Raw genomic sequence first — 56288 nt, 5'->3', positions numbered from 1 at the left:
ACTACACCCGTAATGGTGGACGGCACGACTACCGGCTCGTACACGGCACCCACTTCGTCGCGCTCAATTAAAGAGACCGTTTGGTTCTTTTTGACCGCGTCTCCCTCGCGCAATACGTTTTTAAGCAACTTGCCGCTTACGCGCGGGAAAAGCGTGGCTTCTTCCAACGCCTTGATACTGCCGGACATAAGCAGTTCGTGCTTTAACGTGCGTTTTTGTACAGTTTCCTGTTTTACCAAGAAAACGTCCTTAGCCACACCGTCTAACGGGCCTGATGTTTTAGGCTTAAAAATGGCCGCCAAGGCCAAAATAAAAGCTAGGGCTACTACCCCCCATATAATTCTTCTTTTAGTTCTTTTTTTCATACAAATTTACCTCTACACCTACGGCGAATTTTAAATCGGAAAGGGCAATCGCCCCATCATACACAGCCTGTACATATTGCAAGTCGGAATCGTTTACGTTGGAAATAGCGTCGTTGACTTCCAACTGGCTCGTAAGCCCTGCGCGGTACCGTTTCATTTGAGAATTCAAATTTTCCCGGGCCTGTTCCACTACGCCTTTGGTGGCCTCAATGCGGGAGCGGGCTTCTTCCAGGTTCAGCCACGCTTCTTTTACTTGGATACGCACGTTCTTCATTTTGTTTTGGTACGCAGCCACCGCCTGTTCGTAAGCCAATTCCTTTTGCGCCACTTGCGAGGATACTTTAAACCCTTCAAACAACGGAACGCTCAATGATACTCCGGCAGAACTGGACCAATAATAATCTTGTTTATGCTGCGGAAACCCGTTATCGGTTACGCCGTTATAGGTATAATTCCCGTTTAAGGAAAGCACCGGCATATGGCCCGCGCGGGCAATCTTTATGTTGTAATGCGCCGCATCAACGGCTAATTTGGAAAGTTTTAATTCGGGGCGTTTTTCCATTGCCAAATTATATAACTCATCCAAAGACGGCGTTTGCGGCAGTTCCAAATCTTTTTGTGTCCAGGTTAAATAAATGCGGTCTTCCGGGTCACGGTTTAAAATTTGGCGCAAATACAAATTGCCCAGTTCAAAGTTCTTTTGTGCCTGCAAAACCGTAGGTTCAATATTTTCCACCTTTACCTTTTGGGTCAGCACATCCAAACTGCTGGCAAGGCCCTGTTTGTATTTGGCTTGGGCTTCGTCTAAATGTTGTTTAGCAATATCCAAATACTCCTCTTGCACGCGGATTAAAGCGGCGGCATAAATAATGTCATAACAGAATCCCACCACCTGCTTGGTAACAACATCTTGCACGTGGCGCAAGTTAAAAAGGCCCTGTTCTGCGCCCACCTTTGCCAGGTTGACCGAGTTGCGGATTTGACCGCCGGACCACAAAACATAAGAGGCGTTCAGCCCGGCTTGGTATGTATTATTTTGGCCGATTTCAATGCTTTGGGTGCCCATAATAATCTTGCCCTTTTTAAGAGCACGGCTATACGAACCGTCCAACGACAAAGACGGATAGTAACCGGAACGCGACTGCGAAAGTTGCTGTTCATAGATTTCCTTCGTCTTTTGTGCATCAATGATTTGGTAACTGTCCGAGAGTGCCATCCGAATTGCATCGGAAATGGTAATTTTCTCCCCCCCTACCTCTTCACGTTCGGCAAACAAATTGTTTGCCGCTTTGCCCGGAGCAGCCCCCAGGCACGCAGGCGCATATGCTGCCATAAGCGCGAGTAATACCCATTTTTTCATATGTTTTATTTTGTTTCCTTATAGTATGCTTGAATACCAAGTAAAATGATTTTGACTAACCGTTCTACGGTTTGCCGGTCAAAGGATCCTCCGCGGTACGCGGCGGGATTGACGTGCTGCGTAAGATACGCGCTAAACATAATTTCCGCCGAAATGCCCGAGGCCAGACGGATAATATCCATCACGCTGCCTGGCGGGAGTTTGCCTTTTTGTTCTTCCCGCTTTAAAGCGTTGGCCAACATATCCTGCACGCAAGGTTTTTCTTTCGGCGGGAGTTTTTTGGGGTCCACATCCAAGGTGTAAGAAATCATCTGCAAAACAAACTTAGAGTGAACCGGGTCCTTGGTAAAAAAATCCAAGTGGGATTTTAACCCTTCGTTTAGTATTTCCGCCGGACCGCTGGCGTGTTCGGACACGCGGTCCAACAGTTGACTAAACAGTTGTTCGTGTTCTTCAATAATACTGCGGCACAAATCTTCTTTATTTTTAAAATAATAATAAAGGACAGGCTTGGTTACATTTACTTTTTCGGCAATTTCGCGCATAGACACTTTGTCCAAACCCTTTTCTGCCATTAAGTGAAACGCCGCCTTTTTAATAGCCGCCCGCATATGATTTTCACGTTCGGATTTATCTGTTTTTTCGGTTTCTTGTTTTTTCATATAATTCAAATAATTTTACTTACCGGTCGGTAATATTTTACCAAATAATGATAATCCCTGTACATATGTAAACACAGGCAAGGCCTAAAATATTTCATATAAAATAACAACGCCCCGGCAAAAACCGGGGCGAACGCAACAAATATCCTTTTTAAAACAGCAGGGCAACGCCCCACACAAAAAACACGCCGAGCAAAACCACCGCCACCAACGCGGGGACAAAGCCGAACAGCCAAGCCGTCAACGCTTGGGCCGCGCTGACTCCGCACAGCCGCATTAATGAGCGCGTTAAATAGCCCAGTTGAAGCCCCAAGACCAGAAGCAGAGCAAACGGAGCGAGCAAGCCAAGCCCGGCGCCGGGCCAAGCGGCGGAAATCAGGGCAAAAGCCACGAGTAAGCCTTTAATAAATCCGGCAGAACCAATCAGCACAAACAACTCGGCAGGAGAGGATTTGATATGTTTAAAATCCAAAAATAACCCGCACAGAGACGCAATAAAATAACCCGCTGTCAGTTCGGCAATAAACACCACAAATAATTTTAACAGCAAGGTTACCGGGCTGATACCGTCGCCTATATTAAAGAACAGCACCCACCCCAGCGTGGCCGCAAAATAACCCATACACGCGCGGGAAAGAGAGCGCTCCGCAACCAGTTGCGTAATCGCGCCGGAGGGGTCGTCCATATACTTAAAATACGATTTAAGTAAATTCATATTAGTTCACCCACAAATAGGATACGCTCGGTGTCGCCAGCGTTTGCAACTGTTTGGCAAGTGTTTGGTTTTCCATAGACGAACCGAACGAGAAAATCAGTTCCCGCAATCCGTCCGGGCGGGAAGCAATCACCTTAGGGTCTTTTATCCCGGCCAGTTCGCCCGCCAACAAACGGGCCTCTTCCTCGCCGCCCAATTTATCCACAAAGCCCAATTTATACGCACGCTGGCCTGTAAATACGCGCCCGTCGGTATATTCGGCCAAATCTTCGGGTTTTACATTGGGCCGCCCTGCTTTTACAGCCGCAAAAAACTGCGTATAAGTATCGTTTACCATATCCTGCAAAATGGCTTTTTCGGCATCACTCATCGGGCGGAAAGCGGACCCCATATCCTTATATTTGCCGGAGGTAATCGGGGTAACTTTTACGCCGATTTTATCAAACAAACCTTCTACATTGCTCGTTTGCATAATCACTCCCACCGAACCGGTAATCGTGCCGGGTTCCGCCACGATTTTATCCGCCGCCATAGCAATATAAAAGCCGCCGCTTGCCGCCACATCCCGGAACAAGGCTACAACTTTCTTTTTCTCTTTGGCTTTTAAAATTTCGCTGTAAATATTTTGAACGGAAGCCACCGTTCCGCCGGGAGAATTGATATCCAGCACAATGGCTTGGACGTTTTCATCGCGCCCCGCTTCGCGGATTTTTTTAGCAATAGACGATGCCCCGGACGGACGGGAAAACGCAGAGGAATTATTATCCTGCGCAATCACACCGCGGACCTTAATCCAAGCAATACCCTTTTCCCCTTTGGACCGTACAAATGCCGCCGCCAGTTTGGAAGTGTTATCCTCCTTCTCGGCCGTTTTGGCTGGAGCACATTTAGCCACAGGCTTAACCGTTAAATACACCCCGCATACCGCAGAAACGGCAAAAACGGCCAGCAACAGCGCGGCCCAAATGCCGTGTACGGCGTGTTTGTCTGCGGGCTTTTTTTCGTTAGGGTCTTGCGGGAGCGGAAACTCCGTGAAGGCCGTTTTTTCGTTTTCTAACAACTTCTTTTCCCACTCTTCTTTGGGAAGGCTGATATCCGTATTGGTTTGGTTTGTTTTATCGTTTTCTGGCATAAAATATCCTTTCATTAAAATTGTTACTTAATTATACAAATTAAATTGCTAAAATATGGGCAGTTCTTCTTGCGCGCAAAACATATTCAGGAGGCGTTATGTTTACCGGAGTTTACACCGCACTTGCCACCCCTTTTACGAAGCAGGGCCAAGTGGATTATCCCGTTTTAGAGCGTTTAATTCAGGCGCAACTGGCCGCCCGGATAGAAGGCTTTGTATTGTTAGGCACTACCGCCGAAGCCGCTACTTTGTCAGCCGAGGAAAAGACCGAAATTTTACGTTTTTGTACCCCGCGTATAAAAGGCCGCGCCAAAATAATTATCGGCACAGGCACGAACGATACCGCTTCTACTGTACAAAACACCCGTGCCGCACTTGCGTTTGACCCGGACGGGGTTTTAATCGTTACGCCTTATTATAATAAACCCAATCCAAACGGGCTGGTTGCCCATTATAAACAAGCGGCGGCGTTGGGAGTGCCGGTTATTTTATACCATATTCCCGGAAGAACAGGTTTAAAACTTTCTGCCGAAACATTGGACAGATTACTAAATGAAGTGCCGCAAATTGCAGGGGTAAAAGAATCCGATTATGATATGGCGCACGTTACCGATACCGCCGTAAAATATAGCAGCAAGTTAAGTTATCTGTGTGGAAACGACGATTTATTCCCGCAGCATCTGGCACTTAACTCCTCCGGCATTATCAGCGCGGCGGCCAATGTGTTTGCTCCTGCTTTTGTACAAATTTATAAACTTTTTCAAGAGGGCCGTACAAAAGAGTCTTTTGCCTTGTTTGCACAACTTTATCCGCTTATAAAGGCCTGCTATTTGGAAACGAATCCCACTTGCGTAAAGTATATGCTTTCCAAAATCGGATTCGGCACGGAAGCCGTGCGCTTGCCGCTGGGAGAAATATCCACAGAAAACAAGCAAAAGATAGACCGTTTATTGCAAACGGCAGATAACAATTTATTTATTAAATAAGGAATTTTATGAAAACCGTTGGAATTATCGGCATTAACGGGATGGTGGGGCAGAATATGCTCCGCGAACTCAAAAAACTTAAAACACCCGTTGAAATTAAAACCTTTGGGCGCGAGGACGAAATCACACCCCTGGATGTTGCTATCTTATGCACGGACAACCCTGTCAGCGCAAAATTGGCACCCCGCATAAAGGACCGCGTAAAATACATTGTGGATATGTCGTCCGAGTTCCGTATGACACCAGGAGTACCGCTTGTTATTCCGGAAATTAACCCGCAGGACATTACGGCTGCTACCCGCTTAATCGCAAGCCCTAACTGTACAACTACCGGGCTTGTAATGAGTTTGGCCCCGCTTAAACCGTTTTATCATTTTGAGGAAGTTTTTTTCTGCTCTTACCAGGCCATCAGCGGCGGGGGCAAAAAACTGTTGGACGATTTTCACACTCCCGGGTCCTATTACGAAAACAACTGCGTGCCGCTTATCGGCTCGGTGCAACCCAACGGCCACACCGCCGAGGAATTAAAGGGCTTGTACGAATCACGCAAAATTTTAGGGCTTCCGGGCTTAAAAGTATATTGCCACACGGTGCGCGTATCGGTGGAAAATTCCCACTCGTTAGGCGTTACCGTAAAAACCAAGGAGCCGTTTGACTTGGCCCAGGTAAAGCAACAGTGGAACGCCTTTCCGAATTTATCATACAGCGAAAGCGTAGTTACCCCCAAAGAAGCCAGCGGACAAGAAAACACTTACATCTGCCGCCTGCGCCAAGATGTAGAAGAACCAAATGTAATTCATTATTTTGTAACCTTTGATAATTTATTAAAGGGGGCCGCGATGAACGGCCGCCAAATTGCAGAACTGTTATTGGAGCGTTTTGTATGAAGAAAGTTTTATTAAACGGCGCGGAAGGGAAAATGGGCAAAGCCATTACGCGCTTAATTGAAACCAACCCCCAATGGGGACTCTCCGTAGCCGTTAAGCGCGAAAGCGGACAAAAGGTTATCGGCGATTTTGATATTGTGATTGATTTTTCCACCCCGCAGGGCGCGCAGGAAGCCTTTACTATTGCGCATAAGCACCGCCGGCCTTTTTTAACAGGCACCACAAATTTGCCCGAAACTTTTTTATTCCAAATGCAGGAAGAAGAAAAAATACCTGTTTTTTATGCCCCAAACGTCAGTTTAAGCGTTTATTTCTTTACCGAACTGGTACGCTTGGCAGGCAAAATGTTTCCGCAATATTCGGCCGCCCTGCACGAAATACACCATATCCATAAAAAAGATGCTCCTAGCGGCACAGCCAAAACTTTGGCCGACGGAATCGGCCTGCCATATGAGGCCGTTACTTACGAACGGATTGGCGAAACGGTGGGCACGCACACGGCTAAGTTTGTTTCCCCCTTTGATGAAATTACGCTCACGCACGAGGCCAAAAACCGGGACTTGTTTGCCGAATCGGCTATACAGGTAGCCCTGTGGCTGATGAAGCGCGAGAGCGGGTTTTACACAATGTCGGACTATGCAAAATTTAAATTGAAGGAAAAACGCAAATGAAAATTCACTTCGTAGGTATTGGCGGTGTAGGGATGAGCGCACTGGCGCAACTGCACGCTATGGGCAAGGACCAGGTAACCGGGTCCGACCGTTTAATCAGCAAAGGTTATACCGATATGGCCTTATGGGAATATCTTAAAAAATTGGGCATACAACTCTTTCCGCAAGACGGCAGCGGCATTGACCACAAAACCGATTTGGTTATTTTGTCCTCGGCCATTGAGGAAACCAACCCCGAAATTATCAAAGCCAAAGCCCTGGGCATTCCCACTATGCACCGTTCGGAACTATTGGCCAAACACGTGGCGGAACACCGCACGATTGCCGTTTCCGGCACTAGCGGCAAAAGCACCACGACCGCTATGGTTTACGACATTTTGGCTTTTGCAGGATTAAGCCCGTCCGTTATTACGGGGGCATCTATTTTGTCTTTGCAAAAAGAACAGGGCGTTTTCGGCAACGTATATAAGGGAAATAGCGATATTTTGGTTATTGAAGCCGACGAAAGCGACGGCTCTATTGTCAAATACCATCCCCATTTGGGCCTTTGCTTAAATCTGCAAAAAGACCATAAAGAAATCAATATTTTACAAGGATATTTTAAAGAGTTTATCTCCCATTGTAAAACGGCTATTATTAATGCCGAAGAAGAAAACCTGCGCGTGCTGGCCCCCCAAGCCAAAACCTTCGGGCTTTCTCTGGGCGACGTACACCCGAGCGAAATCAAGGCGGACGGATTCGGCTCGGATTTTACGATTCAAGACCAACCCTTCCGCCTGCATATTCCGGGGCTTCACAATGTATGCAACGCCACTGCGGCAGTAGCCGTAGCCCTGCAAATGGGGGTAGATTTGGAAACCTGTGCCAAGGCATTAAACAAATTTACCGGAATTGCCCGCCGCTTTGCCAGTGTAGGCAGTTACAACAAAATTGAGGTAATAGATGATTTTGCCCACAACCCGCACAAACTGGCAGCCACCATTGAAGCGGCCCACTTGCGCGGCAAACGCGTGCTGGCCTTTTACCAGCCCCACGCATTTACTTCTATCAAAATGCTGGCAGCGGACTTTGTGGACAGTTTTGCTAACCATATCGGCCCCAATGACCACCTGTGGCTGACCGAGGTGTATTATCCGGGCGGAACGGTTCCGCAAGGGATTTCCTGCCGGACGATTTTTGAGGGCTTAAAGGCGCGCGGCACAAACGTAAGTTACGACGACTGCCGCGAACGCATTTTGCAAGAAATGGCCGGCGCGGCCCAGCCGGGGGATATCTTGCTGGTTTTGGGTGCGCGCGACCCCACTTTAACAGATTTTGCCCGCAAATTGTTGGCTTCTTTAAAAGACCGCCAGCCGGCAGAGCCGTGCAAAACCTGTATGCTGGGCAACTGTTGTATGGCCTACACCAAATAACCTTGCCGTAATATATGAAACACCGCCCCGGAGTGAAAAATACTCCGGGGCGGTGTTTTATCTAAACAAATTTATATTAATTAAAGCGGTTCATCGCCTTTTCTATGCCGTCTTTTAAAAACACTTCCAGTGCTTCCACCGCGCGGTTAAGCGATTCTTCCAATAAAGGCACATCTGCTTTGGGAAAATTAGACAGTACAAAATTGGCCAAATCAAACTTTTCGGGTTTTGGCCCAATACCCACGCGCAGACGGGCAATTTCCTGCGTACCCAACTGCTCAATCACGCTCTTCATACCCTTTTGTCCGCCCGCAGAGCCATTTTTGCGGATACGCAATTTGCCCACATTGAGCGATACATCATCAAAGCAAACCAGACAATTTTGCGGCGGAATTTTATAGAACCGGGCCAGGCTGGATACAGCCCGACCCGATTCGTTCATATAAGTGGATGGTTTGATGAGAAAGACATCACACCCGGCCACAAAGATCTTGGCATACACTCCCAGGTTTTGCCAGGCTTTCCACTCGGCCCCCCATTGGCGCGCAGCGTGGTCCAACACCATAAATCCGGCGTTGTGCCGCGTATGCTCGTATTGGGTTCCGGGGTTGCCCAGCCCAGCCAGGAGATATTGCATAGGTTATTTCTTCGCAGCGTCCTTGGCAGGGGCGGCGGCAGCGTTCTTGGTGAGGTTGCCTTCTTCGTCCTTTTTGCCTTTGGTAGAAGAACTTTCCGGCTGCGCAGCAGCGGCATCAGCCGCGGCAGGAGCAGGGGCGTCTTCTTCTTTCGGAATCATCAAGTGTACGACCGGGGCTCCCGGATCGGTCAAAAGTTCAACGCCTTCCGGCAATTTCACTTCGCCCGCGACAATACCTTTGTTGATGGTCATCGGCGTAATATCAAGCACAATTTCGTGCGGGATAGCGCTTACCAGGGCGCGGACTTCAATTTCGCGCATAATGTGTTCAATGATAGCACCATAGTTGGCCACATCGGCAGGCGTACCTTCCAGTTTGAGCGGAACGATAACGTCCATTTTGTCCTTCATACTAACGCGCTGAAAATCGGCGTGAATCGGGTTGTCGGTTACAGCGTGGTATTGGATTTCTTTTACCAGGGCAAGTTCGTTATCTTTGCCCAAGGCAATTTCTACCAGCGTGTTTTTACCGGCTTTAACGATTTTATCCAAATCTTTTACGGTTACGGTTACGCTAACAGGTTCTTTATGACCGCCGTAGATTACGGCCGGTACTTTCTTTTCGGCTCTGATTTTAGAAAGAGCCCCTTTGACACCGATACCTTCGCGGGATTCGGCAGCAATATTTACTTTTTCCATTTGTTTCCTCCAAAGTATTTACAAAATTTAGTTAAACATATCGCTGATAGAGCGGCCATCGTGGTTGCGTTTAATGGCGTCCGCCAGCAAGTACGAAACGGACAGCACGTCCACTTTCGGGCCCAGGTCGCGGATAGGCAGCGAATCGGAAATGATTAATTTTTTAATATCGGACTTGTTAATCTTTTCCATGGCATTGCGCGAGAGCAACCCGTGCGTGCAGACGGCGTAAATTTCACGCGCGCCGCGTTCTTTGATTTTTTGGGCTACGGTGGTCAGCGTGCCGGCCGTATCCACGATATCGTCAAAAATAATCGCCACTTTGTCTTTTACATCACCGATAACGTTATAAACCACGGCTTCGTTCGGTTTCGGGCGGCGTTTATCAATAATCACTAGCCCCGCGTCCATACGGGCGGCAAATTTACGGGCGCGTTCCACACCGCCCACGTCGGGGGAGATAACCACGATATCTTTTTTATCAAAATCTTTAAAATAATCCAAAAATACTTTGCGGGCGCGCAGGTGGTCCACCGGGATATCAAAGAACCCCTGAATTTGACCCGCGTGCAAATCTACCGTCATAATGCGGTCCGCCCCGGCCGTAGTAATTAAGTTGGAGGCCAGTTTGGCCGTAATCGGCACACGGGGAGAGGCCTTGCGGTCTGCACGCGCATAACCGAAATAGGGGAGCACCGCTGTAATTTTCCCTGCACTGGCGCGTTTGAACGCGTCAATCATAATGAGAAGTTCCATCAAGTTTTCGTTGACGGGCGGGCAGGTGGGCTGAATAATATAGCAATCGTGCGCGCGCACACTTTCCAAAATCTGCACGTCAATTTCGCCGTCGGCAAAACGCTCCACGCGCAACTTTCCCATCTCCATATTCAGGTGATTGCAAATCTTTTGAGCCAGGGCAATGTTGGAATTGCCGGAGAAGATTCTCAAATCGCCGTTTACGCTTTTAGTCATTTTTTTTGATACCTTTGTTTTCTAGAACGACCTGGCGCGAGCGGGCAATAGCCAATGATTCCGCCGGAACCTCTTTGGTTATGGTTGAACCCGCGCCGATTTTTGTATATTCGTGCACCGTTACAGGCGCTACAAAATTTACATTGGACCCCACAAAAGCGTGGTCCCCGATGACGGTTTGGTGTTTGTTTTTCCCGTCGTAATTGCAGGTAATGGTTCCCGCACCAATATTAACACCCGCGCCCATTTGGGTATCGCCAATGTAACTTAAATGGTTGACCTTGGACCCTTCCCCAATAACAGATTTCTTAATTTCCGAAAAATTGCCAACCTTCGCACCTTTCTTTAACACGGATTTCGGGCGCAGGTGGGCATAAGGCCCCAACTGGCATTCTTCGGCCACTTCGGACTCCTCAATATACGTTCCCATTTTAAGGGTTACGTTATCACCAATAATGGAATCTTTAATATAGACGTTGCCCTCAATCGTGCAATTTTTGCCGATAACCGTTTTGCCGCAAATATAGCAGCCGGGGCAAATGAACGTATCCACACCGATTTTTACGCCCGGATCAATAAACACCTCGTGCGGGCGGACCAGGGTTACACCTTCGTCCATTAACTCGCTGGCTACGCGGTCGCGCATAATCTGCTCGGCCTCGGCCAGTTGCGCCTTACTATTCACGCCAAGGGCTTCGCGGTAGTCCGGCCCGGCAAATACCAAGACGGGCTTTTGCATTTCTTTAATCAAAGCCAAGGTGTCGGTTAAATAATATTCCTGTTTCGGCCCTTGCGGAGTTAACTGGATAAGCGCGGCTTGTAAGGCTTTGGAATTAAAAACATACATACCGCTGTTGATTTCGGAAATCTTTTTGGTGTCCTCGTCGGCGTCGGTTTCTTCTACAATTTTTTCAAACGCGCCGTCCTCCGCGCGGATAATGCGCCCGTATCCCGTAGGATTTGGTACATTTACGCCCAAAACCAACGCTCCCATTTCGCCGCCTTCAAACACATCTGCCATATGGGCAAGCGTTTTGGCTTTCAAAAGCGGAGTATCACCGTTTAACACCATTATCGTTTCAAATTTTTGCAAGAGAGGCACCGCGGCTTTTACAGCGGAAGCAGAGCCGGATAAATCCGTCTGCGGGATAAACACTACCGGGGCAGTAATGCCCCAATCGGTCAGCCCGGCCTTAACAGCCGAAACAACTTCGTCAGCCCCGTGGCCGACTACAATGCCGATAGCGGCGGGACCCAATTCCTGGGCCGCCTTTAAAATATGTGCAAGTATCGGGATTCCGCAAACCAGGTGAAGCGGTTTGGGAAGAGGAGATTTCATCCGGGTGCCCTTTCCGGCCGCCAAGATGAGTACACACAGATTTTTTTTGGCTACCATTTTGTTTAACTCTTGCCTAAAAAAGAATCTAACTTGTTTAAAAACAAATTATATATATATTATATCAAAATCCCGCCACCAGTCCAAGCGCAGTCTTTTGATACATCCTGCCTTAGGCCCGGGCATTACTTTATTTTACCATTTTAACCGGGACTATTGGAGCCGCCCAAAGCAAATCGGGCCTTCGGCGCGGGCGATTTGTACGCGGACCAAACCGTGGACAGGGGCTGAGGCTTCCAACACGACGGGCTGAAAGTTAGACGTAATGCCGTGCGGGCGTCCGTCTTTATGTTCTTCCACAAACACTTCCTGTGCCGTACCCACCAAAGAGGCCGCAAAGGCGGCGCGCAATTCTTTATCCAGCGCGCGCAAAGCCTCTGCGCGGCGCTTGATTTCTTCGTGCGGCAGTTGCTTTAAAGCGGCCGCCGGCGTGCCGGGACGCGGGGAATAACTAAAAACGTGGAGCCCCGCCAACTTTACCTGTTTAATAAATGCGTAAGTGGCTTCAAAATCCGCTTCCGTTTCGGTGGGGTATCCGGCAATTACATCTGCAAAAATACCCATTTGCGGCACGCGGGCGCGCAACTCCTGCACTTTGGCTTCGTAGGCGGCGGTGTCGTAATGGCGGTTCATATCTTTTAGCACCTTATCGCACCCGGCCTGCAAGGGCAAGTGGAAATAATTGCAAAAGCGGGCGGGGTATCGGTGCATCATTTCTATCACGCCGTCCGTAACCGTTTGGAGTTCAATAGACGAAAAGCGTACGCGGAAATTGCCCTCCATTTGGGCAATATGGCGGCATAGTCCTGCTAAATCGGCCCCTATTTGCGGGCATTTGTAATTACCAATGTTAATACCCGTCAAAACGACCTCGGCAAAGCCCTTCCGCTCCAAAGCATCAATTTCTTTGAGTACATCTTTTAAAGGTTTGGAACGTTTTACGGGGCGGGCATGCGGTACAATACAATAGGAACAAAAACAATCGCACCCGTCCTGAATTTTGATAAATGCGCGGCTATGTCCCTCGTGTCCGGAAACCGTCCAACAAATATCGTCCGTATGAAACAGGGTCTTGCCCAAATCATATTTTCCTACAATTTCGGCTTGCGGAAATTTTTGGCGGACTTCGTCCGCGTGTGCCGCGGCATAGCACCCCGTCAGCACAAGGCGTGCGTGAGGATTGCGGCGCAGAATTTGGCGGATTTGTTTTTCCACGTCTTTATCGGCCTGGTGCGTAACCGTGCAAGTATTAAGCACGCAAATATCGGCGGTTTCAAAGGAGTCCGCAGGAACAGCCCCGGAGTTTAAAAATTGCTCCAATAATGCCTGGCTTTCCACTTGGTTGACGCGGCAACCGAAGGTTTTAATAAAAAATGTGGTCATAAGAGTTTAGCGGCTACTGCAATACAGGCCGTTTCTGCACGCAAAATATTTACCCCTAGCGTAACCGGGAGCACATTGTATTGGGCGGCTACGACAATTTCCTCGTCCGTCCACCCGCCGGCAGGCCCTACAAACACGCGCACCCGCTTGGGATTGCCTAACTTTTCAAGCCCCCATTGTAAGGTGTGTGTTTCTTCGGCCTCGTAAGCAATTAAAGAAGGTATTTCCTGCACCAAGGCCGCCGGAAATTTAACAGGCGGCAGAATTTCGGGCACAAAGGGGGTATTACATTGTTTGCAGGCGGCAATCATAATTTGGTGCCAACGGTCATTTTTGCCGTCCCATTTTTTGAGCACATCATACTCGCTGCGCTCCGTCATAATAGGGCGAAAGGCGGCTACCCCCAATTGGGTTCCTTTGTCTAATACTTCTTCCAACCCTGTACGGGAATTGGGAGCAAAGCAAAGTTCCAACTCTAAGGGAACGCGGCGCACCGCACACGGTTTTAACAATGTTCCGCGGACAAACTTTTTTTGTACGCGGTCTATGCGGGCCAAAAACTGCTTGCCTTTTCCGTCAAAAACACGGATTTCATCGCCCTCTTTATGACGGGCGACGGCGGACGCGTGGTGTGCTTCTGCGTCGGTTAAAAAAAATTCTGTTTCTTTGATATCGGCAAAATACTGCGGCATAGGGATATTTTACAAAAAAAGGGGAACCTTTCGGGTTCCCCTTTTTAGCGGCTGTATTATTAGATTATTTATCAACGACTTCCGCTTCCACTACGTCGTCTTTTCCGTCGTTGCTGGCGGCACCGGCTTGCTTGCCGGCATTGGCGCCCGCTTGGGCTCCGGCCTGTTGGGCCTGGGCGCCCGCGTTAGCCTGCTGCGATTTGTACATCGCTTCGCCAAGTTTCTGGCTGGCTTGCAAGGCCGCATCAGTGGCCGATTTCATCTTGGCGGCGTCTTCGCCTTTCAAGGCATCGCGCAAGTCATTCAACGCGCGGTCAATGGCCAAACGGTCGTCCTGGGACACTTTATCACCGTATTCTTTCAAGGCCTTTTCGGTCTGATAGAGCACGCTGTCGCCCTGGTTTTTGGCTTCAATAACTTCTTTGTGCTTTTTATCTTCGTCGGCGAATTTTTCCGCATCTTTGACGAATTTTTCCACTTCGGCATCGCTGAGTTTGTTAGGCGAACTAATGGTAATGTGCTGTTCCTTGTTAGTACCCAAGTCTTTGGCGGATACGTTCAAGATACCGTTGGCATCAATATCAAACGTAACCTCAATCTGCGGCACACCACGAGGGGCTGGCGGAATACCGTCCAAGTCAAACTTGCCCAGCGGTACGTTGTCTTTGGCCATCGGGCGTTCACCCTGCAAGACGTTAATGGTTACGGCCGGCTGGTTATCAGAAGCCGTAGAGAAGATTTGCGTCTTGCGCACCGGGATAGTGGTGTTGCGTTCAATAAGGCGCGTGCATACGCCGCCCAAAGTTTCCAAGCCCAAGGACAAGGGGGTAACGTCCAACAAGAGGACGTCTTTCACGTCGCCCGTCAAAATACCGGCTTGCACAGAGGCACCGATTGCCACGCACTCCATCGGGTCAATACCGCGTTCAATCTTTTTGCCGACCAAGTCTTCCACATATTTCTGCACAATCGGCATACGGGTCGGACCACCGACCAAGATGATGCGGTCAATTTGAGAGGCGGACAATTTGGCGTCGCTCAAAGCCTGTTCCACAGACTTGCCGCAGCGTTTTACAATGTCGTCCACCAAACTTTCCAGTTTTGCGCGGGAAAGCGTCAAAGCGAGGTGTTTGGGGCCGGTGGCATCGGCAGAGATGTAAGGCAAGTTGATGTCCGTTTCCATAGTGGTAGACAATTCAATCTTGGCTTTTTCGGCCGCGTCTTTCAAGCGTTGTTGGGCTTGAATATCTTTGGACAAATCAATACCGGTTTGTTTGCGGAATTCATCTTCCATCCATTTGATAACGGCATTATCCATATCCGTACCGCCCAAATGCGTATCGCCGGAGGTGGAAAGCACGTCAAAAGTACCTTCTTTACCCATTTCCATAATGGTTACATCCAGCGTACCGCCGCCCAAGTCAAACACCATTACTTTTTGCTCTTTCCCGGCCTTATCAATACCAAAGGCCAAGGCGGCTGCCGTCGGTTCGTTTACAAGGCGCACCACATCCAAGCCGGCGATGCGGCCCGCATCTTTGGTGGCCTGGCGCTGGTTATCGTTAAAATAGGCAGGTACTGTGATGACGGCCTTTTCCACAGGCTCGCCCAAAAAGGCTTCGGCATCCTTTTTAACTTTCTGCAAGACAAACGCAGATAATTGTTGCGGTGTAAATTCCTGTCCGCGCAAATTATATTTATAATTTTCCCCCATTTTGCGTTTGAACGCAGTTACCGTGCCATCCGGGTTGGCGATGGCCTGGCGGCGGGCAGGTTCGCCCACGAGGCGTTGCCCATCCTTGGTAAACGCTACATAAGACGGAAATGCTTTACCGCCGATAGAACTGCCTTCGGCAGACGGAATAATCGTTCCTCTGCCCCCTTCCATTACCGCCGCAGCGGTGTTAGAAGTACCCAAGTCAATACCAATAATCTTAGCCATATATGTCTATCTCCTTCAAATCTTATAAATTAAATTGTTGTCAAATGGGCGGAATTAATCTTCCGCGTGCTGGCCGACAATCACGCGCGCTGGGCGCAGGACTTTGCCGTCCATTGTAAATCCCATTTGCACTTCCTGCAACACGAGACCGTCTTGGTCCCCGGAGGAAGGAATCATCGCCACCACTTCTTGCGTGGCAGGGTCGTAAGGTTTATCAAGCACGTCCATATGCTCAATACCCTCGGCCTTAAATGCTTTTTCCATTTCGCCAAACACCATTTTCAGGCCCGTTTTAACGGCTTTAAGTTCGGCGGACATTTGACCTTCTTCTTCCTTTTTGTCCATCTCCACTAACTGACGCAAGAGCACTTCGTACGAAGGGAGCAACTTCTCGGCAAATTCTTTTTTGCCATATGCCAAGAAAGAGGCTTTTTCGCGCTCGGTGCGTTTGCGGAAGTTTTCAAAATCTGCGCTTAAACGCACATATCTGTCGTAATAGTCAGGCTTTTGTTCTGCGGCGGGAGTTTCCTGCTCGGTTTCGGCGTTGCAAGGCTGTTCTGGCTGCGGAACTTCTTGTTTCTTTTCGGCGTGTTCGTGTTCGCCGTGTTTTTCGTGCTTACTCATAATCATCTTCCCTGGAAGGTAATGCCGTCCAATTTTTCATAGAGGATTCCAACAAACTGCCGATAAAATTTACCAGCGACATCACCCGCGTATATTCCATATGTTTCGGCCCGATGATGCCCAGCATACCCACCGTTTTGTCCCCCACACGGCAAGCGGTAGAAACGATACTTAAATTTTTAAGTTCTTTCAGTTCGTTTTCGCTGCCGATACTGACATTTAATTTTTGTTTGGATTTCTCCATATCCGTCATTTTCTCGCTAAGCAGCGAGGAAAAGCGTTCGCGCTCCTCTACTACGCGCATCATTTGTTTCAAATCTTCGTAATCGTCCTCGGTCGTGTTTTCCAATAGCCGGCCGATACCTTCCACATATAACTCGTCTGCACCCGTTTGGGGGCGCTCAATATCCTTTAATACTTTCGTGGCTAAATCGGCTACGCCTGCAATTTCCGGGTGTCCGCTGTGAATATGGTGCCACAGCACTTGGCGCGCTTCCGCCAAGGTGCGGCCCGCAATCTCGCCGTTAATAAAGCGGCTGAGAACACGCAAGCGAACAGGGTCAATTACATATGCCGTGCGCACCGGCCAATGGCGTACGGCCCCGGACTGGGTTACCAAAACCGCCAACATCATACCGGGAGCCAACGGAATAAAATCAAGCCGTTGGATGCGCTGGTCGTCCACATGGGCGGTATAAACAAACCCCGCCGCACCGGACAACATTGCCAACAAACGCGAGGTTTGCACGAGCATATTGTCCACTTCGTTTACGCGCTCATCATATTGTTCTTCAATGCGTTGGCGTTCACGGGCGGCCATTTGCTGCACACTGGCCAAGTAGTCCACATAATAGCGGTAGGCTTTATCCGTAGGAATACGTCCGCCGGAAGTATGCGGCTGGTAAAGATACCCTTCTTCTTCCAGTTCCTTCATAATGTTGCGAATCGTAGCGCTGGATATATCTTGCAACGCTCCGTCCGCAATCATCTGCGAACCGACCGGGCGGCGGGTTTCCACAAACTGCTGAACCACCCACCTTAAAATCTTTTCTTTACGCGCTTTGGCAATTTCCGGTTTTAAAATTCTCATACGCTTAAACTTCCCGGGTTCTGGGAGTGTGTTTCGCTTTTATTTTAGCACTCTTTGAACCTCTCTGCTATTATTATAGGTAAAAAATTCTTTTTTGTCAACCCCCTTTTTTGAGTGCTAATTTTGAAATTATATTTTTGTATTTTCTCCTATACAAATACTAAGTTTTATTTGCGTTTAACAAGTGTTTTTTTGGATTAGTAGTTTTCGTTGCACCCGCCTGATGACGGGAGCCTGCCAGAAAAGTTACAATATTATTATGCAATTTATTGATTCACACGCACATTTGAACGACCCGGCCTTTGACCCTGACCGGGAAGAACTGATTTCTAAACTCCCCGCCGCGCAGATTGCGATGAGCGTGGAAATTGGCTGTTCGCCCGAAGAGTGGCAGCCCGCCTTGGACCTTTCCCAAAAACATCCGGGCTTTATCTCCGCCGTCCTGGGTGTCCACCCGGAATATGCCGTCAAAACCGGCCCGGGCGATTTGGAGGTTTTGTCCGGCCTGCTGAAACACAAAGATTGCGTGGCTGTGGGGGAAATCGGGCTAGATTACACTTGCTTGGATATTTCCAACAAGGAACTCCAACAAACCATTTTTTCACAAATGCTTACGCTGGCCAACCAAACGGAAAAGCCTATTGTACTGCACACCCGCCGGGAAGGCGAAGATTACAGCGCCTACGACGATGTTTTTTATTCGTTAAAACACGAGTGGAAGCAGAAATCTTCCACCGCGTATCCGGGTGTTCTCCATTGTTTTTGCGCGCGTTATGAGGAGGCCCGCAAAGCGCTAGATATGGGCTTGTTATTAGGTATTAACGGTTGCTTTACTTATAAAAAGAACGAATATATCCGCGAGGCTGTCAAAAAAGCCGGGGCAGATAAAATCATATTGGAAACAGATTGCCCGTATTTATCCCCCCAAGGCAAACGCGGGCAGCGCAACGACCCCTCCAATATCCCGCTGATTGCACAATATGCCGCCGATTATTTGGATATCCCGTTGGAAAAATTAGCCGAAATTACCACCCGCAATACAAAAGCCTTGTATGGACAGGTGTAATTTGTTATATTTTGAGAACAGAGGATTTATGAAAAAATACACGTTACTGCCTTTAATTGCCGTAGCCCTTTTAGCGGGGTGCACCACCAAAGAACAAGACGAAAAAATCAAAACTTTTTGGATGATGCAATCTATGCAATTAATGAATAAAGTGGCTAGTACTAAGATGGACCAACTGACCAAGTTAGCAGCCGGTTCGGCCAATTTCGGCGCAATGGGGGCTATGGGATCCCGCCATATGGATTTTCCTGAACATTTTGACGGCCCCACTCCGGCGCTCCCGGCGCAAAATGCGTCCACAGCCGCTGCTCCCGTCCGGCGCACGACACCCGCGCCGCAAATTATGGATGTAACGATGGACACGGACGAGTTGCCCGGCAAAGCCCCGCAAGCCGAACGTGCCAAAATGAAGCGCGCCTTTGACGCGGTGCAGGTTAACAATCAAGCAGCGTTAGTTTCTATTGAACGGACTTTCAATACCGCTGTAAAGCATAAAGCTTTTTTAATTACCACTCAAACAGAAAAGGATTTGAAAGCCGCCGCTGCCAAAAGCGCCAATTTTCAAGCCTATCTGTCCGAGCAAAAAAAGCTCTTGGCGCTGCAAGACCAGAAACTGATGCAACTGATGAAGCAGAACGCCGCTAATTTAAAACGGACCCGCCGCACCAACCGCTGATAGATAAAGGAACAGTATGAAACGATTTCAGTTTATTGTTTTCCTACTGTTGATTGCCGTTTCTCTGCATTATTTTGCCAATACCCTGCGGGCCACCTTGTTCTTAGTCCGCGGGGAATTGCCAACAAAAATGACCTCTCCAAGTGTTGCCCGCTCTGCCAAAACTGCCTTTGCCCGCCAAGTAAAGGGCGTGCGCGCCTTTTGGGATAAGTTACAACCAAAACCTAAAATGATACTGATTACATATCAAGACAGCCCGGCAGAAAAGAGCCCGGCGGTAGCGGCGCCGGGACCTGCGGTAATGCAAATCACTATGGAAAACAAACGGGAGCCCATCCGCAACACGCACTTGGGCAAAGCAAATTCCTCCAAATTAAATATGTGGCTGGCAAGCCGATGGTCCGCCAATGCAGAACTAACCGCCGAAACCGGACGATTATTTGGAGAACAGGCAAAAAAAGAAGCACTGTTCATTTTACTAGATGACGAAAAAGCCTGTCTGGACAACGCCACATCCAGCCAAACGGTCAAGGAATTCAACACCCGCCAAAGCCAAATCAACCGGCACACCATAGCCCGGTTAAACGAAGTGTTTGAGAAATATAAACAGGAAGTAACCCGCCCCAAAGGTATTTCCCCCGAGTGGGAGGCCTTTTTCCGCCGGCTGGACAATTACCGCAACGCATCCTTGCGCGTGCCTTAACCACACCCTGCGGGCGGTTTTTCTTGTCCGCCTGCTGCTGATATAAAGCCATACAGGATTGGCCTGCTATGGCAATTTATGGAAATTGGTTTTATTTAAAAAGAGGAAAGCGGAAAATGAATTTAGTTTGGTTGAACACCAACTATTTTCCTAACAGTTTTAAAAATTCTTCTTCGGTCAGTACGGGGATACCCAGTTCCTGTGCTTTTTTAAGTTTTGTTCCAGCCGCTTCCCCCGCTACTACATAGGAAGTCTTTTTGGATACACTCCCGCTGGCTTTGCCGCCGTATTCTTTGGCGAGCCGTTCGGCTTCGGTGCGGGACATCGTTTTGAGTTCGCCCGTAAACACGAGCGTTTTCCCTTCTAAAACATTTCCGGAGAGTTCCTTTTTGGGCTGGGTGAAATTAAGCCCGGCGGCACGCAATTTTTCAATTTGGGCCAAGGCACTTTGGCTATGGAAAAAATCATAAATACTTTGCGAAACCGTTTCCCCCACGTCCGGAACGGCTTGCAATTCAACCAAAGAAGCATTTTTTAAAGCATCTAAGGTGCGGAACTTGTCGGCTAAAATTTCGGCTGTTTTCGCGCCCACAAACGCAATTCCTAATGCAAAAAGCAGACGAGATAAAGGTTTTTGTTTGCTGGCTTCTATGGAGTCCAACAGGTTTTGGGCTTTTTTATCTTTAAAATTTTCCAAATTTAAAAGGTGTAGAAAAGTCAGGCCGTAGATATCGGCAAAGTCATTTACATAATGGCTTTCCAACAATTTATCCATCACCACGTCGCCCAACCCCTCAATATCCATTGCCCCGCGCGAAGCAAAGTGCAATAGGCGCGCACGCAACTGGGCCGGGCAAGCGGGGTTTATGCAATAATAACCCACCTCATCAGGCTCTTTATAAACAGGTTCCCCGCAGGAAGGACATTTGGCGGGAGGCAAAACCTCTTGCGTGCCTAATTGCTCCACCACCTTTACCATTTTGGGGATAACTTCCCCCGCACGCTCAATAATTACGCGGTCCCCAATGCGTACGCCCAAACGTTTAATTTCATCAAAATTATGCAGGGTGGTGTTGGAGATAATCACGCCCGCACACGGCACAGGTTCCAATTCGGCCACCGGGGTAATCACCCCGCTTCTGCCTACGGAAAATATAATATTTTTAACCGTCGTCGTGGCTTGCGGGGCGGGATATTTAAAGGCAATCGCCCAGCGCGGGCTTTTAGCCGTTACCCCTAATATCCGTTGGTCCTCAAACCGGTTCACCTTTACCACCAGGCCGTCCACGTCAAAGGGCAGTTGGTGGCGGGATTCGTTAAACTGGTTGTAAAAACGGATTACGTCGCTGATGAGCGTCGTTTTCGTGCGGACAGGGCAAACGGAAAAGCCCCAAGATTTGCACAAATCAATAAACCCGCTGAAACTGTCTGCGGCTATGTTACCCGTACCAAACGAATGGGCAAAAAATTTAAGGGGCCGCTGGGCCGTAATAAGCGGGTCCTTTTGGCGCAAAGACCCTGCCGCCGCGTTACGCGTATTGGCAAAAATATTTTCGCCTTTTAATTGCTGGCGTTCGTTGAGGGCGGTTAAATCCTTTTTATCCAAATAAACTTCGCCGCGCACTTCCAAAAGTCCGGCAGGGGCATTTTCTATCTTTTGCGGGATATTTTTAATAGTGCGGACATTTAAAGTAATATCCTCGCCTACTTTGCCGTCCCCGCGGCTGGCGGCCGTAATCAAAATACCGTTTTCGTAAGTGAGAGAGCAGGAAACTCCGTCAATTTTTCCCTCCACCACCATTTCAAAATTGTTGCGCTGTAAAATTTTTTCCGCGCGGGCATACCACTCCCGTATTTCGTCCGGAGAATAGGAATTATCCAAGGACATCATCGGCACGGCGTGCTTGACGGGCGTAAATAAATTGCCCGCTTGCCCACCCACGCGCTGGGTGGGAGAGTTTTTGGTGCGGTATTGCGGATATTGGTCTTCTAAATCTTTAAGTTGTTTGTAAAGTTCATCGTACTGTGTATCGGACAAAACAGGGTTGTCCAAGTTATAGTACAGGTTATTGTGATAATTGACCAGTTTTTTAAGCCGCTCAATTTCTTCTTTCGGGTGCATAACTTTTATTTGCGTTCTTTTTTCAGTTGATCCAACAATCCGTTAATAAATTTGCTGGAATTTTCGGTGGAATATTTTTTTGCCAGTTCAATGGCTTCGTCCATAATTGCGGCCAAGGGCGTGTGCTCGGGGCTGAAAACCATTTCGTAAGTAGCCATACGCAAAATAGAGCGGTCCACCGCTGACATACGCGAAATGGTCCAGTTTTTGGCATAGGAGGAAACGAGTTTATCAATTTCGGGCAAATGTTCCGTGGTGCCGGTAACTAATTCTTCGCAGAACGGATAGCAATCGCCCAAGTCGTGTTTGAAATCCGCCGCGTAACGCAAAATATTGTTTTCATCGGCCGATTTGGAACTGTCGGCGTAATAAAGCGATTGTAGGGCACACTCACGGGCCATTCTTCTGTTACTCATAGTTTCCACCTGTATAAAGCGTACAAATTTTAAATAAAAGTTTACATCTATTTTAGCAAATTTACGTCGTCCTTGCAGAGCCGCCTTGCGCGGGTTTGTGGTAAAATATATTTATGAATAGAAAAGTCCTTTTTACAATGATTCTAGCATCTTCTTTGGGTGCGTGTGCTTCCACCGGACCGTTGACAGGTGCGGACAGAGATAAACACGGCTGTATTCCGTCCGCGGGGACCGCTTGGAGCAACGTGAAACAAACGTGCGTACAACCCTGGAAAGAGGGTATCCGCCTGACCCAAACCGCACAAACGGGCAGTGCGCAATTTGCCGCGTACGTCATTTTATCGGCAGACGGAACCCGGGCCGAAGTGTTCACCAAAGACGGAAGCCAAGTGTTGGTCCGCTCTTTTACGGAAGACGGCCCCCAATGGAGCGGGGAAAAGGTACTTCTTAAACGGTTGCCCGCCTCGTGGGAAATGTACGAAAACGGAACGCTATCATACCGGGCGGAACAGGCACAATAATTTTGACACCCGGTCTAGTAAGTTTGTATAATAAAAATGTTCCCGTATAGGGACAATTTTTGCAAAAAGATAATATAGATAATGGCCAGATTTGATAACAGAAGAGAATACAAAAAAGATCTCTACCGCAGAAACCAAAATATTCGCGTACCCGAAGTGCGCGTGATTAATTCCGACGGAAGTATGGTCGGCATTTTGCCGGTGGCGCAAGCCATCGCCCTGGCTAAGGAACAAGAGTTGGACTTAGTGGAAATTTCTCCCAACGCCCAACCTCCTGTCTGTAAGATACTTGATTACAACCGGTATGTGTACGAACAGGGTAAAAAAGCCGCGGAAGCCAAAAAGAAACAAGCCAAAGTAACCTTGAAAGAGTTACGCATTAAATCGCGCATTGCCGCGCACGATTTGGACGTAAAAATCCGCCAAATTGAAGAATTTTTGCGTAAGAAAGATATGGTGCGTTTTGTAGTGGTGTTCCACGGGCGCGAAAACCAGCACAAAGACATTGGCATCCAGATTTTGAACGATACGGCCAAACGCTTGGCCGAAATTGCCAATGTGGACGGCGGTTTGCAGCAGTTGGGCAACCGTATGTCTATGACGTTTGTGCCCAAAAACTAAACAGATTTTTAGGTCCTTTTTAGTGTACTGCGTGCGGGGCTTGACCGGCTCCCGGCGCAGGTCGTTCTGAAAAAGGGCTAATTAAACAGAGGTAATATTAACAATGCCTAAATTGAAAAACCATAGCGGTGGTAAAAAACGTTTCAGAAAAACCGCAACGGGTAAATTTACCCACAGAAAAGCCGGCAGAAAACACTTGCTTACGCCTGTTTCTGCCTCCCGGAAGCACGAAATGAGAAAGACCGGCGTCATTACGCCTGAGTCCAACAAAGGGAAGATTTTGGAAAAATATCTCCCGATGGCCAAATAAGAGGTAGAAAATGAGAATTAAATTCAGCGTCGCGAGACACGCGAGAAAGAAAAAAGTATTGAAAAGAGCCAGCGGCTATTACGGAGATAAATCCCGCCGCTTGCGTATGGCCACCCAGCAGCTGGATCACTCCGGCGTGCACGCTTATGTGGACCGCAAAGACAAAAAAACCACTTACCGCCAGATGTGGATTACCCGCATCAACGCCGCGGTGAGAGAAGAAGGTTTGTCTTACTCCAAATTCATCAGCGGCTTGGCCAAAGCCAACATTACGCTTAACCGCAAAATGTTGTCTGAAATGGCGATTAAAGACCCGGTGTCCTTCAAGAAATTGGTGGACGTGGTAAAAGCCGCCTAAAAGCGTTCTTGCAGCAAGTAAAGCCCGTACCGCTTATGTGGTGCGGGCTTTTTTACGGTCTCTTTCGGGCAGACATCCTTTTTTAAAAGCATAAAAATACCCCGCCGGGACAACTTCTTCCAAGCGGGGTATAGAAACTGCAAATACTGCTTACATATGCCGTTTTTTGACTTTCATACGCGCAATGGCTTGTTTTAATTCCATTTCGGCAAGTTCAAAATCAATATCGGCATCTTTGCCGGAGAGAGATTCCTTCGCCTTTTTAATTTTTTGCTTTTCGGCTTCTTCGTCAATCTCGTCCGCCAAGGCGGCGTTTTCGGCAAATACGTTTACCACGTCGTTGAGCACTTCCACAAACCCGCCTAACGCAGCAAACTCTTCTTCCTTCCCGTCCTTTTTATAACGCAGGGAACCCATACCCAACTGCACAATTGTTTTGACGTGCCCGGGCAGAATACCCATTTCCCCCAGCAAAGCGGGCAGAACAACCATATCCACTTCCAGGTTGGAAATAAGCGGTTTTTCCGGCGTAATCAGGTTAAGGGTCAGTTTTTTTGCCATAAATTACTCTTTGTCTTTTACTTTTTCGTAATTGGACAACACATCGTCTATGCCGCCACACATATAGAAGCAAGACTCCGGGATATGGTCGTATTCGCCTTCCACAATGCCCTTAAAGGCTTTAATGGTATCGGCCAATTTGACGTATTTGCCCGGGTGCCCCGTAAATTGTTCGGCCACCGAGAACGGTTGAGACAAGAACTTTTGAATTCTTCTGGCGCGGGCCACGGTCTTTTTATCCTCGTCGCCGAGTTCATCCATACCCAAAATGGCAATAATATCCTGCAAATCTTTGTATTTCTGCAAGATTTTGCGTACGCTTTGGGAAACATTATAATGTTCAGCGCCGATAATGCGCGGGTCCAAAATGCGGGACGTGGATTCCAAGGGGTCCACCGCCGGATAAATACCCAAACTGGCAATTTGGCGCGACAATACGGACGTGGAATCCAAGTGCGTAAATGTAGCCGCCACACCGGGGTCGGTTAAGTCGTCGGCGGGAACGTAAACGGCCTGAATAGACGTAATAGCGCCTTTTTTAGTGGAAGTAATACGTTCCTGCAAGTTGCCGATTTCAGTGTTTAACGTTGGCTGATAACCTACCGCAGAGGGCATACGGCCCAAAAGGGCGGATACTTCGGAGTTAGCAAGCACAAAGCGGAAGATGTTATCCAAGAACAACAGCACGTCCTGGCCTTTTACATCACGGAAATATTCCGCCTGCGTAAGAGCAGTCAAGGCTACTTTGGCACGGGCACCTGGCGGTTCGTTCATTTGTCCATAGACCAGTACCGTTTTGTCCAGTACGGTGCTGCCGTCCGAAAGTTTGGATTCGCTCATTTCCAGCATCAAATCGTTCCCTTCGCGGCTTCTTTCCCCCACACCGCCGAACACGGAACTGCCGTGGTGCTCACGCGCCACGTTGTTAATGAGTTCCATAATAAGTACGGTTTTGCCTACACCGGCTCCGCCGAACAGACCTACTTTTCCCCCTTTCATATATGGGGCAATCAGATCAATAACTTTAATACCGGTTTCAAAAATTTCCGGGGTTGGGTTTTGGTCCTCTAAGGTCGGCGGGTCGCGGTGAATAGGCATATTCATAGCGGCCTTGATATCGCCTTTGTGGTCCTGCGCCTTGCCCAGCACGTTCATCAAACGGCCCAGGCACGCTTCCCCCACCGGCACGGACAGAGGCCCTTCGGTATCCACGGCTTTGGCTCCGCGTTGGAGACCGTCGGTACTTTCCAAAGATACGCAGCGCACAATCCCGTCGCCCATTTGCTGGGCCACTTCGGCCACAATCTTTTTCCCGCCGTCCATTTCTATTTCAATGGCGTTCTCAATAGCGGGGAGATGGTCTTGTTCAAACTGCACGTCCACCGCCGCGCCAATGATTTGAATTACTTTTCCAGTCTTCATATGGTTTCCTGTATTGTAGAATTAACTGTTCAGGGCTTCGGCCCCGTTCACAATATCCAAAATTTCGTTCGTAATGCTGGCCTGGCGCACCTTGTTGAGTTTTACACCCAACGCAGCAACCAGTTCCCCGGCATTTTTGCTGGCGGCGTCCATTGCGTTCATAGTAGCGGCCAAGTTGGCTGCCTGCGATTCCAGCAGCATACGGTACATATTGGCCTTTACCAAACGGGGCACCAAAAGTTTAAAAATTTCCAGCATACCCGGTTCAAATAAAAAGTCGCTTTCATCTTTTTTATTTTCCGTGGCTTCAAAATGGAAGGGTAAGAACTTCTGCTCTACCAAATTTTGGCTGGCCAGGGATTTAAAGTCGTTGTAAATCAGCGTTACGGAGCCGAGGTTTTGCTCAAAATACGTTTTGAGCACCGCTTCGCCCAACAGTTCAGCGTGCGCGTAAGATACCTTAGGAAAGATACCTACGCTTTCATATACCAAATGCAGGTTCGGCATTTTCAAGCGCGCCAAAAAATCACGCCCTTTTTTACCTACGGCAAAAACAAAGACTTCCTTGTCCTGGTTTGCCTTTAAAAAGTGCAGTGCGCTGCGCAGAATAACGGCATTAAACGAACCCGCCAGCCCTTTATCACCCGTAATGACGAGGAGCCCGACTTTCTTCGGGTTCCCCGTCTTGTTGATAAAAAAGCGTCCTGCCCAACTTTCTGCCGCGTCATCCGGCTGCGGCATAGCCAAAATATCCTGCTTTAAATCGTCCACCATTTGATACATTTTTTTGGCGAACGGACGGGCGGCGGTCATCGCATCCTGCGCACGGCGTATGCGGGCGTTAGAAATCATCTTCATCGTCTGCATAATCTGCTGCGTGGATTTGATGGCTTTAATATTTTGCCGTATGTCCCTTAACGATTCCATAGCGGTTCCTTATTTGTTGCGGCCTTCCAAAATGGACACATAATCCGCAATACCCGCTTCCAACGAGTAGTCCGGCTCGTAGCCCAATTTTTCTTTGGATTTGGTAATATCCGCCTGGGTTTTTAACTGGAAGAACGGATACGGATTATCAATGTATTCCGGTTCCAAGTTAGTGCCCAGTTCTTTGTTTAAGCATTTGATAATGTCGTTATAATCGCGCGGAATACCCGTAGCGGCATTGTAAACGCCTGTTTCTTTGCCGTTATTCAAGGCGCAAAGGTTGATTTTAACGATATCCTTTACATACACAAAGTCGCGCATTTGCTCGCCGTGTTTGAACACGCGCGGGCGTTTGCCGGCCTTCATCTGGTTGTATAACTGATAGACCATACTGGCCATTTTGCCCTTAAAATATTCGCCGGGACCATATACGTTAAAATAACGCAAACCGATAATCTTCATATCATTATTATCGTCGGCAAATTGGCGGGCTACATTATCCATAATGGCCTTAGAAAAGCCATAGACGTTTTCCGGGTGTGTGGGCTGCGTTTCCACATTGGGAACAGGCCCGTTGCCGTAAGTGGCCGCAGAAGAAGCGTAAATAACCTTTTTAATCTCGTTATCCGCCGCAAAAGCGAGTAAATTCTTGAACGCTTCCACATTTTGTTCCATCATCGCTTTCTGGTCCATAACCGTCGTATCGGTGATGGCCGCTTCGTGGAAAATGGCGTCAAAATACATATCGGTCGGCATATATTCAAACAAGTCAGCCGTAATGACGTCGCCCTTAAAACCGATTAAGTTTTTGAAATGTCCGTTTTTGGAAAAATCGTCCAATACGGTGACTTCGTGTCCCTGGGCTTCCAGCGTTTTAGCAATGTTACTGCCGATAAATCCGGCACCGCCGGTAACCAGGTATTTTTTCTTGGTTTTAGCGTCCATTTATTTCTCCTGTTGTGAGGGTTTAAAAACCGTTTTAAAAGCATCTAACGCGCTGACCATTTTTTCTTCCACTTCTTGGGTCAGTTCCACAGAGGCATTGAGCATATCCAGCACGTCCTTGCGTTCGGCGCGGGCATAGGCGAGGAGTTGTTTTTCGTACTCCAACACGTCGCTTACTTCCACCGTGTCCAAATAGCCGTGAGTCCCCGCGTAGAGGACCAACACTTCTTCGCCTACTTTCATAGGAGAATACTGGTTCTGCTTTAACAGTTCCGTCATACGTTTACCGCGGGCAATTTGGCGTTGGGATTCTTTATCCAGTTCGGAACCGAATTGGGCAAAGCCTTCCAATTCTTGATACTGGGATAAGTCAATACGCAGTGTACCGGCCACTTTGCGCATTGTTTTGCGCTGGGCCGAACCACCCACGCGGGATACGGACAAACCGACGTTAATAGCCGGCTTAATACCGCTTAAAAACAGGCTGCTTTCCAAGTAAATCTGTCCGTCGGTAATAGAAATTACGTTGGTTGGAATATACGCGGAAACGTCGTTGGCCTGCGTTTCAATAATAGGCAAAGCGGTAATGGAACCGCCGCCGTTTTCTTTGGAAAGTTTGCAAGCACGTTCCAACAAGCGGGAATGCAAGTAAAATACGTCGCCGGGGTAGGCTTCGCGGCCTGGCGGACGGCGCAACAGCAAGGACATCTGGCGATATGCCTGCGCGTGTTTAGACAAATCGTCATACACAATAAGCACATCTTTGCCCTGCCACATAAAATATTCGCCGATAGCGCAACCTGCGTATGGGGCGATATACAAAAGGGAGGCCGGGTCCGAAGCGGTGGCGGACACTACAATCGTATAGTCCATAGCCCCAAAATCGGTCAAAGTTTTGACCACTTGGGCCACCGTGCTCTGTTTTTGGCCGACAGCCACATAAATACAGATGCAGCGCTCGGAAGCGGGAATATTCTTTTGGTTGATAATAGCGTCCACCGCAATAGCGGTTTTACCCGTTTGGCGGTCGCCGATAATCAGTTCGCGCTGGCCTTTGCCAATCGGCACCATTGCGTCAATGGCTTTGATACCGGTTTGGAGCGGCTGTTTAACGGGCTGACGGTCAATAATACCGGGGGCTACAATGTCCAGCGGCATATTTTTATCGGTTTTTACCGCACCCTTGCCGTCCAATGCGTTGCCGAGCGGGTCCACCACGCGGCCAATCATATCTGCGCCTACGGGAATACTGATAACTTCGCCGGTGCGTTTAACGGTACCGCCTTCGTGAACCAAATGGTCCGGCCCCATCAGCACGCAGCCGACGTTGTCGTATTCCAGGTTCAGCGCCATACCTTTTACCCCGTTGCCGAAGTCCACCAATTCCGATGCTTTTACGTTGTTTAACCCGTGTACGCGGGCGATACCGTCCCCTACCTGGATAACGGTACCTACTTCGTTTACATCAGCAGACGCGTCAAAATGTTCAATTTTTTCTTTAATGATATTGGTTATTTCTTCTGGTCTGATTGCCATATAATTACCATTGTTACTGTGCGAGTTCCGCCTGCAACTTGGCTAAACGCCCTTGCAGGCTGCCGTCTATCAGTTCTCCCCGGCACCAAATTTGGAGTCCGCCCAAAAGAGCCGGGTCCGTTTTAAAAATCGCTTTAACCTCTCCGCCGTAACGCGCGGAAAGAGCTTCTTCGGTCTGGCGTTGCTGGGTTTCGTTTAAGGTGCGGGCGGAAACAACTTCCGCGCGCAAAATACCCAACCGTTCGTCTAACAGTTCTTCCACGCGGCGGACGACGGCGTCCAACAGCGCGTAACGCTTGGCATCCAGCAGTACTTCCACAAACGAAGCGGCTTCCGGCAATGCGGCAAGAGCGGCCTTGACGGTTTGTTTTTTCTCTTCGGTGGAAATACGCGGGCTGGACATATACGTTTGCACGCCTGCCAATGCTTGGGTAGCCAGCCGGAGGGATTCCGCCCGCCGGGAGGCATCCTCGTTGGTGGCGCTTAATGCGTTGTAGGCGGCCGCGTAACGCTGCACCGCAATTCTGTCTGAACTGTTCATATTACTTCGCCTTTACTTCTGCCAGTACGCGGTCCACCACGGCTTTGGCAGCGTCTTCGTTCAACTGCTGTTCAATTACCTTGGAAGCAGCCAGCACGCTCACGCGGGCAATTTCGCCGCGCACGTCCGAAAGCGCTTTGTTCTTTTCGGCTTCAATTTGCGCCTTGGCCTGTTCTGCCAGGCGTTCGGACTGCTCTTTGGCCGCAGCCAAGAGTTGTTCTTTTTGCGTTTCGCCCATTTTTACGGCTTCGGCCATTTTTTTAGCGGCTTCATCGGCAATTTGGGCTAATTTTTCGTCCAGTTCGCTTTTGATTTTTTCCGCGGCCTCGCGCGCTTGTTGGGCTTGCAGTTTATCCTGCGCTATTTGCTGTTCGCGCGATTCCAACGCACCAATGATGCGGTTCCACGCAAATTTTTTAAGCAAATAAACGAGCAGCAAAAAATTGCAGACCGTCAAAGCGAGTACGCCGTAATCAGGCTTCAATAAATCTTCCATAGATTACTCTTTTATGTTTATTTCATTACCATCGTGAGCAAGCAGATAACCAAGCCCAACATAGCGGCACCTTCCAACAACGCGGCGATAATAATCATCGTGGTGCGCAGGTCGGAACCGGCTTCCGGTTGGCGGGCGGTACCTTCCAAAGCGGCGGTGCCGATTTTACCCAAACCAAGCCCCGCACCAATGACGGTAAGTCCAGCGCCGATACCGGCGGCAATATATTTAAGTGCTACGAGTTCCATAAGTTTTTCTCCTTTGGGGTAATCCCCTTGATAGATTTTTCAAATTAATGCGTATGAATGACCGATCCTGCAAAAATAGCCGTCAGCAACGTAAACACATACGCCTGTAAAAACGCTACCAACAGTTCCAAACACGTCATAAAAATTTCCAAACACATCGCCGGCACAAGTGCCCCGGCACCTGCCGCAACGTGCATTTGCCCGACAATAAAAATAATCAAAAGCAAGCAAATCAATACCATATGGCCCGATAGCATATTGGCAAATAAACGAATAGCCAACACGCATACCTTGATAACCAAACTGACAACTTCCAACGGGAAAATAAGAGGTACCAGCCAGCCGGGCGTGCCGGAAGGAACAAACCCTTTTAAAAACCCGATAATTCCGTGAAATTTAAGCCCGCTATACAAGATAAGCCCGCCCGAACACAAGGCTAAGGCGGCCGTAACGGAAATATTAGAAGTAGCGGTCTTCATTTCCGGAATCATACCCGCTAAGTTTACAAACAAAATAAACAAAAACAGCGTGCAGAAATACGGCAGAAAATTTTTGCCCTCTTTACCCATATTGGGTAAAACCATACCATCGCGGATGAACAACACATATTCTTCGGCTAAGGCCGTAAGCAAACGGCCGGAACGGCTTTGGCGGGCGCGGGAAATCCAGCACAACACGCCAAACAACACTACACTTACCGCCAAAATAGTCACGCTATGCGTGGTAAGCGGAATACGAAAACCACCCAGGGCTACACCCCAATCGTGGTCCAAAATATGATGAGAAATTATTTCAGCTACGTCCATCTTTTTTATCTGCCTTTTTTAAAGTTGCGGCGTCCTTTTGCATCTGTTTGGCCGAACGCACAATTTGGTAAAAGCCCAATGCAAACCCGGCTATTACGCCCCCGATTAAACACCACGGGCTTGTGTTCATTTTTATATCCAGCCGGTATCCTACATAAGCGCCTAAAATTTCCGACACGGCAAACTCCAAGCCTAACGTCGTAATTTGTAAATGGTCCTGTTGGGTAAAAGGTCCAAGCGCCATAAGTATCCCCCGGTTTATTTACCGGGCGGTAAGTACACTTAATATTATAAAACAATTTGGGCAAAAAATCTACCGCTTTAAGTCGTACAACCGCCGCCTATTAGTATTGTATTAAATTTATCAACCCCGCGCACTTTTTTAAGCGAATAAAAAACCCCGCGTAAAACAGCAAGCGGGGATTTTATACAAATTGCACTTTCTTACACCGTATAAGTGAAGATTTTGCTTTCGTAGGGTTTCAAGTCCACTACATAACCTTGGGAAAGCATTTCCGGCGAAACAGTTACCTTTTCACCCGTAAACTCCTCGGTTACCTGGCTGTTGGGACCATAGACCCCTTTTAAATGCAGGCGGCCTTTGGCAGGAGCATTACTGTAATTGATAACCACCATTTTGCCGGTGTTCATTTGTTTCCATTGCCAAGACAAAATATTGCGGAAACTGTTGTTCCCCATTTCGGCCGGAGTTACATCCCGCAAAGACCATTGTCCGCCGTGAAAGGCCGGAGCGGAGGCGATTTGCAACAACCGCATATAATAGGCTTTTACTTCGGCATTTTCCGTAAAGGTATCGTTGATATATTGGATAGGCATACGCGCCGGGCGGCCCAAAATTTGAAAATAATGGAACATCCGCGCGCCGGGCAGCGTAGCGATAATCGTACCGGCTGCCAAAGATTTTTCCTTACCAAACGCCTTTAAACTTTCTTCTTCATCGTGGTTAGCGATAAAGCGGATGGAACGCATTTGGAACAAATGCTCCGCGCCCAAGTGGCCCTTGATATCCTCGGCATTAGAAAAACGCAAACGGTCGTAGAGAACTTTATCGTATGTATAATCAAAGCCCATTTCCTGGATATCCCACTCTAATCCCCAATACACTTCGGCAATGAACGTAAACTCCGGGTGTTTTTCACGCACGCTGTCTAAGGCTTGGCGCCAAAATTCTTCTTTGGGCAAATCGCTGCCGATAAATTCCCACCAAGTATCCCGATGGACTTTATTGAGCAGCAGCATTGCCATATCACAACGCACACCGTCGCACATATCGGCTACGCGCAACAAGTTTTGCAACATAAAGGCCCGCGTTTTTGGATTAAAATAATTCAGTTGCGCCGTATCGGTCCACGGAGCAAAATACGGGTCGCGCCCGTGGGCAATATATACCCCGTCCGGATTTTTAAAGAACCAATCCGGATGTGATTTGGGCGCATTTTTACCGGTATTAATATACAAATCGGGTTGCGCGGTAATCATCGGGCTGTCAATAGCCGTATGGTTACCGACAAAGTCTAAAAGCAGACAAACACCGCGCTCGTTTAATTTACGGCGCACGGTACGCAAGGCTTCGTCCCCGCCCAACGACGGATTAACCGTGTACTCATATACGGCATACGGAGAAGCCGTGATATCCTCCGGCTTAAAATCCGGCTTAATGGCACGGATTTGCGCTTGGATATCCTTATGCTCGCGCGCAATTTTTTCTGCCGCCGGGCTTAATTTCCATACCCCCATCAGCCAAACAGCATCAAAGCCCGCATCTTTGATTTTATCCCATTGTTCATCCGGAATATTTGCCAAAGTTACAGGCCGGTTTAATTGCGTTTCCAGCCGTTTTAACCAGGAACGCGTATTTATTTCTAAAATATGCGGATTTGTCCTCATAATAGATTTCCCCTCTTACTTTTATAGCACTTTCGCGCCCGCTTGTAAACACCTTGCCGAGCCTGCGGACAGCCACGCTATACCCCAAATAATAATTAATGGAGCCACGCTGTTACTGTTGTGATGCCCCCTTATAAAACAACCCGTAAGAAAACTCCTTTAACACGCAAAAACCCCGGCAGAAATTTGTTCTGCCGGGGTTTTGTAATCTAGTCCGTTAGCGGATTATTTTTCGTCCGTTGCGGATTCTTCCTCGTCTTTTACGACAGGAGCAATACGGGCAATTTTGTCGCCTTCGTCCATTTTGGCCAGCGTAACCCCTTGGGAGTTGCGGCTGACGGAACGGATATCGGCACAGCGGACGCGGATGGTCATACCCTTTTCGGTTACAATCATCAAGTCTTTCGTTTCGTCCACCAATTTAATGCCCACTACCGAGCCGTTGCGCGCACTGGTTTTAATGGTAATCACACCCATACCGCCGCGGTTTTGGCGTTTATATTCGCTAAATTCCGTGCGTTTACCAAAGCCGTTTTCACATACGGAAAGCACGTCGGGCTGCGGTTCGTCATTGGGGGCTTGTTCCATACCCACCACTACATCGCCGGCGCCCAAGTTAATGGCGCGCACACCCTTAGCCGGGCGGCCCATACAACGCACTTGGTTTTCGTCAAAGCGGATAGATTTGCCGTTTTTAGTAGCCACTAAAATATCCGATTTACCGTGCGTCGTTTGTACACCGACAAGCACGTCGCCTTCTTCCAACCCGATAGCAATAATACCGGAGCGGCGGATATTGGCAAACTCGCTTAATTCCACACGTTTAATGGTGCCCAAGCGGGTGCACATGGTTAGATAAGTATTTTCACAATGTTCTTTGTCAAACGTTTCAATCGCGGTGGCGGCGGTTACTTTTTCCTCGCCCGTCAGTTGCAACAGGTTGACAATAGCCTTACCCTTGGACATACGGTTTCCTTCGGGAATTTCAAAAGCGCGTAATGCAAACACACGGCCGCGGTTGGTGAACATCAAAATAGTGGCGTGGGAAGACGTTACAAAGAGGTGTTCCATAAAGTCTTCCTCTTTCGTCTTACTGCCGATAATGCCCTTGCCGCCGCGGTTCTGGCTCTTGTAAGTGGAGAGCGGAATGCGTTTGGCATAGCCGTCGTTAGAAATGGTAATGACTACATCTTCCTTCTCAATTAAATCTTCCATAGAGAAGTCCGTCATATCCGGGCCGATTTCGGTGCGGCGCGGGTCGTTGTAGTCTTTTTTCAACTGCGTAAGTTCTTCTACGATAATATCCAAAATACGCTGCGGGTTACCCAAAATATCCTGCAATTCCGCAATCAGTTTAAGCAGGTCCTTGCGTTCGTTTTCAATAGCAAGCGCGGACAGTTGCGTCAACTGGTGTAAGCGCATATCCAAAATAGCCTGCGCCTGCACTTCGGACAAGGTAAAGCGCTGCATTAACGTAAATTTGGCTTCGGTCGGGTCCTTGGCTTTGCGGATAATGGCGACGACTTCGTCCATATTGGCAATAGCCACGAGTAAACCGTTCAAAACGTGTTCACGTCTTTGCGCTTTATTTAAATCAAATTTTGTGCGGTTGGTAATAACCTCTTGGCGGTGTTTTACATAGGCCTTCATTACTTCTTTAAGCGACAGCACGCGCGGGCGGCCGTCCACAATCGCCAACATATTGACCGGGAAAGAGGTTTGCAACTGGGTATGCTTAAAGAGGTGGTTCAACACCACTTGGGCATTTCCGTCACGTTTTACCTCAATCACCAGGCGCATACCGCGTCTGTCCGACTCGTCGCGGATATCGGAAATATCGGTAACTTTTTTATCGCGCACCAAATCGACAATGCTTTCAATAAGAGCCGTTTTGTTTACCTGATACGGAATAGCCGTTACGATAATGGCTTCGCGGCCGTTTTTGCGTTCTTCAATTTCCGTAGTGGCTTGTACTTTTACGCTGCCGTGGCCTGTTTCAAAATATTCATAAATACCTTTCGTTCCGCGGATAATAGCACCCGTGGGAAAGTCAGGCCCCTTGATAATCTTCATCATTTCCTTGGTGGAAATATCGGGGTTTTGGATGTAAGCAATAATGCCGTCGCAGACTTCGCCCAAGTTATGCGTAGGAATATTGGTAGCCATACCTACGGCAATACCGGCAGAACCGTTGACGAGCAAAGCCGGAAGTTTGGCCGGCAATACGGAGGGTTCCATTAAAGAGCCGTCATAGTTGGGAATCATTTTGACGGTATCTTTATCCAAGTCCCCCAGCATTTCTTCGGAAATGCGTTGCAGGCGGCACTCGGTATAACGCATAGCGGCGGCGGAGTCCCCGTCAATAGAACCAAAGTTACCCTGACCGTCAATTAAAGGTTTGCGCAGGGAAAAATCCTGCACCATACGAACGAGCGTATCATATACGGCGGTATCACCGTGCGGGTGATATTTACCGAGTACATCACCTACTACACGGGCAGATTTCTTATAGGCTTTATTGTATTTTAAGCCCATTTCGTTCATAGAATACAACACACGGCGGTGTACCGGCTTCAAACCGTCGCGTACGTCAGGCAAAGCACGTCCTACAATTACGCTCATAGCGTAATCAATGTAATAAGAACGCATTTCGCCCGCTATATCGCGCTGCTGAATATTGCCAAACAAGTCCACATTTGTATTTTGGGCTTGGGGCTGGTTGTTCATTTCTTCGCTCATTTAAAAATATCTCCTGTTACGGATTAAATCTGTTGGGGCGTTTAACGCCCCGTATATTAAATATCCAAGTTCTTTACTTCCAAGGCGTGCGATTGAATAAAGTCGCGGCGCGGCTCCACTTTATCGCCCATCAACATTGTAAACGCCTGTTCGGTGTCGGCAGCGTCGTTGATTTTTACCTGGATAAGTTTGCGTTTAGCAGGGTCCATAGTGGTTTCCCACAACTGTTCGGGGTTCATTTCACCCAAACCTTTGTAGCGCTGAATCGTAGCACCGGAGGAAGCGGCTTCCTTCACCGCGTGCAAGAGTTCAGCCAAACTATAAACCAAGGCATCTGTTTTGCCGTTGTTTACTTTAAACAAGGGATTGATACGTTCTTTTTCATTTTCAATCACCGGGTATTGGGCAAACGTAAAGCCAAAAACTTCCATCTTCTTTTCGGAGGCTAATAATTTGCCAAATTCAAACAGGCTCTGGTGTTCGGGCACGAGCGAATCTGTGTTGACGGTGGCAATATCCACACCGTCGGCAGCCAATTCCTCGCGTTTTTCCTGCATATACTGTTCCTCGTATTCGCGGTATTCCTGTTCCGTATAGAAATAGCGGAAACCGCCGCTTCTTAACGGAATGCGGTACACCGGCACCTTGCCTTCGGCGAGGAACGCCATAAAGTCAGCAAGCGTAATGTTTTTAATTTCCAGTTTAGCAAGGATATCTTCCACATCACGCAAGATTTTAAGTAAATCGCGCAACTGGTCGCCGGATAAGGCTTCCTGTTTTTTCATATCTGTAACCGTAACAGTAGCAAGCCCCTCTTTCATCAACCATTGTTGCATTTGGTCTTCTGTTTGCAAATATTGTTCCACTTTGCCTTTTTTAACCTTATACAAAGGCGGTTGGGCCAAATAAATGTGTCCGTTTTCAATAAGCGGCTTTAACTGGCGGTAGAAGAACGTCAAAAGCAAGGTAGAAATGTGCTGTCCGTCCACATCAGCATCAGCCATTAGAATAATTTTGTGGTAGCGGAGTTTGGAAAGGTCAAATCCCCCCTCCCCTTCGCCTACCCCCGTACCGACAGCGGCAATTAAGTCGCGCACGGTATCGCTGGATAAAATCTTCACGAGCGGGGCTTTTTCCACGTTCAAAATTTTACCGCGAAGCGGCAAAATAGCCTGGAATACGCGGTCGCGCCCTTGTTTGGCGGAACCACCGGCGGAGTCCCCTTCTACGAGGAAAAGTTCGCATTTGGCGGAATCTCTTTCCTGGCAATCGGCGAGTTTACCCGGCAAGCCGCCGCCTTCTAACGCACCTTTGCGGCGGGTTAAATCGCGGGCCTTTCTGGCGGCTTCACGCGCCACTGCGGCACCGACACATTTTTCACAAATAGCGCGAGCCGTTTTGGGGTTTTCTTCAAAAAACGTAGAAAGCGTATCGCTCACGACGGAACGGACAATACCTTCCACTTCCGAGTTTCCCAATTTGGTTTTGGTCTGCCCTTCAAACTGCGGGTGAGGAATTTTAACAGACAAAACAGCCGTTAAACCTTCTTTAATATCATCCCCGCCCACAGAAATATCTTTGTGTTTGGAAAGGTTATTACTCTTGATATATTCATTAATCAAACGTGTAAGAGAGGAGCGGAAACCGCTTAAATGCGTACCGCCTTCCACGGTGTGAATATTATTCACAAACGAAAACACGTTTTCAGAATAACTTTCGTTATACTGGATAGCAAAGGAAATATAGTTATCCCCCACCTCTTTGGTTAAGTAAATAGGTTCCGGGTTAATAACGGTTTTGTTTGTGTTTAAATACTTAACAAACTGGGAAATTCCGCCTTCATAGTGGAAGGTAACGGTTTGGTTATCCTCTTTGCGTTCATCCGTGTAAACAATTTTGATACCCGCGTTTAAAAATGCCAGTTCGCGCAAACGGTTACCAATTGTTTCATAGGAAAAGGCTACATCGCCGAAGATTTCTTTATCAGCGTGGAAAGTTACTTTTGTACCGTGTTCATCAGTATCGCCGATAACCTTAACAGGTTCAGCCGGTTTACCGCGGTGATAGCACTGGTAGTGGATATGACCGTTGCGGCGGACTTCCACTTCCATAGTTTCGGATAATGCGTTTACGCAGGATACACCCACCCCGTGCAAACCGCCGGATACTTTATAAGCACCGCTGTCAAACTTACCGCCCGCGTGCAAAACGGTCATTACCACTTCCAAGGCGGATTTATTGCGCAGTTTGGCATCTTTGGCGTTCTTCATCAGGTCCACAGGAATACCGCGCCCGTCATCCTGAATAGAGCAGGTCATATCATCTTTAATTGTAACGGTAATGGTAGTGGCCCCGCCGGCTAAAATTTCGTCCACAGAGTTATCCACCACCTCATACACTAAGTGATGAAGCCCGGGAAGCCCCGTAGAGCCAATGTACATAGCCGGACGTTTGCGGACCGCTTCCAATCCTTCTAAAACGGTAATTTTGGAAGAATCGTAATCCTTCTCTTTCTGTTCTTCGGTTGTCATTTACAACTCCTTAATGTAAATACGGCAAATCTATTGTATTTCTATTTTTCCAATCCACGGCTGTTCAAAATGTTTATTCAGTTCTTTGATTAACTGTTGGCGGCGGGCGATTAATTCGTTCTTAGCCACCGAAATTTTAACCTGCACATAGATTGTATCGTCTTTAACGGCCTTTAATACCCAAAATTTGGCTTTATTTCCAATCAACTGATGCCAAACGTGGTCCAAGATCATCAACCTGTTTAAACGGCGGTTTAGGCCGTTAAAACGGTTTTCCAGCTCTGCACTGGAACGCCACTCTTTTTTGGGATTTTGGCCAAACTTCATTAAGCGCGCACCGGCATAATGACGTATTTAAACATTGTATCGCCCACCGGCTCCACTAATACAGGCTGTGAAGCATTTACAAACGAAAAAGAAACTTTTTCCGTGGCGATATTTTTAAGTACATCAATAATATAATCCGGGTTAAAAGCCACATCAAAGGCTTCTTGGGTATATTCTACGGGTAATTCGTCCGTAAAATCCATTTTCTGGGAGTTGGCGGAAATCGTCAAATTGTTATTTTCCAATTTAAATTTAACGAGTGCCCCAAATTCTCCGATACAAAGTTTCGCGCGGCGGGTGGAAGCCAATAAATCCTTGGTAAAAACCTCAAAACCGAGGTTCTTTTTGGTAGGAATTACTTGGTTGTAATTCGGAAAATTGCCTTCAATTAAGCGGGAGATGAAAGTGGTTTCCTTCATCATAAAACTGACTTGGTTGGAAGCCACATTCACTTCAATCATATCATCCTTGCCGGGTTTAGCAATAGCGATATAACGGCAAACTTCGTTTAAAATTTTGGTAGGAATAATGATTTTAAATTCATTACTGCCCGGTAAAGCCGCATGAGAAGCCACAGCCAAGCGGCCGCCGTCCGTGGCGACTACTTCAAACTTTTCGGGTGTGTTATTCCACAAAAGGCCGTTCAAAATATAGCGGGTTTCCTGGGTGGATGCGGAAAATGCTGTCTTGACCACCATATCCTGTAATTCCAAGGGAGATAAGGAAACGCTGTTGGTGCGTTCCACCTCGGGGATAGCCGGATATTCGGACTTGGGAGTACCGATTACCCAAAATTTACTCTTGCCGGATTTGATATGAAATTTATTGTTTTCGTCGGTGTATAAGTTAATTTCTTTATCATCGGGTAAGTTTTTGATGATTTCCGAAAATTCTTTTATCGGTACGGTAATACTGCCTTCTTCTTCCACTTCGGCGTTTAAATAGTGGATAGTGGCCATTTCCATATCGGTACGGACCAACTTTAACTTTCCGGCTTGCGCCTCAATCAAAAAGTTATGCAGGATAGGCAGAGTGGTTCTGGACGAAACACCCGAAGAAACAATCTGTATGCCTTCCAAAAAGGTTGATTTAGTAATATTTATTTTCATATCTTAATCTCTGTTATATGTCCTGTTGATTGCGTGGATAATGTGATTTTACCTATACAACTTGTTTGTGATAATTGTGTATAACCCGGTTTATTTATCCACATCATCCACCGCAAAAAAATTTATGAGCCGTTTTTTAACCTTATTCCCAAGTTATCCACCGGTTATATACTACTTATCCACAGCCTTAATATCCAAAATAATTTGGTTTATTTCGGCTGCAAAAAAGGGATCCGTTTCTATTTTTTCTTTTACCAAGTCGCGCGCGTGGACCACTGTGCTGTGGTCGCGGTTAAATTCCCGCCCGATTTCCGGCAGGGATAAATCCGTCAGTTCCGTGGTTAAAAACATGGCTATCTGGCGCGGCCACGCAATAGACTGGGTTTTGCGCTTGGAATTAAAATCTTCCATTTTTATATTAAAATGTTTGCCTACAATTTTTTTAATGGTATTGACGTTAATAGATAAATCATTGTCGCTTACCAAGATATCGGCCAGCAGTTCCTTGGCAATAGAAATAGTAGGCGTTACGCTGTGCATTCCGCAATAGGCCACCAAACGGAATAAAGAGCCTTCTAATTCGCGGATATTGGTTTGTACACCCTCTGCTATAAAGGCGAGTACATCGTCGCCAATGTCAAAGTTGATACTGTCGCGCTTTTGGCGCAGAATAGCAATACGCGTTTCCAAATTAGGACGTTTTACCTCTACACAAATACCGGAGAGTAAACGCGAGGATAAGCGTTCATCTAATTCCAACTGCTGCGGCGTTCTGTCTGACGACAACACTATTTGTTTATGGCTTTCAAACAGTGCGTTAAAAGTGTAGAAGAATTCTACCTCACTGGCGGATTTGCCGGCTACAAATTGGATATCGTCCATTAAAAAACAATCCAAGGAACGGTATTTTTTGCGGAAACTTTCCGAGGCCTTATTCTGCAAAGCCTCAATATATTCGCTCACAAATTCTTCGCCGGACATATATAATACCTTGGCGTTTGGATTTTCCTTTAAAATTTGGTTTCCGATAGCGTGCAGTAAGTGGGTTTTACCAAGTCCCGGGGAAGAATAAATGACCAAAGGATTATTTTCGCGGTTGCCTAATTTATGAACTACGGCCTCAGCCGCTTTATAAGCAAAACGGTTGGAGGGGGATTCAATAAAATTATCAAACATATAAGCAGAATTTAACCGCGAGGGAAAAGAATTCTTTTTTATCACAGGAGCCGCGGGGGCAGGTGTCGCGGGAATAACATCTTGCGCTGTTTGCACCGCCGGGGCGGGTTCCTGGACGGAAACTTCGTAAACAATGGTAATTTCCGCGCCCAAATGTTTTAAAAAAGCGTCCTTTATAATATGTTCGTAACGCTCGCGAATTGTTTTACCCCAAAATTGGTTGGGCAAAGAAATCGTGAGTATGTTGCCCGCGTAGCCAAATTGGGCCGGGCGGAGCCACATATCGTAAGTATCCTTACCTATAATATTTTCTATATCTTGAAAAACGGGAACTAATTGGGGTGTGTCCTGAAAATTATCCACAGTAAAGCCACCATAAAATAATATATTCTTTATAATACCACTTATTACGGACTCCGTCAAATAAAAATAATTAAAACGTTTAATAATGGGGTTAAAATGCTAAATAAAACGATTTTTAAAATTTCGGCTATATTTCTATTAAAAAGTTGTAAAAGTGGTAAAAACGCGGTTTTTGCCAAAAAACACACTATTAAATAAACTAATCTATTTTTTGGCTTGTGCGGGCGCGGTTCCTTTGTTATGATGCAAAGAAGTATAAAATATGATATATTATTAATAGGAATTATTATTAATAAGGATTTTTTTAATAATGAACTGATTTGCAAAAAATAAAATAACTTCCTATTTTATTACAGATAAAACAGAGGTTATAGTAATCAATAAACAAGGTATAATAACTTATATACAGTTTATTGCAGAAAAAAATAAGATTGGTTACAAAAATACCAAATTTTTATTAGAGGTGCATATGACAAAATTGAACGATATTTATAAATGCGAAACCTGCGGCAATATAGTGGAAGTAGTACACGCGGCGGGGGGAGAACTTTCCTGCTGTGGGCACGCTATGAAACTAATGCAGGCAGGTCTTTCCGACGGAGCGGCTGAAAAGCACGTCCCGGTGATTGAAAAAATTGACGGCGGATACCGCGTAACTGTGGGGAGCGTGGAACACCCGATGCTGGATAACCATTATATTGAGTGGATTGAACTGGTTTGCGAAAAATGCGGCAAGGTTCAGCGCAAATATTTGAAGCCCGGAGAAAAACCGCAGGCTGAATTTAAGAGTGATTCGGATAAAGTAATAGCGCGTGAATATTGCAATTTGCACGGTTTGTGGCAGAAGGAAAATTAATTTAAGGGGAAAAACATAATATGATGCAAGCGGTAAAAATTTCGGAAAAAGTTTATTGGGTGGGGGCGATTGATTGGAATATTCGCGATTTCCACGGTTATTCCACCAAGCGCGGTACGACGTATAATGCTTATTTGGTAATGGGAGAAAAACCCACTCTTATTGATACAGTTAAAAAGGAATTTTACGGCGAAATGATGGAGCGCATACAAAGCGTAATTGACCCGAAAAAAATCAAAATTATTATTTCCAACCACTCGGAAATGGACCACTCCGGCGCTTTACCCCAGGCCGTTAATTATATTGAGCCGGAAGAAGTCTATGTTTCTACAATGGGATTTAAAGACATTACCGAGCAATTTCATTGTGATTTGAAGTTAAAAACCGTTAAAACAGGAGACCGTATTGACGTTGGCGGTGATACCATTTCGTTTGTAGAAGCGCGTATGCTGCACTGGCCGGACAGTATGTTTTCGTACTTGGAAAAAGAAAACGTCCTGTTTACTAACGATGTGTTTGGTATGCACTATGCCACAGGAAAACTGTTTGACGACGAAAACGAAGAACGTCTTTGGTTGTATGAAGCGGAAAAATATTATGCCAATATTGTATTGCCTTATTCCGATATTGTTTTGCGTTTTTTGGAGCAAGTTAAACAAATGGGATTGGCTCCGCGTTTAATTGCACCGGACCACGGTTTTGTATGGCGCAAAGACCCGGCTAAAATCGTTAATTTATATGCTAAATGGGCCGCTCAGGCTCCTAAAAATAAGGCTGTTGTTGTTTACGATACTATGTGGGGCAGTACGGAAAAAATGGCTTCTTATATTACCGACGGCCTTCGCGCGGGCGGCACGGAAGTAAAACAACTTTCTATGCACAGCAACCACCGCAGCGATGTGGTTACAGAACTGCTGGACGCAAGTGCGCTGATTATCGGTTCGCCGGTACTTAATAGCCAAATTTTTCCGTCTATGGCGGATATGCTTTGCTACTTAAAAGGCTTGCGCAAAAAAGGTCTTATCGGGGCGGCTTTCGGCTCTTATGGTTGGAGTGGCGCGCCTATTGATGAATTAACTAAAACCTTGGAAGCGATGAAAGTGGAGGTGGTGGCTCCGGCTATTAAATCTCCCTTTGTTCCCGACGAGAAAGTAAAGCAAGCCTGCCGGGATTTAGGCTTACTTATCAGCCAAAAATTGGCCGAAAAAGTAAAATAACGGAGTATTTTATATGGCGGTAAACGACATTAACAAAGGGCTTAATTATATCACGTACGGGCTGTATATTGTTACCACCTGTGAGGGGGAAAAAAAGAACGGGCTTATTGTAAATACCGTTTTTCAGGTAACGGCGGAACCGGCCCAAATGGCTATTTCCGTCAATAAAAATAGCCTTACGCACGATATGATTTTAAAAAGCCGCGTGTTTGCCGCTATGCCGCTTGAACAAAATACACCTTTGCCGTTTATTGGAATTTTCGGTTTCCGCTCGGGGCGGACATTTGATAAATTGGCCAAGGTTCCCTATAAAATGGGTTTTTTGGGGTGCCCTATCGTTGGGGAACATACACTTTCTTATATGGAAGTAGAGGTGAGCCAAACGGTAGATATGGGCACCCATACACTTTTTATTGGGCAGGTAAAGGATGCGGGTGTGTTAAATCCGGAGGGAAAACCTTTGACGTATGATTATTATCATCACGTTATAAAAGGAAAAACGCCTGCGGGTGCTACGCATTTATAAAAAAATGGGAGGAGTAAATTATGGTGAAATATGTTTGCGAAGTTTGCGGTTATGTGTATGACCCGGCGGTGGGCGACCCGGATAACGGAGTCCCGGCCGGAACCAAGTGGGAAGATGTAAAAGAGGACTGGATTTGCCCAGTTTGCGGGGTAGGAAAGGACCAGTTTAAGCCGCAAAATTAAAATTAGGGGCTGTTTTGAAAAAAATGCTTAAATTTTAAGTATTTTTTTCACATAAAAAACGGGCGCATTTTACGGCCCGTTTTTTTGTTCTTTTTACAACCCGCGTACAAGTGTTAAACTTGGTATAATAAGAAATATGAAAATTTTATATGTTATTACTTCAACTGATGTGGGGGGGGCGGAAAAAGCCCTTTTGGAACTATCTGTAAAAACAGCCCAAGTTCACGCTGTGCGGGTGGTCTGTTTAAAACCGCTTGGCCCGGTGGCACAGGAATTAACCAAACATCACATTGAGGTAATAAGCCTAAATATGCGCGGCTATGGTGGGCGGATTATCCAAAAATTAGCGGCGCAGATAAAAGATTTTCAGCCGGATATTGTGCACGCTATGCTCTACCGCGCAATAGAATATGCCCGGGTTGCGTGTGCAGGCAAAAAAGTGAAACTTATTAGCACTCCGCATTTTGACTTATCTAAAAAGATTTTTCCGCTCCGTTGGGCAGATAAACTATTAAAAGATTTAGATACGCTGACTGTGGCAGAATCCTTTTCAACGGCTAGGTATTTAATAGAAAAGCAAAAGTATAATAAAAATAAAGTTTATTTACTTCCAAACGGAGTGGATAAAACTGTTTTTTATGCGGACGAAACACTGCGTGATAAAATGCGGAAAAAGTATGCCTACACCTCGGAGCATATTGTTTTTATAGAAGTGGCCCGATTGACCTCGGTTAAAGATCCTCTGTCTTTATTACAGTCATTTCGTAATGTGGCACGAACGTATAAAAATGCCCGCTTGGTATATGTAGGAGAAGGAAAAAAACGGCCCGAATTAGAAGATTTTATCCGCCAAAATGGCTTGGAGAAAGTGGTATTGCTGGCCGGAGAGCAAGATAATATCAATGAATGGCTGAATATGGCGGACATATTTGTTTTGCCGTCCATAGAAGAATCTTTGCCTTTATCTTTACTGGAATCTATCCAAGTAGGATTGCCTTGCTTAGTTAGTAAAGTAGGCGATATGCCTTTGTGGGTGGAACACGGAAAAAATGGATTTGTTTTTCCATCTAAAGACATTACGCTGTTAAGTTGCTTTATGGCAGAATTGATAAATAATGCACAACTGCGCGAAACAATGAGGGGTAATTCTCTTCAAATTTCCAAGCGGATTGGGCAAAGTTCTCAACAATATCAACAAATTTATCAACAAGTTTTAAACAATAGTTTTCACGTGAAAACAAATTAGGAGTTTTTATGGAACAACGTCTTTTTGCGGTGGCGTGTATTATGTACGCCTTTACGTTATTTACCCGCTATTTAAATAAAAAGAATAAATTAAATTCTAACACATCTTTTGCTTGGTGGCACGCGAGTTTTTTGTTTATTATTTTATCCTGTGCGGTGTATGTTTTAACCTTTGTAATGGGTGGTGGAGCAGGAGAACCCTTAAACTGGCCTAGGCTTGCTTTGGGTTTTGTTTTGGCTTTTGGATGTGGAATATTTGGACTTTTTCAAGGTAAAAAAGCCACAGATGATAAAAGAAAGAAAATAATGAAGGCGGACTTGGAGTGGAGTAATACGGTGTATTTTGCCGGGTTTGTGGCCTCTATTGTAATGTTCTTTTTTATACAGGCTTTTAAAATACCGTCCGCTTCTATGCGTTATACTTTGGTGGAGGGGGATCATTTATTTGTAAATAAAGCCGTTTATGGCTTCCGTGTTCCGTTTACAAAAGTTCGCTTTGGTGCGTATGAACAGATTAAACCGGGGGATATTATTGTTTTTCAATTTCCCGCTAAGGACCGCTCTCAACAAAATTGCGGCGGTAGCCAGTATGGAAAAGATTTTGTTAAGCGCGTAATTGCTATGCCCGGAGATACGGTTCAAATAAAAAACGGTCGTCCGTGGGTGAACGGAAAGGAACTTCCTAAGCAAGATTATGAGGTTTATGAGAATTTAGAACGAGTCCCTTATTTTGAGGTAGATGATAAAGAAGAATATCAGAACTTGTGGGAAGAACATTTATTGGATAATTATTTAGGAATTGAATTGCGTGATTCTTTTGGTCCGGTTGTGGTTCCTGAAAATTCCTATTTTGCTATGGGGGATAATAGAGATAATTCCTGTGATTCCCGTTTTTGGGGTCCCGTTCCGCGCGAAAATATCAAAGGAAAGGCTTGGTTTGTGCATTGGCCGCTTAGCCGTATCCGTTGGATTAAATAACAGTTTTCACGTGAAAACAATAACCTTATATTGCAATTTAACACCAATTAATGTTTAATATATGTATAGAGAAACGGAGGATTTATGGGAGAAATTGTCGTCATTGCCAACCAAAAAGGCGGAGTAGGTAAAACCACCACTTCTATCAACCTTTCTTATGCGTTGGCTTGTTTAAATCAAAATGTGTTGCTTGTAGATTTTGACCCGCAAGGTAACGCCGGTTCTGGCTTGGGGGTAACGGTACAAGACGGCGATAAATCTGTATATCATTTACTTACCAAAACCGCCACATTTGAACAGGTGGTCCGCCAAACATCTAGTGAAATGCTAGATGTATTGCCTGCCTGCAAAGATTTATCCGGTGCTGAGGTGGAACTGGTAAATGTGCGCGGACGCGAAAATATGCTTAAAGATGTCTTGGACCCGCTGCGCGCTATGTATGATTATATTATTATTGATTGTCCTCCTTCTTTGGGCCTTTTAACTTTAAACGCGATGATGGCGGCAGACAGTGTGATTACCCCTGTGCAGTGCGAATATTATGCGTTGGAGGGATTGGCCCACTTTATGAATACGGTGGCCAAAATTAAACAATTTTTGCATCCAAAACTAAAAATGGACGGCGGCCTTTTGACAATGTATGACGCTCGTATGAATTTGTCTAAGCAGGTATTTGCTGAGGTCAGCCGATATTTTGGCGACCAAGTATATAAAACGCCGATTCCGCGTAATATCCGTTTGGCTGAGGCTCCCAGTTTCGGACAATCTATTTTCAATTACGACCCGGCTTGCCGCGGGGCCAATGCGTATATCCAGTTGGCTATTGAATTTTTGGTTCGTCGCGGGGCTGATGCAAGTGCTTATAAAGATTTTAAGATGACGGGCGAACTCCCGGTGAATTACGATTTTGGAGGATAAGATGGTAAGACAGGCATTAGGTAAAGGTTTAGACGCTTTAATTAAACAAACGCAACAAGTGGTTAATATGCCCACCAACGAGGCTGCTGTACAAGTGCAGCAAACCCCGGGGATGAGTGTTACGCGCATTGACGTAAACAAAATTGTTCCCAACCGTTTTCAACCGCGCCGCGTATTTAACGAAGAAAAATTGCAAGAGTTGGCCCAATCTATTAAAGAACACGGACTGACACAGCCTATTGTAGTTGTCTATGATGCGGGCCTGGATAAATACGAAATTGTAGTGGGGGAACGCCGCTTCCGCGCTACCCAGTTGGCCGGATTAAAAGAAATTGATGCTATTGTACACAAACACTTGGGCGACCAGGAAATGTGTGCATTGGCACTAATTGAAAATATCCAGCGCGAAGATCTAAACCCCATTGAAACGGCTCTTGGCTACCGTAATTTGATGAGTAAATTCTATATTACACAGACCGATTTGGCTTCTTATTGCGGTAAATCCAAGGCCGCCATTTCCAATGCGTTGCGCTTGCTGGACTTGGAGCCAGAAATTCAACAGGCCTTACAGGACGGTGCTATTTCCGAAGGGCACGGACGTGCCTTGTTAATGGTTACGGACCCGGCTAAGCGCGAAATGTTGTTTAAAAAAATGCACCATAGCAAAATGTCGGTCCGCCAAGCCGAAGATGCCGCCCGCGCTTTAATGTTTCCGGTAAAAAAAGCCGAAAAAGGAGCCAAGCCGGTGGAAGTGGCTTCCTTTGAAAATGATTTGCAATCTGCATTAGGTACCAAGGTGGAAGTGAAGTACGGCAAAAATATGAAGAAAGGAACGCTCGTTATTCACTATAATTCCTTAGACGAATTGGACAATATTGCAAGCCGCCTTAAAACTAAAATGTTATAGTCCTGCGGGTCCTGCGGACGGCGACTCAATACGCTGGGTAATGATTAGTTGAGCCACACTGTTTTTGCAAGGGCGCGCTCTTATGAACCTATACGCTGGTTGTGTGGTCGCAGTTGGGTAAAACAGCCGATAGGCAAATTCCTTGATGATTAGAGCAACACTGTTTTAGTGTTGCTCTTTTTAATTGTCCTTAACGGCTTTTGGCTGTTTGCTGTCATCCTGGAAAGTAGTAGTCCAGGATCTGTGGTTATTCGAAAAGAGGAAAACGACAGATACTGGACAGCAACCTTCCAGTATGACCTTTTAGATAACAACAATCACTACCCAAGTTGTAGATCCTGAAAACCCTGCGGGCCGCCAATTTAGGATGACTTTTGATTAATAACGCCGTCATCCAGCAGGGTTTTGATAGGGGATTGTTAGAAACAGATTTGTTTTGCTAAAAACACTTAAAAAATAAGGATAATTTTAAAAATCAAGCGTCATAAAGTGTTTTTGCATAAGGGGACGGATATCCTGCTTTATCAAAACAGGGCAACCCATAAAAACTGGATTGCCCTGTAAAGTTTTTGGCGCACACCACGCGCTAAACTAAAACATTCATTTAGATAGTGGAGTCTTTTTCATAAAAAGCACGAATTGTTTCGCACACGCGGCGCACTTGTTCTTCGGTAATTTCCGGGAACATCGGGATAGAGAGGACTTCTTTGGCGGCCTTTTCGGCTTCCGGGTAGTCCTCTGCTTTAAAACCACGGTCCTTATAGGCCGGCTGTTTATAAAGCGGTACCGGATAATACACCGCGCAACCAATATTGTTAGCCTTTAAATAGGCTTGCAATTCGTCGCGTTTTTCCGCACGGATGGTGTAAACATAGTAAGATTGTTCATATCCGGCGGGAGGGGTAGGGGGGAGGACCACAGGCACCCCTTCTAATCCTTCGGCATACCAAGCGGCGGCCTTGCGGCGCTTCTCAGTCCACTCTTCCAAATGCGGCAGTTTGACGCGCAAAATAGCGGCTTGAATTTCGTCCATACGCAAGGTGGACCCTTCCAAATCGTATTCATAGGCCTTGTCTTTGGCGCGTCCGCTGTGGCGCAGAGAGCGGCAGCGGTCCGCAATTTCGTCATCATTGGTGGTTACACAGCCCGCATCTCCGCAGGCACCCAGGTTTTTGCTCGGGTAAAAACTAAAACAACCCGCATCGCCAATGCCGCCAACTTTCACACCGTCTGCCATAGCCAAATGGGCTTGCGCGCAATCTTCAATTACCTTTAAACCGTGTTCATTGGCCAGGTGCATAATAGCATCCATATCGGCCGGATAACCGTAGAGGTGGACGGGCAAAATGGCTTTTGTTTTTTTGGTGATTTTGCGTTCCACGTCCTGTACGTCCAAATTATAGGTGCGCGGGTCAATATCGGCAAACACAAACTTGGCTCCCGTCAAACTGACAGAGGAGGTCGTGGCAATAAAGGTAAAAGGGGTGGTAATTACTTCGTCTCCGGGGCCTATTCCGGCGGCGGCCAGGGCAATTTGAATAGCACTTGCGCCGGACGAGCAAGTAATACAATGTTTCACGCCGATAAGGTCGGCAAATTCTTCTTCAAATTTTTCGGTTTGCGGGCCTAGCAGCCAATGCATAGAGTTTAGGGCTTCCATCGCCGCCGCATTAATTTCCTGCTTCAAACTGTCGTGCTGTTCTTTTAAATTAAACAGCGGAATCGGTTTCATTTCTTCCGTCATAAATTAACGTATCTCCTGTTATTTATATAAACTATACACTTCGGGCATTTCCAGAAGGTCTTTGGTAATATTTTGAAAGTCGTGCCCGGTAAAAGTGGCTACTAAACTAACGTAAAAACGGTTATCCTGTTTGGTAACCTCATTTTTTAAGATAGTTACTTGATGCGCTTCAATTTTTTTGATAATTTGGTTTACGGTGTCCCAAGTGGGGTCGCATACAATGTAAACGGTATCGTAATGTTTGACGAGTTCCACCAGTTTAAGCGTTTTACGCACGCCCAGTTGCACCAGCAAAATGGATACCGCCGAAAGGGAAGCCCAAAAATACTGTCCGTATCCTATCGCCATACCGATAGCGGCTACCAACCAAACGCCTGCGGCAGTGGTTAAGCCGGAAATTTTGTTGCCGTCGCGCCAAATGGAACCTGCACCCAAAAAACCCACGCCTGTTACCACTTGTGCGGCAATACGGCCGGGGTCTCCGCCCTGTTGGCCCATATATTCGGATAAAATCGTAAACAGCATTGCACCCAGACAGATGAGGCAGTTAGTGGCGAAACCGGCGGGCTTATCGTGATATTGGCGTTCCATACCCAACACGCCGCCCAAGATAAGGGATAAAAATACCTTTATAAAAATATCGTCCATATTCTTATCATACAATACCCGGGGTAAAAAAGTAAATAACCCGGGCATAAATAAAAAACCCCGCCGTTTTGCGCGGCGGGGTTTTGCAATAAAACTATTAGAAGCGCCAACCCAATTTGAGCATTACGTTTGTATAGTGGATACGGCTTTTGCCAAAGGCATTTTTAAAGTCGCTGGCGGCTTCTACTAAATAGTAACGGCATTCCACACCAAAGATGGTAGAATCGTCAATATCAAATTCCAAACCGATACCTATCATTTGCGCCAAGTCGGTGCTGTTGGTGGTTAAGTGGGAACCGTCGTCAAATTTTTGGCGGGCAAACATATGGCCCACACCGATACCGAAAGGAACATACAAGCGGGTGGCTTGGGTGGGGAAGAAATTTACGCGCCCGGTAACAAGCCCGGTAGCAATACCTGTGCGGTAGTAGGATTCTTTCCCGCCGGAAATAAAGGTATCGCCGTCACCCAGTTGGGCATAGTTAGCATCTAAACCCAAGGAAAAGACAGGCACCAAGTTGCGGGTAAAACCGATACCGGCGGTCCACCCAGTGGTACCGAGGTCCACTTCCTGTCCGTGGTGGGACCAAGTGTTTTGGGGTAACACCATACCGCCGTAAAATTCTACGCGGGTGGTATTTTGGCGCAAACCATATTCTTGCAAGCCGTAATAGTCCTGCGCAAATACCACAGGGGCGGCTACGAATAAGGCGCATAATAAAAGCAGTTTTTTCATAAGTCTCCTTACTGAATATAAGATAAGTATATTGTAAAAATTTTATAATCCTTTTACAATGTGAATTTGATTTTTTACGGTGGTAAAAGTCCCGTCGGTATTGTCTTGCACTACTTTATCCCATTGGCCGCGGGCGCGCAAAATTTGCTCTGCAATGTCGCGCACCGCCGCATCTCCTCCGTGTCGGGGGGAGGTGTAAAGGGCTAATTTTTTGGCCTCCGGTACGCTGTTGGCTACCGCAAGCGGCAAGCCTACGCGCGACATCATCCCCAGGTCAATGAGGTCATCTCCGATAAAGGCGGTTTCTTCGGGCTTAATATTAAAATGCTCCTGTAAATAGACAAGAGCCTTATGCTTTACAGGCGTGTTGTAAAAGAGGTATTTCATCCCCAGAATTTTCGCCCACCAGGCCAAGGTGTCGCTGGACCCGCGGGAAACAATGCCCGTTTCCACGCCGCAGTAGGTTAAATACATAAGGCCCATACCGTCTAACGATTCAAAATGTTTGATTTCGCGCGTAACGCCGTCTTCGCCTGTAAAAAAACTTAACTGGCTGTTCGTCATCACGCCGTCCACATCTGTAAGCAGCAGTTTTAATTTCTTTGCTTTTTGTATGAAAAGGGGGGATAATTCGTTCATATCATTATTATACCTTTTCGTGGGGCTAAAAATTATATAATACATTTATGAGAAAGTTCTTAACTCTGGCGCTGGCAACTTGTTTGATTGCTTGCGGCTGTACGCCCAAAACGGTTATCAGCAAAACATATGATTTTAACCAAATGGACCGTATCGGTGTAATGGCATTTACAAATGCGCGGCCTGCTTTGCAGGGCGTGGAAAATCTGTTTGCCAAATATTTAATCAGTGCCGGATTTAAGGTAGTAGAGCGCGCCCAACTGGAAAGCGTTTTAAAAGAACATAATATTTCGGTGTCTGGCTATTTGTCGCCCGAAACTACGCGCGAGATAGGCAAGATTTTAGGTGTAGATGTATTGCTTATCGGCGAGGTGAGTTCCTATTCGCCCGCCCGCACGGAATTAACGCTTACCAGCACCCGCCGCACGGAATCCCGCCCGGTTTACAAGCAAGACGTAATGCAACTGCCCGACGGAACATATGTGGGCTATACGCGCAACGTGGGTACGCAATATACACACTCGGCGGAAGTCCGCCCGACGGAATATACCATCAATGCGCGGGTGGGCATTATTGCCAAACTGGTAGATGTGGAAACGGCCGAAATTGTATGGATTGGCTCGGCTGATGAAACCGGTTCCAGCGCGTTGGACGCGGCCGATTATATCGCGCGCGGACTCGTCAAAAGTTTCAGCAAGGAATTGGCCAAAATACAGGAGGCCAAATGACCCGCGTTTCTCATCCGTCTTTGGCGGAACAATCGGCTGTTTGGTTGTTAAAAGCGTTTTTTATGGGCGTGAAAACGCTGTTCGTTTTAGCGGCGCTTACGGTGGGCGCCTTGGTGGCTGGGCAAAGTTCCGTCGCTCCTGTCAGCGTGCATTTATTGACTTCCTACGGAATGGAATATGCCGTTGCCACTTTTAAACCGTACCGTCATTGGTTCCCGGAACCATATTTAATAGAGTTAGAAACTAAATAAGAGGACTTATATGTTAGACATTAAATATATCGTTGCTCATCCTGATGAAGTAAAAAAACGTCTGTCGTTGCGCAAGCCGGAATTGGCCGCGCAAATTGACGGCGTACTGACCAAATATTCTGTTTACAAAACCGTTTTAGCCCGCGTGGAAGAACTGCGCGCCAAACGCAACGAAATGTCTAAATCTATCGGCAAGATTAAAAAGGAACAGGGCGACGAAGCCGCCAAAGAAGCAATGGCCGAAGTGGGCAAGTTAAAGGAAGAAATGGCCGTCAAAGAAGCCGAGTTGGACCCTTTAAAAAAGGAAATTAACGACTTGCTTTTAAGTATCCCGAACTTACCGAACGAAAAAATCCCGGTGGGTGTGAGTGATGCGGATAACCCGGAATATTTGCCCTGCACAATTCCGCTGCCTAAATTTGATTTTAAACCGTTGGACCACCAGTCGGTAGGTGAAAAGTTGGGTATTTTAGATTTTGAAGCCGCCGCCGCCTTATCCGGCAGCCGCTTTGCTTTGTTTAAGGGAGACGGTGCCCGCTTGGAGCGCGCAATCATTGCGTTTATGCTGGATATGCACGCCAAAAAAGGCTATACCGAAATTTTGCCCCCGGTGGTAGTAAACGAAGATATTTTGATTGGTACGGGCCAGTTGCCCAAATTCCGCGAAGATATGTATGAACTGGTGGGCGAACCGAAACAGTTTTTGATTTCTACCGCCGAAATTCCGCTTACGAACTTGAACCGCATCCGCGTGATTCCCGAAGCAGAACTGCCGGTGAAATTGACGGCATACTCTCCGTGTTTCCGCAAGGAATCCGGCACCTATGGTAAAGACACCCGCGGCTTAATCCGCAACCACCAATTTGATAAAGTGGAACTCGTAATGCTTTCCCACCCGGAACACTCTTACCAAATGTTGGAGATTATGGTCTCTGACGCGCAAGAAGTGCTTAAAGAATTGGGCCTGCCCTATCACGTGGTGGAACTGTGCAGCGGGGACATTGGTTTCTCTTCCGCCAAAACGTACGACATTGAGGTCTGGATGCCGAGCGAAAACCGCTTCCGCGAGATTTCCTCCTGCTCCAACTGTCTGGATTTCCAGGCCCGCCGTATGGGGTTGCGTTTCAAAAATGCCCAAGGCAAACAGGAATATGTCCACACCCTTAACGGCAGCGGTTTGGCCGTAGGCCGCACCTTTGCCGCTATTTTGGAAAATTTCCAACAGGCCGACGGCTCTGTGATTATTCCGCAAGCCTTGCGCCCTTACTTCGGCAAAGATAAGATTGAGGCCAAGAAGTAATGAAGAAGTTTTTGCATTTACTGGCGGCGGTATGCCTTTTGGCGTCCGCCGCCGTTTCGTCCCAAGCGGAAATTACGCTCCCGCCGGACGTAATGGCCTATGCCACGGAAGGGATTAACGGCGTATATAGTTTAGATTTTGACACCGCAGATAAAAATATCCAAAAAGTATTTGCCGAATACCCCGATCACCCCTTTGCCCACTTTGGCAACGCAATGATTGCTTGGAGCCGCTACGAATATGAATACGAACTGAGCGACGATAAACAGCGCAAGGTGTTTGAGCAAATTTTGGACGATTCTATCAGCGGTATTAAACGCTGGATTAAAAAGAATCCGGACGATTCCAACGCTTATATGGGTATCGGTGCGCTGTACGGTTTGCGTGCTATGTTTACAATGCGCAACCGCAGTTGGATTACCGCCTATTTCAGCGGCAGGAAGGCAATTAAAAATCTGGAAAAGTCGCTGGAAATAGACCCAACGTATTACGATGCTTATTTCGGTCTGGGCATTTATCAGTATTACGCCGGAACGCTTCCTTCCGTAATTAAAATATTGGCGAAAATCGTCGCCATTAAAGGCAACCCGGACGAAGGAGTAAAACAACTCAACTTGGCGCGCGAAAAGGCGCACTTTACGTCCGACAGTGCCAAACTGATTTTAATTGAAATTCAAAACACGCGGGGCAGTAAATATTATGCCCCGGAAAAATCGTTGCAGTACATCCGCGATTTGCGTGCCAAATATCCCAAAAATCCGCTCATGCACTATGTGGAAATTATCTGCCTGTACGAAACGGGCCATTATAAAGAAGTAACCGAACAGGCCGAAAAATTTTTATCCCTGATTGGCAAAGACCCGTTCTATAAGGATATTTACATTTCCCGCGCTTATACCGCATTGGGCACTTCTCAAATGGCGCAAGGCCATTTTGAAGAAGCCAAAACCTTGTTTGAGCAAGGCCATCAGGCGCTTGAAAAGCAAGAGCCTAGCCGCTGGGGGGTGTGGAACGAATTTAGATTAGGCGAAGTATATGATATCTTGGGCGAGCGCGAAAAAGCAAAAAAGCAGTATCAGTATGTGCTTTCGTTCAAAGACAAATGGGGCTTTGATGATGCCGCCAAGGCTCTCTTAAAAACGCCGTATAATGTGCCGGGAGGCGGGAATGTAGGCCCGTTACCCCCGTTATAAAATGTTTGGTTGCGAGTCTTTTAGCCGCCCTTTTGGGCGGCTTTTTGTGGTTATGAAAAGTATTCCTTTTGGCTTGCTGTAATAATCCAAATGTGTTATACTCTACTTATGTCAGGTTTCCCGCTTGACTAATCAAACAAGGAGAAATCAAATGAGAAAACTAGTAG

Annotated in this window: 60 protein-coding genes (2 of these 60 running past the window's edge); 24 read left to right on the top strand and 36 right to left on the bottom strand. The window is 46.9% G+C overall.

Annotated elements, in window-relative coordinates:
- From ACZOTW_RS01075 to sppA, 5 genes are all read right to left on the bottom strand, one after another.
- Window positions 1–365, bottom strand: the 5' end (the start) of a protein-coding gene (locus ACZOTW_RS01075) for an efflux RND transporter periplasmic adaptor subunit (RefSeq protein ID WP_483997250.1). The gene continues 544 nt to the left of window position 1, outside the view; only the first 365 of its 909 coding nucleotides appear in the window; the start codon lies at window positions 363–365; its stop codon lies off the left edge, out of view.
- Entirely contained in the window at window positions 349–1725 is a 1377-nt protein-coding gene (locus tag ACZOTW_RS01070; RefSeq protein ID WP_483997249.1) for a TolC family protein, read from the bottom strand. The genes ACZOTW_RS01075 and ACZOTW_RS01070 overlap by 17 nt, the downstream gene beginning before the upstream one ends.
- A gap of 5 nt (window positions 1726–1730) precedes the next feature.
- Window positions 1731–2387 carry a TetR/AcrR family transcriptional regulator gene (locus ACZOTW_RS01065; RefSeq protein ID WP_428039425.1) on the bottom strand — a complete coding sequence of 219 codons (657 nt, stop codon included), beginning with the start codon at window positions 2385–2387 and terminating at the stop codon, window positions 1731–1733.
- 151 nt (window positions 2388–2538) lie between these two features.
- A complete protein-coding gene (locus ACZOTW_RS01060; RefSeq protein WP_428062277.1) occupies window positions 2539–3102 on the bottom strand; it encodes a hypothetical protein in 564 nt (187 codons plus the stop codon).
- Window position 3103: 1 nt separating this feature from the next.
- Entirely contained in the window at window positions 3104–4234 is a 1131-nt protein-coding gene (gene sppA / locus ACZOTW_RS01055; protein WP_428057381.1) for a signal peptide peptidase SppA, read from the bottom strand.
- 98 nt (window positions 4235–4332) lie between these two features.
- On the opposite strand from sppA, the gene dapA reads away from it, so the two are divergent.
- Genes dapA through ACZOTW_RS01035 form a run of 4 tightly spaced genes read left to right on the top strand, consistent with a single transcriptional unit; the run spans window position 4333 to window position 8190 of the window.
- Window positions 4333–5220: a 4-hydroxy-tetrahydrodipicolinate synthase gene (dapA, locus tag ACZOTW_RS01050; protein ID WP_483997248.1), complete on the top strand. Its 888-nt coding sequence runs from the start codon at window positions 4333–4335 to the stop codon at window positions 5218–5220.
- A gap of 8 nt (window positions 5221–5228) precedes the next feature.
- Window positions 5229–6107: an aspartate-semialdehyde dehydrogenase gene (locus ACZOTW_RS01045; protein ID WP_483997247.1), complete on the top strand. Its 879-nt coding sequence runs from the start codon at window positions 5229–5231 to the stop codon at window positions 6105–6107.
- Window positions 6104–6778, top strand: coding sequence for a 4-hydroxy-tetrahydrodipicolinate reductase (locus tag ACZOTW_RS01040; RefSeq protein ID WP_483997246.1), 675 nt, complete (start codon window positions 6104–6106; stop codon window positions 6776–6778). The genes ACZOTW_RS01045 and ACZOTW_RS01040 overlap by 4 nt, the downstream gene beginning before the upstream one ends.
- Window positions 6775–8190 carry a UDP-N-acetylmuramate--L-alanine ligase gene (locus tag ACZOTW_RS01035; protein WP_483997245.1) on the top strand — a complete coding sequence of 472 codons (1416 nt, stop codon included), beginning with the start codon at window positions 6775–6777 and terminating at the stop codon, window positions 8188–8190. Before ACZOTW_RS01040 ends, ACZOTW_RS01035 begins: the two co-directional genes overlap by 4 nt.
- A gap of 76 nt (window positions 8191–8266) precedes the next feature.
- Here ACZOTW_RS01035 and pth read toward each other — a convergent pair whose 3' ends face one another.
- The 9 genes from pth to hrcA form a co-directional block, all read right to left on the bottom strand.
- Entirely contained in the window at window positions 8267–8827 is a 561-nt protein-coding gene (gene pth, locus ACZOTW_RS01030) for an aminoacyl-tRNA hydrolase (protein WP_483997244.1), read from the bottom strand.
- A 3-nt stretch (window positions 8828–8830) separates the two neighbouring features.
- Entirely contained in the window at window positions 8831–9526 is a 696-nt protein-coding gene (locus ACZOTW_RS01025; protein WP_483997243.1) for a 50S ribosomal protein L25, read from the bottom strand.
- A gap of 27 nt (window positions 9527–9553) precedes the next feature.
- Window positions 9554–10498: a ribose-phosphate diphosphokinase gene (locus ACZOTW_RS01020; protein WP_177746706.1), complete on the bottom strand. Its 945-nt coding sequence runs from the start codon at window positions 10496–10498 to the stop codon at window positions 9554–9556.
- Complete coding sequence (gene glmU, locus ACZOTW_RS01015) at window positions 10491–11894, bottom strand: bifunctional UDP-N-acetylglucosamine diphosphorylase/glucosamine-1-phosphate N-acetyltransferase GlmU (RefSeq protein WP_177746704.1); 1404 nt, start codon at window positions 11892–11894, stop codon at window positions 10491–10493. The genes ACZOTW_RS01020 and glmU overlap by 8 nt, the downstream gene beginning before the upstream one ends.
- Window positions 11895–12047: 153 nt before the next feature.
- Window positions 12048–13277 (bottom strand): tRNA (N(6)-L-threonylcarbamoyladenosine(37)-C(2))-methylthiotransferase MtaB, encoded by a 1230-nt coding sequence (gene mtaB, locus ACZOTW_RS01010; protein WP_483997242.1) that lies wholly within the window; start codon window positions 13275–13277, stop codon window positions 12048–12050.
- A complete protein-coding gene (locus ACZOTW_RS01005) occupies window positions 13274–13969 on the bottom strand; it encodes an RsmE family RNA methyltransferase (RefSeq protein ID WP_428045421.1) in 696 nt (231 codons plus the stop codon). Before ACZOTW_RS01005 ends, mtaB begins: the two co-directional genes overlap by 4 nt.
- Window positions 13970–14033: 64 nt before the next feature.
- The gene (dnaK, locus tag ACZOTW_RS01000; RefSeq protein WP_428077161.1) at window positions 14034–15911 is read right to left on the bottom strand and encodes a molecular chaperone DnaK; all 1878 of its coding nucleotides are present in this window, start codon (window positions 15909–15911) and stop codon (window positions 14034–14036) included.
- Window positions 15912–15965: 54 nt separating this feature from the next.
- On the bottom strand, window positions 15966–16535 hold the full coding sequence (locus ACZOTW_RS00995) for a nucleotide exchange factor GrpE (RefSeq protein ID WP_483997241.1): 570 nt from the start codon (window positions 16533–16535) through the stop codon (window positions 15966–15968).
- The gene (gene hrcA / locus ACZOTW_RS00990; RefSeq protein WP_440255918.1) at window positions 16528–17625 is read right to left on the bottom strand and encodes a heat-inducible transcriptional repressor HrcA; all 1098 of its coding nucleotides are present in this window, start codon (window positions 17623–17625) and stop codon (window positions 16528–16530) included. Before hrcA ends, ACZOTW_RS00995 begins: the two co-directional genes overlap by 8 nt.
- A 259-nt stretch (window positions 17626–17884) precedes the next feature.
- Between hrcA and ACZOTW_RS00985 the strand changes: the two genes are divergently transcribed.
- The 3 genes from ACZOTW_RS00985 to ACZOTW_RS00975 are packed head-to-tail and all read left to right on the top strand — an operon-like array spanning window position 17885 to window position 20070.
- A complete protein-coding gene (locus ACZOTW_RS00985) occupies window positions 17885–18691 on the top strand; it encodes a TatD family hydrolase (protein WP_428045207.1) in 807 nt (268 codons plus the stop codon).
- A 28-nt stretch (window positions 18692–18719) separates the two neighbouring features.
- Window positions 18720–19367 carry a hypothetical protein gene (locus ACZOTW_RS00980; RefSeq protein WP_483997240.1) on the top strand — a complete coding sequence of 216 codons (648 nt, stop codon included), beginning with the start codon at window positions 18720–18722 and terminating at the stop codon, window positions 19365–19367.
- 16 nt (window positions 19368–19383) lie between these two features.
- Entirely contained in the window at window positions 19384–20070 is a 687-nt protein-coding gene (locus tag ACZOTW_RS00975; RefSeq protein WP_483997239.1) for a hypothetical protein, read from the top strand.
- A 142-nt stretch (window positions 20071–20212) separates the two neighbouring features.
- Here ACZOTW_RS00975 and ligA read toward each other — a convergent pair whose 3' ends face one another.
- Entirely contained in the window at window positions 20213–22192 is a 1980-nt protein-coding gene (gene ligA / locus ACZOTW_RS00970) for an NAD-dependent DNA ligase LigA (protein ID WP_428064389.1), read from the bottom strand.
- A 5-nt stretch (window positions 22193–22197) separates the two neighbouring features.
- A complete protein-coding gene (gene nusB, locus ACZOTW_RS00965; RefSeq protein WP_177746689.1) occupies window positions 22198–22608 on the bottom strand; it encodes a transcription antitermination factor NusB in 411 nt (136 codons plus the stop codon).
- Between the two features lie 113 nt (window positions 22609–22721).
- On the opposite strand from nusB, the gene ACZOTW_RS00960 reads away from it, so the two are divergent.
- The 4 genes from ACZOTW_RS00960 to rplT all read left to right on the top strand — a co-directional run bounded on the left by ACZOTW_RS00960 (window position 22722) and on the right by rplT (window position 24418).
- Window positions 22722–23129 (top strand): hypothetical protein, encoded by a 408-nt coding sequence (locus ACZOTW_RS00960; protein ID WP_483997238.1) that lies wholly within the window; start codon window positions 22722–22724, stop codon window positions 23127–23129.
- Between the two features lie 81 nt (window positions 23130–23210).
- On the top strand, window positions 23211–23750 hold the full coding sequence (gene infC, locus ACZOTW_RS00955) for a translation initiation factor IF-3 (RefSeq protein ID WP_177746687.1): 540 nt from the start codon (window positions 23211–23213) through the stop codon (window positions 23748–23750).
- 103 nt (window positions 23751–23853) lie between these two features.
- A complete protein-coding gene (locus ACZOTW_RS00950; RefSeq protein WP_177746685.1) occupies window positions 23854–24060 on the top strand; it encodes a large ribosomal subunit protein bL35 in 207 nt (68 codons plus the stop codon).
- Window positions 24061–24070: 10 nt separating this feature from the next.
- Window positions 24071–24418: a 50S ribosomal protein L20 gene (gene rplT, locus ACZOTW_RS00945; RefSeq protein WP_177746683.1), complete on the top strand. Its 348-nt coding sequence runs from the start codon at window positions 24071–24073 to the stop codon at window positions 24416–24418.
- Between the two features lie 150 nt (window positions 24419–24568).
- On the opposite strand, the gene atpC is transcribed toward rplT, so the two are convergent.
- The 16 genes from atpC to dnaA all read right to left on the bottom strand — a co-directional run bounded on the left by atpC (window position 24569) and on the right by dnaA (window position 42053).
- The gene (gene atpC, locus ACZOTW_RS00940; protein ID WP_177746681.1) at window positions 24569–24979 is read right to left on the bottom strand and encodes an ATP synthase F1 subunit epsilon; all 411 of its coding nucleotides are present in this window, start codon (window positions 24977–24979) and stop codon (window positions 24569–24571) included.
- Window positions 24980–24982: 3 nt separating this feature from the next.
- Window positions 24983–26401 (bottom strand): F0F1 ATP synthase subunit beta, encoded by a 1419-nt coding sequence (atpD, locus tag ACZOTW_RS00935; protein WP_428077149.1) that lies wholly within the window; start codon window positions 26399–26401, stop codon window positions 24983–24985.
- A gap of 21 nt (window positions 26402–26422) precedes the next feature.
- Window positions 26423–27328 carry an ATP synthase F1 subunit gamma gene (gene atpG / locus ACZOTW_RS00930; RefSeq protein ID WP_483997237.1) on the bottom strand — a complete coding sequence of 302 codons (906 nt, stop codon included), beginning with the start codon at window positions 27326–27328 and terminating at the stop codon, window positions 26423–26425.
- 9 nt (window positions 27329–27337) lie between these two features.
- Window positions 27338–28273, bottom strand: a complete 936-nt coding sequence (gene rfaD / locus ACZOTW_RS00925) for an ADP-glyceromanno-heptose 6-epimerase (RefSeq protein WP_177746675.1) — start codon at window positions 28271–28273, stop codon at window positions 27338–27340.
- Window positions 28274–29809, bottom strand: coding sequence for a F0F1 ATP synthase subunit alpha (gene atpA, locus ACZOTW_RS00920; protein WP_428042852.1), 1536 nt, complete (start codon window positions 29807–29809; stop codon window positions 28274–28276).
- A 13-nt stretch (window positions 29810–29822) separates the two neighbouring features.
- Window positions 29823–30350, bottom strand: a complete 528-nt coding sequence (gene atpH / locus ACZOTW_RS00915) for an ATP synthase F1 subunit delta (RefSeq protein WP_483997236.1) — start codon at window positions 30348–30350, stop codon at window positions 29823–29825.
- Window position 30351: 1 nt separating this feature from the next.
- Complete coding sequence (gene atpF / locus ACZOTW_RS00910; protein ID WP_177746670.1) at window positions 30352–30846, bottom strand: F0F1 ATP synthase subunit B; 495 nt, start codon at window positions 30844–30846, stop codon at window positions 30352–30354.
- Between the two features lie 17 nt (window positions 30847–30863).
- Window positions 30864–31094, bottom strand: coding sequence for an ATP synthase F0 subunit C (atpE, locus tag ACZOTW_RS00905; RefSeq protein WP_177746667.1), 231 nt, complete (start codon window positions 31092–31094; stop codon window positions 30864–30866).
- A gap of 44 nt (window positions 31095–31138) precedes the next feature.
- Entirely contained in the window at window positions 31139–31900 is a 762-nt protein-coding gene (atpB, locus tag ACZOTW_RS00900) for a F0F1 ATP synthase subunit A (RefSeq protein WP_483997235.1), read from the bottom strand.
- Window positions 31887–32144, bottom strand: a complete 258-nt coding sequence (locus tag ACZOTW_RS00895; protein WP_177746663.1) for an AtpZ/AtpI family protein — start codon at window positions 32142–32144, stop codon at window positions 31887–31889. Before ACZOTW_RS00895 ends, atpB begins: the two co-directional genes overlap by 14 nt.
- Window positions 32145–32344: 200 nt before the next feature.
- On the bottom strand, window positions 32345–33808 hold the full coding sequence (locus tag ACZOTW_RS00890; protein WP_483997234.1) for an alpha-amylase family glycosyl hydrolase: 1464 nt from the start codon (window positions 33806–33808) through the stop codon (window positions 32345–32347).
- 225 nt (window positions 33809–34033) lie between these two features.
- Window positions 34034–36547: a DNA gyrase subunit A gene (gene gyrA / locus ACZOTW_RS00885; RefSeq protein WP_483997233.1), complete on the bottom strand. Its 2514-nt coding sequence runs from the start codon at window positions 36545–36547 to the stop codon at window positions 34034–34036.
- Between the two features lie 56 nt (window positions 36548–36603).
- Window positions 36604–39078: a DNA topoisomerase (ATP-hydrolyzing) subunit B gene (gene gyrB / locus ACZOTW_RS00880; protein ID WP_428077139.1), complete on the bottom strand. Its 2475-nt coding sequence runs from the start codon at window positions 39076–39078 to the stop codon at window positions 36604–36606.
- A 30-nt stretch (window positions 39079–39108) separates the two neighbouring features.
- Window positions 39109–39405: a DciA family protein gene (locus ACZOTW_RS00875; RefSeq protein WP_177746654.1), complete on the bottom strand. Its 297-nt coding sequence runs from the start codon at window positions 39403–39405 to the stop codon at window positions 39109–39111.
- Window positions 39405–40514, bottom strand: coding sequence for a DNA polymerase III subunit beta (dnaN, locus tag ACZOTW_RS00870; protein WP_177746652.1), 1110 nt, complete (start codon window positions 40512–40514; stop codon window positions 39405–39407). Before dnaN ends, ACZOTW_RS00875 begins: the two co-directional genes overlap by 1 nt.
- A gap of 171 nt (window positions 40515–40685) precedes the next feature.
- Window positions 40686–42053: a chromosomal replication initiator protein DnaA gene (dnaA, locus tag ACZOTW_RS00865; protein ID WP_483997232.1), complete on the bottom strand. Its 1368-nt coding sequence runs from the start codon at window positions 42051–42053 to the stop codon at window positions 40686–40688.
- A 469-nt stretch (window positions 42054–42522) separates the two neighbouring features.
- Here dnaA and ACZOTW_RS00860 point away from each other — a divergent pair, with 469 nt between their 5' ends.
- The 8 genes from ACZOTW_RS00860 (at window position 42523) to ACZOTW_RS00825 (ending at window position 48882) form a co-directional block, all read left to right on the top strand.
- A complete protein-coding gene (locus ACZOTW_RS00860; RefSeq protein WP_428042859.1) occupies window positions 42523–42909 on the top strand; it encodes a desulfoferrodoxin in 387 nt (128 codons plus the stop codon).
- Between the two features lie 20 nt (window positions 42910–42929).
- Window positions 42930–44126 carry an FprA family A-type flavoprotein gene (locus tag ACZOTW_RS00855; RefSeq protein ID WP_483997231.1) on the top strand — a complete coding sequence of 399 codons (1197 nt, stop codon included), beginning with the start codon at window positions 42930–42932 and terminating at the stop codon, window positions 44124–44126.
- Window positions 44127–44139: 13 nt separating this feature from the next.
- Window positions 44140–44652 (top strand): flavin reductase family protein, encoded by a 513-nt coding sequence (locus ACZOTW_RS00850; RefSeq protein WP_428042347.1) that lies wholly within the window; start codon window positions 44140–44142, stop codon window positions 44650–44652.
- A gap of 20 nt (window positions 44653–44672) precedes the next feature.
- Entirely contained in the window at window positions 44673–44834 is a 162-nt protein-coding gene (gene rd, locus ACZOTW_RS00845) for a rubredoxin (RefSeq protein WP_177746643.1), read from the top strand.
- A gap of 136 nt (window positions 44835–44970) precedes the next feature.
- Window positions 44971–46080, top strand: coding sequence for a glycosyltransferase (locus ACZOTW_RS00840; RefSeq protein WP_483997230.1), 1110 nt, complete (start codon window positions 44971–44973; stop codon window positions 46078–46080).
- A gap of 8 nt (window positions 46081–46088) precedes the next feature.
- On the top strand, window positions 46089–47057 hold the full coding sequence (lepB, locus tag ACZOTW_RS00835; protein WP_483997229.1) for a signal peptidase I: 969 nt from the start codon (window positions 46089–46091) through the stop codon (window positions 47055–47057).
- Window positions 47058–47141: 84 nt separating this feature from the next.
- Entirely contained in the window at window positions 47142–47975 is an 834-nt protein-coding gene (locus tag ACZOTW_RS00830; protein WP_428037265.1) for a ParA family protein, read from the top strand.
- Window position 47976: 1 nt separating this feature from the next.
- Window positions 47977–48882: a ParB/RepB/Spo0J family partition protein gene (locus ACZOTW_RS00825; RefSeq protein ID WP_428045217.1), complete on the top strand. Its 906-nt coding sequence runs from the start codon at window positions 47977–47979 to the stop codon at window positions 48880–48882.
- A gap of 604 nt (window positions 48883–49486) precedes the next feature.
- Here ACZOTW_RS00825 and ACZOTW_RS00820 read toward each other — a convergent pair.
- The 4 genes from ACZOTW_RS00820 to ACZOTW_RS00805 all read right to left on the bottom strand — a co-directional run bounded on the left by ACZOTW_RS00820 (window position 49487) and on the right by ACZOTW_RS00805 (window position 52649).
- The gene (locus tag ACZOTW_RS00820; RefSeq protein WP_428039396.1) at window positions 49487–50626 is read right to left on the bottom strand and encodes a DegT/DnrJ/EryC1/StrS family aminotransferase; all 1140 of its coding nucleotides are present in this window, start codon (window positions 50624–50626) and stop codon (window positions 49487–49489) included.
- An 18-nt stretch (window positions 50627–50644) separates the two neighbouring features.
- Window positions 50645–51274, bottom strand: coding sequence for an MgtC/SapB family protein (locus tag ACZOTW_RS00815; RefSeq protein ID WP_177746632.1), 630 nt, complete (start codon window positions 51272–51274; stop codon window positions 50645–50647).
- Between the two features lie 97 nt (window positions 51275–51371).
- Complete coding sequence (locus tag ACZOTW_RS00810; protein ID WP_483997228.1) at window positions 51372–52010, bottom strand: outer membrane protein; 639 nt, start codon at window positions 52008–52010, stop codon at window positions 51372–51374.
- Window positions 52011–52052: 42 nt separating this feature from the next.
- The gene (locus tag ACZOTW_RS00805; protein ID WP_483997227.1) at window positions 52053–52649 is read right to left on the bottom strand and encodes a KdsC family phosphatase; all 597 of its coding nucleotides are present in this window, start codon (window positions 52647–52649) and stop codon (window positions 52053–52055) included.
- Window positions 52650–52696: 47 nt separating this feature from the next.
- Here ACZOTW_RS00805 and ACZOTW_RS00800 point away from each other — a divergent pair, with 47 nt between their 5' ends.
- The 5 genes from ACZOTW_RS00800 to ACZOTW_RS00780 all read left to right on the top strand — a co-directional run.
- On the top strand, window positions 52697–53377 hold the full coding sequence (locus ACZOTW_RS00800) for a CsgG/HfaB family protein (protein ID WP_428082169.1): 681 nt from the start codon (window positions 52697–52699) through the stop codon (window positions 53375–53377).
- Window positions 53374–53628 carry a hypothetical protein gene (locus ACZOTW_RS00795; protein ID WP_177746624.1) on the top strand — a complete coding sequence of 85 codons (255 nt, stop codon included), beginning with the start codon at window positions 53374–53376 and terminating at the stop codon, window positions 53626–53628. The genes ACZOTW_RS00800 and ACZOTW_RS00795 overlap by 4 nt, the downstream gene beginning before the upstream one ends.
- Before the next feature lie 10 nt (window positions 53629–53638).
- Window positions 53639–54928, top strand: a complete 1290-nt coding sequence (gene serS / locus ACZOTW_RS00790) for a serine--tRNA ligase (RefSeq protein WP_177746622.1) — start codon at window positions 53639–53641, stop codon at window positions 54926–54928.
- Entirely contained in the window at window positions 54928–56121 is a 1194-nt protein-coding gene (locus tag ACZOTW_RS00785) for a tetratricopeptide repeat protein (protein ID WP_483997226.1), read from the top strand. The genes serS and ACZOTW_RS00785 overlap by 1 nt, the downstream gene beginning before the upstream one ends.
- Before the next feature lie 151 nt (window positions 56122–56272).
- Window positions 56273–56288, top strand: partial view of an outer membrane beta-barrel protein gene (locus tag ACZOTW_RS00780; protein WP_483997225.1) — the 5' end (the start) only. 626 nt of this gene lie beyond the right edge of the window; the window shows 16 of its 642 coding nt (coding positions 1–16); it begins with the start codon at window positions 56273–56275; its stop codon lies beyond the right edge, outside the window.

The organism is Candidatus Avelusimicrobium sp. (genome assembly GCF_056976295.1).
This window is presented reverse-complemented; position numbering and strand designations above follow the sequence as displayed.

Bases quoted from the DNA above. Each gene is read 5' to 3' on its own strand.
- ACZOTW_RS00795 (WP_177746624.1), top strand. From the start codon at position 53,374: ATGACCCGCGTTTCTCATCCGTCTTTGGCGGAACAATCGGCTGTTTGG.
- atpB (WP_483997235.1), bottom strand. From the start codon at position 31,900: ATGGACGTAGCTGAAATAATTTCTCATCATATTTTGGACCACGATTGG.
- dnaN (WP_177746652.1), bottom strand. From the start codon at position 40,514: ATGAAAATAAATATTACTAAATCAACCTTTTTGGAAGGCATACAGATT.
- ACZOTW_RS01035 (WP_483997245.1), top strand. From the start codon at position 6,775: ATGAAAATTCACTTCGTAGGTATTGGCGGTGTAGGGATGAGCGCACTG.
- hrcA (WP_440255918.1), bottom strand. From the start codon at position 17,625: ATGAGAATTTTAAAACCGGAAATTGCCAAAGCGCGTAAAGAAAAGATT.
- ACZOTW_RS00960 (WP_483997238.1), top strand. From the start codon at position 22,722: ATGAATAGAAAAGTCCTTTTTACAATGATTCTAGCATCTTCTTTGGGT.
- ACZOTW_RS00805 (WP_483997227.1), bottom strand. From the start codon at position 52,649: ATGAACGAATTATCCCCCCTTTTCATACAAAAAGCAAAGAAATTAAAA.
- rfaD (WP_177746675.1), bottom strand. From the start codon at position 28,273: ATGGACGCTAAAACCAAGAAAAAATACCTGGTTACCGGCGGTGCCGGA.
- dnaK (WP_428077161.1), bottom strand. From the start codon at position 15,911: ATGGCTAAGATTATTGGTATTGACTTGGGTACTTCTAACACCGCTGCG.
- ACZOTW_RS01065 (WP_428039425.1), bottom strand. From the start codon at position 2,387: ATGAAAAAACAAGAAACCGAAAAAACAGATAAATCCGAACGTGAAAAT.
- ACZOTW_RS00830 (WP_428037265.1), top strand. From the start codon at position 47,142: ATGGGAGAAATTGTCGTCATTGCCAACCAAAAAGGCGGAGTAGGTAAA.
- ACZOTW_RS00800 (WP_428082169.1), top strand. From the start codon at position 52,697: ATGAGAAAGTTCTTAACTCTGGCGCTGGCAACTTGTTTGATTGCTTGC.
- atpG (WP_483997237.1), bottom strand. From the start codon at position 27,328: ATGGAATCGTTAAGGGACATACGGCAAAATATTAAAGCCATCAAATCC.
- ligA (WP_428064389.1), bottom strand. From the start codon at position 22,192: ATGCACCCGAAAGAAGAAATTGAGCGGCTTAAAAAACTGGTCAATTAT.
- ACZOTW_RS00950 (WP_177746685.1), top strand. From the start codon at position 23,854: ATGCCTAAATTGAAAAACCATAGCGGTGGTAAAAAACGTTTCAGAAAA.
- ACZOTW_RS00785 (WP_483997226.1), top strand. From the start codon at position 54,928: ATGAAGAAGTTTTTGCATTTACTGGCGGCGGTATGCCTTTTGGCGTCC.
- ACZOTW_RS01040 (WP_483997246.1), top strand. From the start codon at position 6,104: ATGAAGAAAGTTTTATTAAACGGCGCGGAAGGGAAAATGGGCAAAGCC.
- ACZOTW_RS00860 (WP_428042859.1), top strand. From the start codon at position 42,523: ATGACAAAATTGAACGATATTTATAAATGCGAAACCTGCGGCAATATA.
- lepB (WP_483997229.1), top strand. From the start codon at position 46,089: ATGGAACAACGTCTTTTTGCGGTGGCGTGTATTATGTACGCCTTTACG.
- ACZOTW_RS01045 (WP_483997247.1), top strand. From the start codon at position 5,229: ATGAAAACCGTTGGAATTATCGGCATTAACGGGATGGTGGGGCAGAAT.
- pth (WP_483997244.1), bottom strand. From the start codon at position 8,827: ATGCAATATCTCCTGGCTGGGCTGGGCAACCCCGGAACCCAATACGAG.
- atpD (WP_428077149.1), bottom strand. From the start codon at position 26,401: ATGAAGACTGGAAAAGTAATTCAAATCATTGGCGCGGCGGTGGACGTG.
- dapA (WP_483997248.1), top strand. From the start codon at position 4,333: ATGTTTACCGGAGTTTACACCGCACTTGCCACCCCTTTTACGAAGCAG.
- nusB (WP_177746689.1), bottom strand. From the start codon at position 22,608: ATGAGTAACAGAAGAATGGCCCGTGAGTGTGCCCTACAATCGCTTTAT.
- ACZOTW_RS01025 (WP_483997243.1), bottom strand. From the start codon at position 9,526: ATGGAAAAAGTAAATATTGCTGCCGAATCCCGCGAAGGTATCGGTGTC.
- ACZOTW_RS00875 (WP_177746654.1), bottom strand. From the start codon at position 39,405: ATGAAGTTTGGCCAAAATCCCAAAAAAGAGTGGCGTTCCAGTGCAGAG.
- sppA (WP_428057381.1), bottom strand. From the start codon at position 4,234: ATGCCAGAAAACGATAAAACAAACCAAACCAATACGGATATCAGCCTT.
- ACZOTW_RS00840 (WP_483997230.1), top strand. From the start codon at position 44,971: ATGAAAATTTTATATGTTATTACTTCAACTGATGTGGGGGGGGCGGAA.
- infC (WP_177746687.1), top strand. From the start codon at position 23,211: ATGGCCAGATTTGATAACAGAAGAGAATACAAAAAAGATCTCTACCGC.
- ACZOTW_RS00895 (WP_177746663.1), bottom strand. From the start codon at position 32,144: ATGGCGCTTGGACCTTTTACCCAACAGGACCATTTACAAATTACGACG.
- ACZOTW_RS00980 (WP_483997240.1), top strand. From the start codon at position 18,720: ATGAAAAAATACACGTTACTGCCTTTAATTGCCGTAGCCCTTTTAGCG.
- ACZOTW_RS00995 (WP_483997241.1), bottom strand. From the start codon at position 16,535: ATGAGTAAGCACGAAAAACACGGCGAACACGAACACGCCGAAAAGAAA.
- ACZOTW_RS01020 (WP_177746706.1), bottom strand. From the start codon at position 10,498: ATGACTAAAAGCGTAAACGGCGATTTGAGAATCTTCTCCGGCAATTCC.
- atpA (WP_428042852.1), bottom strand. From the start codon at position 29,809: ATGGCAATCAGACCAGAAGAAATAACCAATATCATTAAAGAAAAAATT.
- ACZOTW_RS01060 (WP_428062277.1), bottom strand. From the start codon at position 3,102: ATGAATTTACTTAAATCGTATTTTAAGTATATGGACGACCCCTCCGGC.
- rplT (WP_177746683.1), top strand. From the start codon at position 24,071: ATGAGAATTAAATTCAGCGTCGCGAGACACGCGAGAAAGAAAAAAGTA.
- ACZOTW_RS00855 (WP_483997231.1), top strand. From the start codon at position 42,930: ATGATGCAAGCGGTAAAAATTTCGGAAAAAGTTTATTGGGTGGGGGCG.
- mtaB (WP_483997242.1), bottom strand. From the start codon at position 13,277: ATGACCACATTTTTTATTAAAACCTTCGGTTGCCGCGTCAACCAAGTG.
- ACZOTW_RS00825 (WP_428045217.1), top strand. From the start codon at position 47,977: ATGGTAAGACAGGCATTAGGTAAAGGTTTAGACGCTTTAATTAAACAA.
- ACZOTW_RS01005 (WP_428045421.1), bottom strand. From the start codon at position 13,969: ATGCCGCAGTATTTTGCCGATATCAAAGAAACAGAATTTTTTTTAACC.
- ACZOTW_RS00975 (WP_483997239.1), top strand. From the start codon at position 19,384: ATGAAACGATTTCAGTTTATTGTTTTCCTACTGTTGATTGCCGTTTCT.
- ACZOTW_RS00985 (WP_428045207.1), top strand. From the start codon at position 17,885: ATGCAATTTATTGATTCACACGCACATTTGAACGACCCGGCCTTTGAC.
- atpE (WP_177746667.1), bottom strand. From the start codon at position 31,094: ATGGAACTCGTAGCACTTAAATATATTGCCGCCGGTATCGGCGCTGGA.
- atpH (WP_483997236.1), bottom strand. From the start codon at position 30,350: ATGAACAGTTCAGACAGAATTGCGGTGCAGCGTTACGCGGCCGCCTAC.
- rd (WP_177746643.1), top strand. From the start codon at position 44,673: ATGGTGAAATATGTTTGCGAAGTTTGCGGTTATGTGTATGACCCGGCG.
- ACZOTW_RS00815 (WP_177746632.1), bottom strand. From the start codon at position 51,274: ATGGACGATATTTTTATAAAGGTATTTTTATCCCTTATCTTGGGCGGC.
- atpC (WP_177746681.1), bottom strand. From the start codon at position 24,979: ATGGCAAAAAAACTGACCCTTAACCTGATTACGCCGGAAAAACCGCTT.
- ACZOTW_RS00890 (WP_483997234.1), bottom strand. From the start codon at position 33,808: ATGAGGACAAATCCGCATATTTTAGAAATAAATACGCGTTCCTGGTTA.
- ACZOTW_RS00850 (WP_428042347.1), top strand. From the start codon at position 44,140: ATGGCGGTAAACGACATTAACAAAGGGCTTAATTATATCACGTACGGG.
- ACZOTW_RS01070 (WP_483997249.1), bottom strand. From the start codon at position 1,725: ATGAAAAAATGGGTATTACTCGCGCTTATGGCAGCATATGCGCCTGCG.
- glmU (WP_177746704.1), bottom strand. From the start codon at position 11,894: ATGGTAGCCAAAAAAAATCTGTGTGTACTCATCTTGGCGGCCGGAAAG.
- atpF (WP_177746670.1), bottom strand. From the start codon at position 30,846: ATGGAAGATTTATTGAAGCCTGATTACGGCGTACTCGCTTTGACGGTC.
- ACZOTW_RS00820 (WP_428039396.1), bottom strand. From the start codon at position 50,626: ATGACGGAAGAAATGAAACCGATTCCGCTGTTTAATTTAAAAGAACAG.
- gyrB (WP_428077139.1), bottom strand. From the start codon at position 39,078: ATGACAACCGAAGAACAGAAAGAGAAGGATTACGATTCTTCCAAAATT.
- serS (WP_177746622.1), top strand. From the start codon at position 53,639: ATGTTAGACATTAAATATATCGTTGCTCATCCTGATGAAGTAAAAAAA.
- gyrA (WP_483997233.1), bottom strand. From the start codon at position 36,547: ATGAGCGAAGAAATGAACAACCAGCCCCAAGCCCAAAATACAAATGTG.
- ACZOTW_RS00810 (WP_483997228.1), bottom strand. From the start codon at position 52,010: ATGAAAAAACTGCTTTTATTATGCGCCTTATTCGTAGCCGCCCCTGTG.